We start from the raw sequence: 44,115 nt of genomic DNA, 5'->3' as shown, positions 1-44,115 counted from the left end.
TGGTGTAGCGCCGCACCTTCGGGTCGACCAGCGTCGGGGAGACCGGGTCGTGGTCCCCTCACGGCAGGTCAGACGCGTCCGCGAACGAGGTCGATCAACCGCCCGAGCACGTGCTCGCCCCCCGCGCGCAGGCCGTTGTGCTCGTACTCGTTGGTGATCCACGGCCGCAGCGTCGGGATCAGCCGCGCGGTTTCCTCGGAAAACGCCCGCTCGACGTACATGTCGTTGGCGTAGATCGCGGCGGCGGCCGGGACCGTGCACTCGCGCAGCACGTCGGCGTCGTACAGCCGCGGCCATTCGTGCGCGGCAAGCAGTTCCGCGGTCTCCTTCATCGGCCGGAGGCTGTGGAGATCCTCGAAGAGCGAGGGGAACACGTGCTCGCCGGTGAACAACGTCCGGTCGGTGCGGAACTCGTCCGGCAGCACGCGCTCGGCGGACCAGCGCGTAGCGAACCCGTCGGAGTACGACGACTCGTGGATGACCGAGTACAGCGGATTGCGCGCGCTGAACGGCAGCGAGCTCGCGACGTCGTACGCGAACGCCGGGGACTTCGGGTCGCGCTCAAGCAGATAATGCAGCGCTTCCTCGCCGCCGCTGGCGCCGAGGACGTAACCGAGCTGCTGGAACAACCGCGCGGTGAGCGGACTCCCGTCGGGCAGGAGCACGGCCCCGTCGTCGAGCAACGGCAACAGCGCTTCGACGCGCGCGCGATCGCCGGGGTAGCGGAGGTAGTACCGGCGGTTGCGCTCGAGCAGATTGGCGAACGTCGCGGTGTAAACCTCGTCCGGATGCCGCGCGATCGGCGGCAGCCCGCCGGTGAAGAACGCCTCGGCCAGCCCCTCGGGGTACTGGGAAAGGTAAGCGAGCGTGCAAAACCCGCCGAACGACTGCCCGAGCACGCTCCACTTCTCGATCCCCAGCTGCCGCCGCACGAACTCCGCGTCGCGCACGATCGCGTCGGCGCGGAAGTGCGTGAGGTATTCGGCCTGCTCGGCCGGCGTGCCGGTGAGCGCGCCGACCGGCGTGGACCGCCCGGTGCCGCGCTGGTCGAGCATCAGCACCCGGTACTCCCGCAACGCCCGCGGCAACCAGCTGGGCGTCCCGCGCGACGGCCGCGGCGCTTCGTGCCCGGGACCGCCTTGGAGATAAACGAGAAACGGCCGGTCGAGCCCGTCGGGATCCGCGACCTCCCGCGCGAAGACGGTGATCTTCGCGCCTTCGGGACGGGAATGGTCGAGGGGGACGGAGAACTCGTGCTCGGTGAGCACCAGGCCGGAAACGCGCACGGAGGTTGCCATACGGGCGATTCAACCAGAACGGGCGTCGGGGAGGCCACGGAAATTGCTACCCGGACAGTCCACTGTGGACTCAAGAGCCGCGGCGGTTTCGCCCTGAGCGGAGCGGTGGCTTCTCGTCGGCGAGGGGGCACGTCGGGTCCCGTTCGCGCGGAAGGTGCCCGGCGCTGCTCTTCCGGGGAGGAGGCGCTTGGCCGCATCGCGCAGGGGCGTCGCCGCTTGGGCGGCGCGAACACCGGTCGACGCGGCGATCGCTTCCCGCCGCGGTTCTGCCGGGGTCTGGGAGCCGGAACTATTCCTTCCCCATCGACCGCCGGATCTCGGCCAGCTTGTCCTTCGCCGCCTCCTTGCGGTCGGCGATCTTCTTGTCCAGCGACTCCAGGTCCTCCGGCCCGCCGATCCCGGCGATCTCCTGCGCGCCGACCGACGTCGTGTACCGCTTCTCGATCCGGTCCCGCACGAAGTCGAACGACGGGGCGCCGTTCTCGCTGTAATCGGGTTCGGGCAGGGCAGCGGGCGGCGGCGTGCCGGGGCTCTCCACGATCTCCGCGTCGAGCGGCTGCTGCTCGCCGGGCTTGTCCGCGCTCATCGTCTCGCCTCTTCTCGGTTCGTCGGCTCCGCCTTCGACCCTAGCCGACCTCGGCGGGGACGGGTGGATGTTTCGCCGCCGCCGGTCCGCGGTAGCCCATCGGGGAGTGAAAGGAGTCCGCGATGCTTCGCCCCCGCTCGACCGCACCGCCCGCCCCGCCCGAGCCCGTCCCGCCCGGTCCGGTGGAGCCCGACCCGGTGACGCCGGGACCGGCCCGTCCGCTGCCCGACCCCGAACCCCTCCCGCCCGAATCGGAACCCGGCCCCGAGCTGGCGATGGCGGGTCCCTTGTGGACAGTCCGGCCGGAATAAACCGGACGGAAGTCTCGGCAGCCGAGATCCTCGGCTCAGGAAGGGGTCCCCGCCGGGCGGGACGGACGGCACCGGTCCGCCCGCCTGCCTGGAGGCTCGCTGACGCCGGTCGGCCCGGCTGCGTGGATGCCCGCTGACGCCCGGTCGGCCCGTCTGGACGCCCGCTGACGGCGGTTCGCCCGTCTGGACGCCCGCTGAGGCCGGTCCGCCCGCCTGCCTAAGCCCCTGCGGCCCTCTCCGATCCGGGCCAGGTCAATCGCCAGCCTCACCTGCGATTGTTTCGCGCAGGCCCGCGGAAGCCCGAACACTCCGGGCGTCCCGCGCGCCGCGGTGGTCGCGTCAGCCGCGAAATCCGCCGGCCTCGAGCGCCGCGTCCACCTTCGCCCGGTGCGCCTCCGCCCACTCGTCGAGCGTCTGCGCCTCCTCCTTGGCCAGCTTCGCCCGCGCGTCCACCAGCACCTGCGCCGCGCCAGGCCCCGGCACGACGACCACGCCTTCCTCGTCCGCCACGACGATGTCCCCGGCGTGCACAGTCACCCCGCCGCACCGCGCGGGCTCGCCAAGCGGCGTCACCGCGGCTTTCGTGCCGGGAATCGGGATCACGCCGCGCGCGAACACCGGAAAACGCGCCTCGCGAACCTCCGACAGGTCGCGGATCACGCCGTCCAGGACAAAGCCCGCGATGCCGCGCCGCTGAGCAGTCGCGCAGACGTTCCCGCCAGCCAGCGCGTAGTCGACGTCGCCGGATTCGGCCACGATCACCGCTCCCGCGGGCGCACGGTGGATGGCCGCGTGCAGCATCAGGTTGTCGCCTGGCGGGCAGCGCACCGGGTACGCGGGCCCGGCGATCCTCGGCACCGGACCCCACAAGGGGCGCACCCCGTAGTCGAGCACCTGGCCGCGGCCGAGCAGGTCGGCGAGCGTCGTGGTCGGGATGTCGGCGAAACCGTCGTCCATGGACGGCGATGCTCTCACGCGCGGCCCGGCCGGATACCGTTCCGTGGCACCGATCACGGAGGAGAAAATGGCTTTCCGGCACACCGTCGCGGCGTCACCGATCGGCGACCTCACCCTGGTCGCGGACGGCAGCGCGCTGGTCGCCGTCTATTTCGACGGCCACAGCCGGACCCCGCGCTTCCCCGACTTCGGCCCGCGCGCCGACGACACCTTCGCCACCGTGACTCAGCAGCTCGACGAGTACTTCACCGGCCGGCGCCAGACCTTCGACCTCGAACTCGACCTGCGCGGATCCGACTTCGAACGCCGGGTGTGGCAGCTGCTGACCAGCATCCCCTACGGCGAAACCCGCACCTACCGCGACCTGGCCGTCGAACTGGGCGAACCCGGCGCGGCGCAGGCCGTCGGCAACGCGAACGGCTGGAACCCGCTGAGCATCGTCGTGCCCTGCCACCGAGTAGTCGGTAGCAGCGGCGGCCTCACCGGCTACGCGGGCGGCGTCGACCGGAAACGGTTCCTGCTGCAGCTGGAAGAACCGCCTGCCGACGACGCCGGACGCCTCTTCTAACGGCCTCACCCCAGCGCGGCGCGGCCGTGTTTCCAATACCCCTGGAACGCGATCGCCTGCTTCGGAACCCCGCGCTCCCGCGTGAGAAACCGCCGCGCGCCGGTGGCCAGCCCGCTTTCGCCCGCGACCCACGTGTAGCCCGGCGGGTCGGACAGATCGAGCTGGGCGAGGACGTCGAGCGCGAGCCGCCCCGGCAGTCGATCGTCCTCGCGGACCAGCCATTGAACCTCGGTTCCGAGCGGCACGTCGACCGCGTGAATGTCGTCCCGCGCCCCGACCTCCAGCAAAACCGTGGCGCGCAGACCAGGCGACGACTCCAGGATCGCCAGCGCGGCGGGAATCGCGCTCTCGTCGGCAAGAAGCAACTGCGGCACGCCTTCCGGCGGCAGATACGTGATCCCCTCGTCGAGGATCCCGATCTCGTCGCCCGGCCGCGCGCTCTCCGCGAACCTCGACGCCGGACCGCCGTCGCCGTGCACCGCGAACTCGATGTCCACCTCGCCGGGCCGCGTCGCCCGGATCGTGTAGTTCCGCACCCACGGCCTGGACGCGCTGCTCATGAGCATGTGCTGAGCGAGCCAGCGATTGCTCGAAGCGGTGGGGAGGCGCAGCTCGCGCTGGCCCTCGCGCGGGAAGAACAACCGGCACCATTGATCGAATCCGAGCGGCGCGAAGTCCTCGAGGTCCTCCCCGCCGACGGTGAGGGTCACGAAATGCGTGGAGGTCCGTTCGGCGCGCAGCACGGACGTCCGGAGCAGCCGCCTGCTGTCGGGCGTGCGGCGCTGGGGGAGGGTCGGCATGGTGGTCCTCATTGAGTTAGGCAAGGCTTGCCTTATGAACGGTAGTCGCAGTCCTCATCGGACGGCAAGGGTGTGCGCACTCGGCCCGAATGCACCCGTCCGTGGTCCTCGCCTCCGGAGGATGCCTCCATCCGGGCCAGTTCGCGGATTGTTGCCTACGCTCGATGATCACTCTCCGTATCACTCATGTGGGTGACGGTTGACTGCTCAATAAACCGACTCGCTGTGACGCTCTGTGTATCGCTGCCCGGTGGTCATGTCCGGTGTCATCGAGTTTCTCCACCTGGCGAATGTGCGGATGAACGTGCATATTCCCGTGTCAGGGTCGGTTCTCCGCTGTTCGTGGACGTGTCACGAGGTCTGGACAAGCCGTCGAGGGAGTGGCCGCCGGGTGTCGAATCGGTGACAGCGAAGAGTAGCGAAAACCTTCACTCGAACCGTTGGGCGACGCTGAGGGACCGTTCACCGCGACACTGCCAGTAGAACTGGTCGGTGACGCACCGTCTTCGCCAGGATGAGCCCATCCGGGGCGCGCGCCGCACGAACGGCCGGGATCCGGACAGCCGTCGGAACCGGTCCGCCGGCCGGAAGAGAAAGGGATGACGACCTCATGACGGTGGTTCCCTGCCTCGCCGACCAGCCGCTCCGAACCGGGCAGCCGCGCCAGACCGGCGCGCCGCCCGAGCCAGGGGAAAGCGCAGTGCTGGTCCAGGAGCCTCAGCCGCGGCAGTTAGGCCGCGAGTGCGAACCGGAGCCTGCTCCGCGAGCGCGCGGCGCGGCAAAGCGGGAGAAGGCGGCCCAGCCTGCCGAGGGGACGCAGCGAGGCGCTGCGGCAGCGAGCAATGTGGCCAAGCCCGACTCGGCCGCGAGCGGCGCAGCCGAGTTGGCTTGGCTGGGCGATGCGGCCGCGAGTGATGCGATCAAGCCCGATCCGGTCGCGAGCGGCGCAGCCGAGTTGGCTCTGTCGGGCGTTGCGGCGGCGAGCAATGTGGCCAAGCCCGACTCGGCTGCGAGCGGCGCAGCGGAGTTGGCTCGGCTGGGCGATGGAGCCGCGAGTGATGCGATCAAACCCAACCGGGCCGCGAGCAGCGAAGCCGAGTTGGCTCGGCCGGGCGATGCAGCTGCGAGCGATGCGGTCAAACCCGACCCGGCCGCGAGCAACGCACCCGATCGCTCCAAACCAGGCAACGGGGTCGCGACTGAGGCGGTCGGAAGCGACGCGAAAGCCGCCACGGCCGCGGTCAACGCACCCGAACCGCCCCATCCCGCAGACCCCCAGCACCCCGATCCCGACCACCCGAGCCGCGTCCGCGTAGTGGTCGACTGGGATCCCTTCTCCCGTCCGCCCCGCCGGATCGCCACGCGGGACGAGATGCTCGCCTCCGCGCACCGGGTTCTCGCCCGCCGCAAGCACGGCCGCCACCGCAAGCCCGACACCCGCGACCCCTGGGCCACCCGTGCGGCGGACTTCGTCGTCACCTGGGCGTCCACGCTCCGGATGGCGTTGCTCCTCCTCGCCGGGACCGCGTTCCTCACCGGCCTCGTGCTGATGAACAGCCCGATCGCCGGCGTCGCGGTGACCTCCGTGACCCTCGCCGCGGGCGTCGCGGCCTGGGTCGCCCGGCCCCGAAGGTCGCCGTCGCATCGCTGCTGAAAGAAAAACTCGGCGAGGTGTCGATGTCGCGCCGGCCCGTTCGACGAGGATGCGACGGCCGGACGGAACCGGCCACCGACCCCGAGGAGCGGGCAATGCGTTTCCTGCTGATGCACCGGCTTGACGAGAGCGCCCCCGAGGCCTGGAACCCGAGCCCCGAGTTCATGGAGAAAATCGGCGCGTTCGTCCAGGACTGGACCGAACGCGGCATCCTGATCGCCGCCGAGGGCGTGCACCCGTCGGAGAGGGGCTCGATCGTCCGCAAGCCGCGCGGCGCGAACCCGACCGCGACGGACGGGCCGTTCACCGAGACCAAGGAGGTCATCGGCGGGTTCGCCCTGGTCAACGCCGCGGACCTGGCCCAGGCGGTCGAGTACGCGCGACAGTACGCGGACCTGTTCGCCGAGGTCGAGGTCGAGGTCCGCCAGGTCGTGGAGGCCGGGGATCTCGAGGGCGTGAGCGCGGAATAGCCCAGCGCGCAAGGCATCCGGCCTATTCGCGCGCCAAGTCTTTGTCATTCGTTGACCCGCACCGCGCCTCGCGGGGATCTTCGTTCTGGGGACAGGGCGGGGATCCGAGGAGGCAGCGGTGCGGGTCATGCTCACGGCGGTCTTGACAACGATGTCGGCGCTGGCGCCGGTCCAGGCGAAAACACCGGAGCCACAGCCGGCGGCGAATATCGTGGTGTGCAACAAATACTGCGACGACCGTGCCGCCGACCAGGCGTCCGGCGACCGGATCGCGGTCACCGCGCCGCTCGACGACCGCGTTCTCCAGTTGCACTTCGCCGACGGCGACCCGATGGGCTGGGCGGTCGTCGACCACTCGCGCCCGGGCGACCAGGTGTGGCTCGACCGGTCCTTCGACGGCGGCGCGACCTGGGACGGCGGCGCACAGCTGGGCCTGACCACCGCGCCGTCGGGAGTCGGCGGCTGGCGCACCCAGATGTACAACAACGACGACTGGAACACCCGCGGCGTCGGCGCCCTGCGCGCGTGCGGCAGCGCGGTCGACACCGGCCGGATCGCTTGCACGCCTTGGGCGCGCACCCGCTGGAACGCGGCGAACCGCTCGCAGGCGGCGGCGACCGCGTTGATGGCGCTCTACGACAACGGCACCGGCTACTTCCGCAACGGCGGCGGCTGGGGGAGCGCGGTGTCGCTGGCCGCGGTGATCCGCAACGCGTCGGTCAGCCGGATGGCCAGCTACGACTACGCGACGGCCACGACGTACGACAAGAACGTCAACGCCGGCCGCGGGCAGTTCCGCAACGAGTTCTCCGACGACACCGGCTGGTGGGCGATGGCGTGGCTCGACGCCTACGACCGCACCGGCCAGCAGCGCTACCTCGCCACCGCCAAGGCCGACGCCGACCACATGCAGACCTTCTGGACCGGCGACTGCGGCGGCGGCATCCGGTGGAAAGAAGGCCTGACGTACAAGGCGTCCATCTCCAACAGCCTCTACATCCAGGTCAACGCCACCATCGCGGACCGCACCGGCGACGCGACCTACCGGACACGGGCGCGGCAAGGCTGGGATTGGTTCCGCGGCAAGGGACTCATCGGCTCCGACGGCCTCGTCGTGGACGGCATCGACGGCGCCAGTTGCGCCGCCGTCGGCCAGCGCTACACCTACAACCAGGGCGTATTCGTCTCCGGCCTCACCGCACTGGCCAAGGTCACCGGCGACCAGGACCTGATCGGCACCGCTCGTTCGGTCGCCGACTCCACGACGCGCACGGGGTCGTTTTTCACCGGCTCCGACGGCATCGTCCACGACCCCGGCGAGGGCAGCAGCTGCGGCGACGACGGGTCGTACTTCAAGGCCGGGCTCGTCCGCGGTCTGTCCGAACTGGACACCGCGACGCCCGACGCGCCGTACCGGGATTTCCTGGCCAGGCAAGCGGATTCCGCCTACACGAACTCCCGCAACGACTTCGACCAGTACTCGCGTTCGTGGTCCTCCGCCGCGGAGAAAGGACCGGGCTGCCAGGCCGCGGCGCTCGCCTTGATGAACGCGACGTACTAGCCCGGCGAGTGATCGACAGCACACCCGTCTCCGCAAGGCCCATCCGGGTACGGTTGACGGTGCCACGGAATCCTGCGTGGTTCATGCGGACGGGGAAGGGCGATCGTGGAGCTGAAGGTCGGGTACAAGGCGTCGGCGGAACAGTTCGGGCCTCGCGAGCTGGTGGAGTTCGCGGTGCGGGCCGAGGAGCTGGGGCTGGACTCGGTGTGGGTGTCGGACCATTTCCTGCCGTGGCGCCACGAGGGCGGGCACGCGCCGTGGGCGCTGGCGTGGATGCCCGCGGTGGCGGAGCGGACCAGCCGCGTGCTGATCGGGACCAGCGTTTTGACGCCGACGTTCCGGTACAACCCGGCGGTGATCGCGCAGGCGTTCGCGACGATGGCACTGCTGTCGGGCGACCGCGTGATCCTGGGCGCGGGCACCGGCGAGGCGCTGAACGAGATCGCGGTGTCGGGCCGGGAATGGCCGGAGTTCAAGGAGCGGTTCGCGCGGCTGCGCGAGTCGGTGCGGCTCATGCGCGAGCTGTGGAGCAAGGACAGCGTCGACTTCGAGGGCGACTACTACCAGCTGGTCAACGCGAAGATCTACGACCGGCCGGAGCGTCCGGTGCCGGTGTACATCGCGGCGGGCGGCCCGGTGGTGGCGAAGTACGCGGGCCGCGCGGGCGACGGCATGATCTGCACGTCCGGCAAGGGCATGGAGCTCTACACCGACAAGCTGATGCCGGCGATGGCCGAGGGCGCGGCGGCGGGTGAGCGCGACGCGTCCGGCGTGGACCGGATGATCGAGATCAAGATGTCGTACGACCGGGACCCGGAGAAGGCGCTGGCCAACACCCGGTTCTGGGCCCCGTTGTCGCTGAGCGCGGAGCAGAAGCACACGGTGTCGTCGGCGGAGGAGATGGAGCGGCTGGCCGACGAGTTGCCGATCGAGCAGGTCGCGAAGCGGTGGATCGTCGCCTCCGACCCGGACGAGGCGGTCGCGCAGATCAAGCCGTACCTCGACGCGGGCCTGAACCACCTGGTCTTCCACGGCCCCGGCCACGACCAGGAGCGGTACCTGTCGCAGTTCGCCGAGGACGTGCTGCCGCGGCTGCGCGCGCTGGCCTGATCTCTATTGCCGCGGAAACTCCCGTCCGGCCTCGTGCGGCTGTGAGGCGGACGCGCTTCCGTCGTGTTTCCGCAGCTCGGCTGGCTCGGTCCGGTTGAGCGCAGGTCGCCCTGAGCCCCGGACCCCGAAGCGAAAGCCGGGCAGTGGTCCGTGAAGGGCTCCTTGAGGGAATCTGATTCCCCCAAGGAGCCCTTCACGGACCTCAAGACACGGTCGCACGGCTTGAGTTCCTGGCAGGGGCCTCGTGCTGGGCGGGGTTTCAGTCTTCGCTGGGGAAGAGGATCGGGCTGAGCAGGTAGCGTGTGCGCCCCGGCGCGGGCCCGTTGGCGAGCATGGGGGCGATGGCTTTCCGCATGCCGTCGATCATCGCGAGCAGTTCGTCGCGGTCCAGCCAGACGGCGTGCTGCCGGTAGCCGACGAGATCCTCCACCGGATTCGCCTGGTCGCGGCTCAGGTAGGCGTCGAACTCGGCGACCAGCGCGGCGGTCGCGGCGGCGAATCCGCGACGGTGGTCGTCCGGGGTCAGCCGCGCGATCGCGTCCTGGTCGATCGACGCGTTTTCCTTGCGCAGCCGGTAGGTGCGCTCGACCGCGCCGCGCACGCGTTGCTCGTCGGCCACCTCGAGGATTCCGCCGTCGGCGAGGAGGTCGACGTGCCGGTAGACCGTCGCCTTCGAGACGTCCGGGAGCAGTGCGCCCAGTTGTGCGGTGGTGAGCGTCCGGTCGCCGCGCAGCGCGTGCACGATCCGCAGCCGTACCGGATGTCCTAGGAGAGTCAACACGTCCACCCCCGAATGTTCTCACACGGTGCTACCATTCGCATAACTTGAGAACGATGGGGGTCGGGATGAATCCGAGCGAGGTGGCGACGGCTGTCGTCGAGCAGGCGCGAGACGGGCGGTTCGGCGAGATCGCGACGCGGTTCTCGGTGGAGTTGCGGGCGGCGGTGTCCGGCGCGGCGCTGGAAGCCGCGTGGACTGCACAAACCGGTGAGCACGGTCCGGTGGCCGCGCTGGGAGGACCGGTCGCTGAGCCGGCGGGTCCTGGGCTGACCCGGGTGCAGGTGCCGGTCATGTGCGCGCGGGGCGGGTTTCTCGTGGTGATGTCGGTCGACGCGGCGGGAACCGTTGCGGGGCTTCGGCTTGCTGCCGCCGTGGGATGGACCAAACCGTCCTATGCGGATGGCGCGGCGTTCGTCGAACAGGACGTCGTTCTTTCCGCGGAACCCCATTCGGTGCCCGGAACGCTGACCGTGCCGCGAGGGGAGGGGCCGTGGCCGGGCGTGGTCCTGCTCAGCGGCGGCGGGATTTTCGACCGCGACGAGACGGCCGGGCCGAACAAGCCGCTCAAGGATCTCGCGTGGGGCTTGGCTTCCCGGGGCGTGGCGGTGCTGCGCTTCGACAAGGTGACGCACGCCCATCCCGAACTGGCCAGCGCGCCCGGGTTCACGATGTCCGCGGAATACGTGCCGCATGCTGTCGCGGCCGTCCGGCTTCTGCAGGCGCAGGACAGTGTCGACGCCGCGCGCGTGTTCGTGGCCGGGCACAGCATGGGCGGGAAGGTCGCGCCGCTGGTGGCGATCGCCGAGCCGTCGGTCGCGGGGCTGGTTCTCCTGGCGGCTGATGCCGAGCCGATGCAGGAAGCCGCTGTCCGGGTGGTCCGGCATCTGGCTGCGCTGGACGCCAAGGTCGCGGCGCTCGTCGAACCGATCACCCGGCAGGCCGCGGCGGTCGCCGATCCGGCGTTGTCGCCGTCCGCGCCGGGGGACGGGTTGCTGTTCGGCTATCCCGGGTCGTACTGGCTGGAGCTGCGCGAGTACGACCCGGTCACGACCGCCGCGTCGCTGGCGGTGCCGATGTTTCTGATGCAGGGCGGCCGGGATTATCAGGTCACCGTCGAGGACGACCTGTCCCGATGGCGGAACGGACTGGCCGGACCGGCGGTGGACATTCGTGTCTATCCAGCGGACGACCACGAGTTCTTCCCCGGCACCGGACCGTCCACACCGGACAGTTACCAGCGACCGCAGCACGTCGACCCCGCGGTGGTGGCAGACCTCGCGGACTGGCTGGCGCGATAGCGGCGACCGAGGCCCGCGTCGCGGACCTCGGCCACCGTGGCGATCACTGCCGCCTGAACCGCCTTCTCCGGCTCGCCACCAGGAAGCCGGTGCCTCCGGCAAGAAGGGCTCCGCCGAGGATCAGCAGCATCGGAAGCAGCGGGATCCCGGTCGAGGCAAGGGAATCCGTGTCCGTCGCGCCCGAAGCAGGCGGATGGGCCACCGGGGGAACCGCCGGGTTCGGGCTCGTCGCCGGGGGAGCCGACGACGTGGGCGGGCCGGGCGGCGCCGGCAGGTAGACCCCGGCGTCGATGGTGTGGTCGACCCCGCCCGCCTGGGCGGGAGCGGTCACCGGCGCGTAGCCGTTGCAGAGCCGTCCGGTCTTGGGCGGCACGACGTTCGAGTCGTGCGCCCGGTCCGGGCCTGCGGTCGGGAGCGTGAACCGCAAGTCGGTCGCCGGCGGCGTCCCGGGCACGTTGTCCGTGGCCGCGGTGCAGACGTCGAACTGCACGGTGTACTTCTCGCCGGGCTTCAGCTGGTACTCCGCGCCGACGCCGCCGAAGTAGTACTCGCCCGCCTTGTCGGTCTGCGTGGTGGCGACCTTCTTGCCGTCGACGTCGAGCAGGTTCACCGTCGCCTTGGCGAGCGGGACCTCGTCGGTGCGGTTCGGGTCCTGGATGCCGTTGTGGTCGCCGTCGAACCAGACGAGGTTGCCGATCTGGATCGGCGCGTTCGCCGCCTGGTAGGCGATGTCGCCGAGCCCGCCCGCCTTGCCGAAGCTGTTGGCCGGGCCCACGAACGCGTACCCGTGCTTCGGATTGTCCTGCCCCGGCCCGATGCCGGTGCCGACGTCGTAGTAGCCGACGCCGTCCGAACTGACCGCCTGCGCCGGGTCGAGTTCGGTGCTGATCACCCATTGCTGCTGCGGGATGTAGGCGACCGAACCCTGCGCGGCCTCCTGGTGCAGGCCGTTGCCGGAGCGGTTGGGGTCGTAGAAGTCGCCGTGGAAGTATTCGACCGTGCCCGCCGGCTCGTGGCCGTTGGTCGCGTACGTGCCGTGGTTCGGGCAGACCCCGGTGCCCTCCCAGTCGTATCCGCCGCCGGGCGCCGCGCACGCCATGGTGATGTCGCCGCCGGACATGCCGGTCGCGACCCCGGTGCGGCCCGGCCGCGGGTCGATGCCGGAGCCGAAGACGTCCATGAACCGGTCGCGGAAGCCTAGGATCATCGAGCCGTCGCGGGTGAACGCCAGGCTCGCCAGTTCCGGCTGCGGGTTGATCCCGGGCCCGTGCTTGATGAACTTGTCCCACGAGGCGAACGAGGTGTCCCACGGGTTCCAGTGGTCCATGTCCTCGTCCTGGAAGCCCGCGATGACGTTGCCGCGGAGATAGTCGAGACGGTGCTCGACCACGGGCGTGAACTTCGTGCCGTCGTAGGTGTAGACCACCGCTTTCAGGTCCTCGCGCCGCTTCGTGCTTTCCGCCGAGCAGACGCCGCCGACGTACAGTTTCGCGTCGTGCGCGGCGACCGTGAACGGCCGCCAGTCGTCCGGGTCGGCGCATTCCGGCATTGGGATCGGCGTCTGCTTCTCGATCTTCGCGGTGTCTCCGGTCGCGTCGAAACTGAGCAGGTTCCGGGTCGCCAGGTTTATCGCGTACAGCTTCTTGCCGTCCTCGGTGAGCGCGATCCCGCCGAGGCTTTCCTTGCCGGGGACGTCGACGAAATGCTCGTCCTTGCGCATGTCGACCGCGCCGTGGGCGGTGATCTCCGCGGCCGGGACCTTCGCGAACAGCTTGGGCGCGCCGCCGCCGAGCGGCGTGGTGTAAATCGCGCCCCCGCCTTCGGGACCGTAGGTGGTGAAGCGTTTCGCGAACGCCGACTGGAAAATGCGGTCGCGGTATTTGTCGTACGCTAATCCCCACGTGGTGCCGACTTGCGCCTGGGTGTTCAGCACGGTCGGGCAGGCCGAGTCGGCGGGGCAGGTGCCGCGGAGATTACGGTCGAACGCGACCAGCGCGCGGGTGTTCGGATCGGGTGCGCTGCCGTCGCTGTTCACCGCCGGGTTTTGCACCGGCACGTAATAACGGGCGTCCGGGAGGGTGTGGTCGGCCGGGTTCCAGACGCCGGTGATCACCGAAACGTCCTTGGCCTCGCGCAGATCCACGAACGTCGTGAAACTGTCGAAGTGGTTTTTCTCCGTGGACGCGGGCGCGGCCTGCAAATACGCGCGATACGGATCCGGAACGGAGACGTCGACGCGATACCGGCCGCCGGCGAGCGGCGCGGCCGGGTCCACCACGACCTTGCCCGCCGCGTCGGTGCGGCCGCGCACCTGATGCCCGGCGGGGTCGGTGACCAGCACAGACATGCCCGGCTGCGGGGTGTCCATGGTGGCGTTGATGACGCCGGTGCCGAAGAAATCGCGGAGCACTTGGACGGTCAATGTGCCGTCTTCCGCGGCCTCGGCGCTGCCGGCGGTGACCGTCATCGCGCTGCCGCCCAGCACCAGGACAGCGGCGGCTAATCGGGTCAGCCGGTATCTGCCACGGGTTCTTCTGCCACCTCTGTTCATGACTGCGGGATCTCCGTTCTCTGCGCGGAATATTCGCGCGGCGTGCCGCAAAGCTGTAACAGTGAAGCAGAAAACGACCTTTCCGGGTACGGCACCGGGATAAACGGACCGGGTGAATCGAAATCCCTGCTACGGTCACTCGCTGTGCTTGCCAAACGGATCGCGCGCCGCTGGATCGTCGTCGCTCTCGCGGTGACAGTCGTGCTGGGCGCAGGAATATTCTCGTATGTCGCCGCCAGTTCGCCCGATTCCGGTCCGCGCGCGGTCACCGCGGACGAGGCGAGCCGGCTCGCGATCGCGCGATTCCGCAATTACCAGAAACAAGGCCGCGCGGTGACGATCAGTGTCCCCGGCGCGGCGGGCGAACTCGTGATCACCGGTTCGGCCGATTACCGCGCCAAGACCGGTTACGGAGTGCTGAAAGGCAAGGGGCGCAACGACTCCGGCAATGGTCTGATCCGGTGGACCGCCACCCGCGTCGAACTCCGCCCGCTGTCCGCGGTCCCCGGCCTGCCCCCGGCGAACCCGCCCGCCGACGGCTGGTTCGGCCGCCCGCTCAATCCGGCAGCGGGTCCGCTGGACCGGTCCTTGGCCATTCTGCTCGGCCTCGGCAGCGACCGGCCGGACAACGCGCAATTGCTCCCGCAGAACGGTGCCGAATGGGTAGGGTCCGATCGGGTGAACGGGCACGCGGTCGACGTCTTCACGGGTCCGGATTCCCGGGAACGGCCCGGCAGCGCGGAATCCGTCCGGTACTGGCTCGACGGGGACGGCGTCATGTATCGGATGCGGGCTTCGGTTCCGGGGGAGACGAATCCGGTTGTCATTGATTTCGATACGCACGAATTCATTGCGGTTCCGGCTGGCAGCTGACGTTTCGTCAGGATGCGGTTCTTGAGGCCCGATCTGTCGGCGGGGATGCGGTGGTGAGCGACCGCGTGGCCGGTGGGCGTCAGCGTGCGGGAATCGCGGCACTGCGATCTGCGCCCCTAGGCGGCAGCCACCGAAGCCCGGTCCGCCAGCAACGACGTGCCGGGCACCTGGATTTTCGCGACGTCCGGAAACTCCGGCACCGCAGGGACAACCGTGGGACCGGCCGTGCGCCCGTCCGGGAATTGCGGTTGCGGCGGCGGTGCCGCGACCTCCGTGAACGGAATGCCCGCAGGCGGTTTCGCCCTGGTCCAGGCACCAGCAGGGGAGTCCGCCGCTGAGGGGCAAGCGGCACTCGCCGCCAATCCCTCCGGAATCGTGCGCAGCGCCCCGGAATCAACGCAGTTTCCGCTGCCCTTCGTCGGACCGGGGAACGTCCAGCCGACGTCGAGGCCATTCGCCGCGAAGACGTCGCCGACGATCCGGTTGCCCCTCGGCGGCACGTCCTGGGTCGCGGTGAGCACAAGCCCGGCGTTCGCGTTCCCGGCGATCCGGTTGCGCAGCACCTGGTTGCCGCTGCCGCCGTCGATGCCGATCCCGATGCCCCAGCCGCCGTCGGCCTGCTCGGGCGTCGCCGCCTGCCCGTTGGCCGCGACCAGGTTCCCGGCGACCACGGAATCCTGCTGCGGCAACAGCTTCTCCTGGTGGTCGGAGTTGGTGGTCAGCCCGACCCGGTTCCCGCTGAACCGGTTGCCGACGACGTACATCTCGCCGCTGGCGTTCGTGCCCTCGTACCCGACCGCGTTGAGCTCCGCGACGTTGTCCCGCACGACCGTCCGGCACGGTTTGCATTGGCCGACATAGATTCCGGAATCGGCACCGCCGGACGTGTACGACTGCTCGATCACCCCGTTCTGTGCGGAAAACGCATAGATTCCGTAGAGACCGTTGCGGGTGGCGGTGACGTGCGAGACCAGGAACGAGCTGAGGAACCGGATCGGCTCGTCACCGGTGTCGTAACCGCCCCCGTGTCCCGGCAGCCCGTCGGCGGCCTTGACCGAACCCGTGACGAGGACGCCGTTCTGCGTGTGATTCCGGACGGTCAGGTTCTCCACCGCGACGCCCGGCGCGGACACGACGACGCCGTTGTCCCGCTTCAGCTGCCCGTCGACGACCACCCGCTCCCGCACTTCGCCGCGCAGCGTGACCTTCGGCGTCGTGATTTTCACCGTTTCGTGGTATTCCCCAGGCGCGACAAGCACGAGATCCCCGGACTGTGCCAGGGAAACGGCGGCGGAGATAGTGGGCGCGTCGGCGGGGACGCGAATGGTCACCCCCGCCCCGTCCGGCCGATGACCCTCGGCGGAGGAAGAACCACAACCGCTGACCAGCGCGGCGGAAAGCCCCAGGATCGCCACCATGGCGGGAAAACGCATCCGCCCAGTCTGGCACGAGAGCCGGATTCCGTTGGGGTGATTGTTGGCCGGGTTGGCGGTCGTGCGCTTGGTTGGTGCTTGATGCGGTCGGCAGGCCGCGGGGGAGCGGCACGCTTTGGCGCTGTCCCGCTGGATTCGCACGTGGACGCCGCGGCCTTTGCAGACCGGTGCAGCGAACCAGGGGGAGCAGGGCCGTCGTCGCGGGTCGTGAGTTTGGCAGCGCTCCACCCAGCCGGGCGTGGGAGCCGTTGTGACGAGTGCATCCGGCAGGAGATAACTCGGCCGCTTTGTCGGAGCCGCTTCGCATACCACCGCCTGACGAGACACCCGCTTTGCCGAGCCGAATTCGCCTGGCGCACCGGAATCTGTCACGCTGCCCGTCGTGAATTCCGCTGAGCGCCGCCCTTCCCGCCGCGCTTTTCTCGGGGCCGCGGTGACCGCAGGGCTCGCCGCTGGCTGCCACGCCGCCTCCGCACCCGACTCCGCCGAGACCCGGCCCGGCCCGATCCCGCCCACCGGCATGCACCAAGCCGGGATCACCACGCCGCAACAGCCGCAATCGCATCTGCTGGTCGTCACCGCAGATGTTTCCGTTGCGCCAGGGCCAATTCTCGCCGAATTAGGCCGCAGCATCATGGCTCTGACCGCTGGAACGGACGCCCGCCTCCTGGGCCTGCCCCCGGGCGACCTGACCGTGACAGTCGGCGTCGGCCCCCGCCTCGTCCAGACCCGCGATCCACAACTGCCCGGCGCGAAAGACCTCCCACCCGCCGCGCACGAGACGATCGCACCGTCCGACCGCGGCGGAGACCTGCTGCTCCAGATCTGCGCCAGCGACCCACTGGTGCCGCCCGTCGCCGCAGCAGCGCTCCTCGCGAAGCCTGGCGTACGCGAACGCTGGCGGCAATCCGGCGCACGCGGACCGCACGTCCCGGTCTCAGCCGGACTGACCGCGCCGAGGAACGTCCTGGGTTTCGTCGACGGCATCATCGGCCCGCACACTCCCGCCGAGCAGCAACGGGACCTATGGCTCCCCGGCCCGCCTCCGGTTGCGGGCGGCACGATCGCCGTCGTCCGGCGGATGGCGCTGGACGTGACCCGATTCGCCGCATTGCCGGTAGCCGCACAGGAATCCGTCTTCGGCCGCCGAAGAGACACCGGAATCCCCCTGTCCGGCGGTTCCACAGCGGACGGTCCGGACCTGGGCGCGAAAACCCCGGACGGCCGCTACCTCGTCCCCGCCGACGCCCACATCCGCCGCGCCCACGCGAACGTCGTCGGGGCCGGGCTCATGCTGCGCCGCAGCTACAGCATGGACACGCCAGCCCCGGGCCTCCTCTTCGTGAGCTTCCAGAACGACCTGCACACGTTCACCGCGACCCTGGCGAGCATGGAAGCCGCGGACGCGCTGCTGCCGTTCACGACCACCACGGCGAGCGGAACCTTCCTGATCCTCCCGGGCTTCGACGAACACCGCCCGCTGGGATCGGCGCTGTTCCCGTCCTGAACGGGCGCCCCGGGAACGACGAAAGCCCTGCCTCTCCGAAGAGAAGCAGGGCTTCCGGGCAACGCTGGTGCGCGATACTGGGATTGAACCAGTGACCTCTTCCGTGTCAGGGAAGCGCTCTCCCGCTGAGCTAATCGCGCGAGGTGGAGACGGGATTCGAACCCGTGTACACGGCTTTGCAGGCCGTTGCCTCGCCTCTCGGCCACTCCACCGCATGGGGCTTGAGCCCTCCGAGCGGACGACGGGATTCGAACCCGCGACCCTCACCTTGGCAAGGTGATGCGCTACCAGCTGCGCTACGTCCGCACTACCGTGGCTCCGAAGTCGCGGGCGGGAAGCCCGCACCCCGTCGCCGTGGTGTGAAAGAACCATATCCGACCCCGGCGGCCGGCGTGGCACCGGGGGGTTGTTGGCCTGCTCGCGGGGCGGTGATCAGGCCAGATCGTTCGGGATCAGGTGGGTGAGCGCGTCGTCGACGTCGACCCACAGGTGTTCGTTGCCCGGCAGCACGACGTCGTACGTGCGGTCCAGGAAATCGGCCAGCTCCTGCGCGGACGCCTCGAACATGGCGTGCCCGGACGGCGAGTTCAGCTCGATCAGAACCGATTCCGGGTCCTCCACCGAGGGCCGGATGCGGACGTCCCCGTCGCCGGCGTCGGCGAGCAGGCCGTCGGCCAGCAGGTCGCGCGCGTAGACCCATTCGACCCAGCCGGCCCGCCCGGTGCGGAAGGCGGCGACGACGGCATAAGGGTCGCGGGTGTCGTAGCGCAGCTCCACCTTCACCGGAACCGCCGGGGTCCGCGGCGCCAGCAGGTCGAAGACCGCCGTCGAGCGGAGCGTCACGTGATCGTTGCGCATCGTCCTACCCTTCGTCTCCCTTCCCGGCCTGGACGACCGAGGACAACGGTGAGACGCACCAGGAGCCCGGATCCGTCGCGAGTGCGCTCGAGATCACCCGTTCGAGACCGTCTGCCCCGAGGTCCGTCCGGTCCGTCGCCGTCCGTGCCGCGCAGCCTTCAGCGGGCGCCCGGTGGGGAGCCACCGGTACATCTTGCGCGGTTCGGCCGCTGTGCGATAGCACCGTCGCACGGATGTCGCGGACGGCCGCACGCGCCCCCGCCCGCGCAAGGCCTTGGTTAGCTCGGGGTTGTTCGGACGGTATTCGCAGGCAGACGCGCTGTAGTCGGATCAAACCACCCGTTTGCAGGCCCCCGAAAGTCGTGGGGTAGGCTGAGTTCGCACCGCGAGCGGGCGATTAGCTCAGCGGGAGAGCGCTTCGTTCACACCGAAGAGGTCACTGGTTCGATCCCAGTATCGCCCACCACCACCATCCGAAGGCCTGCCGACGATCATTGTCGGCAGGCCTTCGGCATTCCCGGGGAGCGCGGACCGCCGGTCATCGGCTGCGGAGATGCTGTCCCGGACGAGGCCTTGCTGTCCGCGACTGGGACAAAGCCCGGCCTGCGTTGACAAGCGAGCGGGAGGCAGCCGCCCGGCGCACCCGCAACGGCGCGGCTCGCCGAAACCGATCGCTGGCCAGGCCCGGCCGCCCGCCGCCGCGCGGGCGACTGCAGGATCAGCGGTCGAGCCCGCTCCACGCACGAGGCGCACGGCGTGGTTTCAGCGTGGCTTAAGTGCTCTTCCTAGCATCGCTGTTGCCGGGGCCCGAACAGCGGGACGGCCCGTGAGCCGAGCGGGGAGGGAGAACCGCCATGTCCGCCGGACCAGCGACCGACCGGGTTGCCGGGGTGCGCACCGCCCTCCAGCAGACACCGGGAACGGCCGATTTCGCCGCGCTGCGGAGGCTGCTCGACGGCGCGGACCACGACGAGGTGGTCCGGGCGGGCCGCCTGCTGCGCGGGCTCGACATCGATGCGGTGCTCGCCGAGTACCCGGCGACCCCCAGGCTGTCGGTGGCGGTGACCGGACACAGCACGCTGGCCATGCTGGAGCCCGCGTTGGCTGGGGAGTTCGCCCGGCACGGGGTGCTCGCCGACGTGCGGCTGAGCCTGTTCGACAGCTACGTGTTCGACCTGGCCGACCCGGATTCCGAGGTCTACACGGCGAAGCCCGATCTGGTGCTGTGCGTGCTGGACCCGATGATCGTGGCCGACCGGCTGCCCACGCCATGGGGACCGGACGAGGCCGCTGACGCACTCGACGAGGCCATTGCCGTCCTGCGCCGGATCGCCGCAACGTTCGACAAAGCCGGCAACGGTGCCACCCTGGTGCTGAACACTGTTCCGCTGCCCAGGGCGCTGTCCGCGCAGTTGATCGACTACCGTTCCCGCGGCCGGCTCGGCGCGGTCTGGCGGGCCGCGAACACCCGGCTGCTCGAACTGGCCGACGACCATCCGGCCGTCGTGGTGATCGACCTGGACCCGTTGGTCGCGGAGGGCGTCGAGGTCACCGATCCGCGGCTGAGCAGCTACGCCAAAGCACACCTCTCGCCGCGACTGCTCGCGAGTTACGCGCTTGAGGTCGGCCACCTCGGCCGCCATCTGCTCGGACGCGGCAGCAAATGCCTGGCGGTCGACCTCGACGGCACCCTGTGGGGCGGCGTCCTCGGCGACGACGGGGTGGACGGCATCGAGGTGTCCGAAGGGCGGCGGGGTGAGGCGTTCCAATCGTTCGGGCGGGTCGTCAAGCAATTCGGCGCGCAGGGCGTGCTGCTGGCTGTCGTCAGCAAGAACGAGGCAGACCTGGTGCGCGAGGCGTTGCGCGAACGAGCCGGGCTGGCGCTGCGCGAGGAGGACTTCGTGCGGATCATCGCCAACTGGCGGCCCAAACACGACAACCTCGCCGAACTGGCCGAGGCGCTCAACATCGGTGTGGACAGCCTGGTGTTCGTCGACGACAATCCCGCCGAGCGCGGCCTCGTCCGCCGCGAACTGCCCGCGGCGGTGGTGGTCGACATCGACGGCGACCCCGCGCTGCACGCTCGTCGGCTGCTCGCTGACGGATGGTTCGACACCCGCAGGCTCACCGCCGAAGACACCGCACGGGGCAGCCGGTATCGCGACGAGTTGAAGCGGCAGGATTTCCTCGACCGGTTCGACTCCATTCAGGACTATCTACGCGAATTGGGGGTGCGGGTGCGCCTCGCCGCGGCCGGGGACACCGAGGTGCCCCGGGTGTCCCAGCTGACCTTGCGCACCAACCAGTTCAACCTGACCGCGCACCGGCTCCAACAGTCCGATGTGGACTCCTGGCGTGCCGATCCGGACGCGCTGGTGCTCACCGTGCACGCCGCCGACCGATTCGGCGAAAACGGGCTTGTGGGCGCGCTTTTCCTTCGTCACGAAAGCAATGTGCTGCGGATCGACAACTTCGTGCTGAGCTGCCGGGTATTTTCCCGGGGCATCGAACAGGCGTGCCTTTCCGCGGTGCTCGGGTACGCCCTCGGCCGAGGCGCGCGATCGGTCGAGGGCAGCTACGTCCCGACCGCGCGCAACGGTGTGGTCGCCGACCTGTACCCCAGGCACGGGTTCGCCGAGGTGCCCTGCGCGCAGGGCCGTGCTTTCCGGCACGACCTGAGCGAGATTCCCGAAGTCCCCGACCACCTGACGTTCCAGCAGGACTTCCCCGGAGGTGCGGCGTGATGAGCCTTGACGACCTGGTCGGCGTGATGCGCGACGAACTCGGCCTGCCGGTGACCGCGGCGGACGTCGAGGTCCCGTTCGACGAGCTGGCCGGCTGGGACTCGGCGCACCTGCTCTGGCTGCTTTCGGTGCTAGAGCGCCGGGCGGGTGCTGCAGTGTCGCTGCCGGACCTGCTGGAAGCAGCCACCCTGCGCGACGTGCACGCTCTGCTCCCCGGCTCCTGAGCGAACGCTCCGGCCGGCCGACAGGATCGACCGGTGCAGTTCGCTGAGCGGCTTGCTCGGCCCGAGCCCCAGTTCGTGGTCCAGGATGCGCCGGCCCTCGTCGTAGACCTCCAGGGCCTCCGCGCGCCGCCCGGAATGGAACAGCGCCAGCATGAGCTTGCGGCGCAGCTCTTCGTGCAGCGGGTGCTGGGCGACCAGCCACACCAGGTCGCCCACGGTTTCCCGGTAGCGGCCCAGTGCCTGGTTGGAGGAGATGCGCGCTTCGACGCACTCCAGCCGAGTCTCTTCCAGGCTGCTCGCGAAATTGTTGATGATCGGGGCGTCGCGCAGTTCCTCGAGCACCGGGCCGCGCCAGTAGCACAGTGCCGCATCGAACGCGGTTACCGCTTCTTCATGCCGCTTGCCGCGTGCGTGATCGCGGCCCTCGATGGCCAGCCTGCGGAACTCGTGCGCGTCCAGTTCGCCGGGCCGCACCGCCAGCAGATATCCCGATGACCTCGTGGTGATGGTATTCCGGCCTGATCGCAGCAATTCCAGAGTCTTGCGCAGCTGTGACATGTGCACGTGAAGGGTGGAGAGTGCTTTTTTCGGGGGATTGCTTCCCCATAATTCGCCGATGAGCCGGTCCGAGGAAACAATCTGTCCCTCGCATACCAGCAGGGTCGCCAGCAGTCCGCCCACTTTTGGAGCAGTGATTTCGATGCTTTCCTCGGCGTGCGCGACGCGCAGCCTGCCCAGGATCTCGTAGCGCATGGTCGTTCCCCCCAAAGACGAAGCGTTTCGATGAAATATCGATCTGCTACAAAGACACGCTTTCCGTTGCCTTCGGTACCCAGTCCACGCCGGCGGTTCCCGTGTTTCCGAGGTGTGGAAGTCCCTGCCGCGCGCGGCGATGGGCGCAACAGGCGTCGGCATGACGACGACCCGCGCAGCGATCGCTGTGCGGGTCGCCGGTGACAATCCGACTCTACCCGAGATTCGGCCTGCTGACAGGTTTCTCGCCCGCGGCTGCCCCGTGGGTCACTCGCTCTTGGTCGCTCCGTGCAGGCCGCCGAGCGCGGTGGTCATAGCCAGCGAGTCCATGTAGTCGCGGATGAGCTTGATTTTCCCGTGCTGGACATGAATGAGCAGGACGTACCCGAAGACGAACGGCGCGCCGGTTTTGACCACTTCGCCGTGCAGGTCGTATTCGCAGATGATCGTTCCGGGCTCGTCGGTGTCGTGTATCCGGACATTGGCGAACTCGGTGAACTTCATCGGCGCGTTGGCGGACGCGGCTTCGAGGAATGCGCGGATCTTCTCCCTGCCCTCGATGCGCTTGGGCACGCCGGGCGGGGCGAAAGGCAGCTCGTGCGCGCCGTCCTCGGCGTAGAGATCCGCGTAGTCGGGGTCCTTGCCGATGGTGGCGGACTTGACGCGCTCGAAGATCTCACGCGGTGTGTAGTGCTTCTTGTCTTCAGTCATGTCCCACTGTCCGATCCGATTGGCTGGCGCAAGTGTCGGTGCTGGCTGGCGTGAATGCCGGAACCCGGCCCAGCACGGTGTCCCTCAGTAACCGATTGCGCGAGTGTATGAGCGCTCCGTGCACGCTGTCAACACTAGTTTACTGTTCAGGTCAACAAGCGTTTACTTTTATATTTGTCGAGAATCTCGGAGCGGGGTGACGGAAAGAGGCTCCGCTGGTAGGTTGTCGGCGCGGGCCAGGGGACGGCCCGCGTGACGCCGGGGGAGGCGGACATCAGCGAACAACAGCGAACCGCCGAGCGGATCGATCCTGCCCTGCTGAAACTGGCGGGTGTGGTGCTGGCTGGGGCGGTCACGCCGCTGCTGGACACGACCATTGTCAACGTCGGCATCGACACGCTGTCGCGCCAGTTCTCCGCCCCGGTTTCGCAAGTGCAATGGGTCAGCACCGGCTATCTGCTCGCCCTGGGAACGTTCATGCCGGTGGCCGGCTGGGCAGTCGACCGGTTCGGAGTGAAGAGGGTCTGGCTGTCCTCGCTCGCCCTCTTCCTGCTCGGGTCCGCGCTGTCCGGCATGGCGTGGTCAGTGCCTTCGCTCATCGTTTTCCGCGTCCTGCAAGGAATCGGCGGCGGCCTGATGTCGCCGCTGTCCCAGACCATCATGGCGAGGGCCGCCGGGCCGAGGCGGCTCGGCCGGGCGATGAGCCTGGTCGCCATTCCTGCTCAGTTGGCCCCGATCGTCGGCCCGGTGCTCGGCGGTTTCCTGATCGGCGAGCTCGGCTGGCGCTGGATGTTCTTCGTCAATCTGCCGATCGGCGCGGCGGCCCTGCTGCTCGCCTGGCGGGCGATGCCGGACAGTCCGCGTTCGGCGGACCACCGCCTCGATGTGCTCGGCCTCGCGCTGCTCGGCCCGGGCGTCGCCGGGGCGTTGTATGCCTTTTCCCGTGCGGGCCAAGGCGGTGTCGGCCGGGCGGACGTGATCGCGACCCTCGTCGCGGCGGTGCTGCTGATCGGCGGGTTCTGCGTCCGCGCGCTGTCCGGGCGGACGGCTGTCGCGCCGTTGCTGGACGTCCGGCTGCTGAAAGTCCGCGCGGTGGCGACCTCCGGCGCGCTGATGTTCTTGTCCGGCATCGCGGTCTTCGGCTCGATGCTGCTGATGCCGCTGTATTTCCAGCAGGTGCTCGGCCGGGGCGCGCTCGGGGCCGGGCTGCTGCTCGCTCCGCAGGGGCTGGGCACCATGGTCGCGCTGGTCGTGGTGGGCAGGCTCACCGACCGGATGGCTCCGCGGGCGATCGTGCTGACCGGATTGGCGATCACCCTCGTCGGCACGGTGCCGTTCACTCAGGTGGGCGCGAATGCGCACCCGGCGCTGCTGGCGGCGGCGATGGTCCTGCGGGGCATCGGGTTGGGCACTTCGACGATCCCGGTGATGGCCGCCGCCTATCGCGGACTCGCTTCGGCACAGATCCCGCGGATGACCAGCATGGTGCAGGTGCTGCAGCGGATCGGCGGTTCGTTCGGCACCGCGCTGACAGCGGTCATCCTCCAGATCGAGGTGGGCGCCGTGGCGGACGGTGGCGGAGCGGCCGGGCTGGCGGGGGCGTTCGGCGTCGCGTTTTGGTGGACCGTCGGCTTCACCGTGCTGTCGGTCGTGCCTGCGTTGTTCCTGCCGCGCACGGCGGGGAAACGCGCACCGTCGAGCGCCGAAAAACCCGGGGGTCAGGATTCTTCGGTACCGACGACAAGGGAATGAATGCAGGGCCGGAGCAATTCTTCGACACGTTCCGTGGAAGCTTCTTTCAGGCCGTCCAGGCGGAGAATATAGCGTGCCACGATCACTCCGATGCTGATTGCGCCGACCAGGCTGGTGCGCAATTCTGGATCGTTGGCGGTGATCTGGCGGCTCACGTCGCGCGCAGTCGAAGACAGGTCCTTGCGCACCGACACCGCGGCTCCCCGCTGGCTGAGCATCGAGCGCAGCAGGGCGAGCGCGGCGACCGGCTCCTCGTCCAGTTTGGCAGTCAGCTGGGTCAGCAGCGACTCCGCCAGCTCGCCAGGTGTCGAGCCGGTCGGCTCGTCCGGGGTGACGTCCTCGGTGACCTGCGAGAACAGTTCGTCCTTCGAGCCGAAATAGCGCATCACCAGGGTAGGGTCCACGCCTGCCGCGGCGGCGATGCCGCGGATGGTTGTCTGGTTGTAGCCTTGCCGGGCGAACTGGCGGCGGGCCGCGGCCAGAATGCGCGCCTCGCTCAGCTGTCGTTTGCCGCTGCGGCCCCGCGCATCGAAATCCTCGACCATGGTCAAGGATTATAGCCGTTGTCCGAAATCTCGCTGGAAAGGCCGGTGCCTATTCGTATGTTTTCGAGTAGAGTTGAGGCTGGTTCGACCATTTACTGGCCGAGGGGGAGCTGTTGTCAGAAATTCTGGGGAATCTTGTCGGACAGATCTGCCCATTCGACGACAACCCGTGGCCAACCTACCCGATGGAGGAATAGAGTCATGGTCGCGATGAATCGGTGGACAATGCGCGGCGCGGTGCTCGGAGCCGCGGCGGCCGCCGCGGCGGGCATCTTCGCCGGACCCGCGCTGGCGGCTCCGGCCGCACACGTCTACGGGGCCCCGGTGCAGGCCCGGTACCACTGCTTGGACGACGACACGTACTGGACGTTCACCTGGAAGATCGACGCCCCGGTGCACGCGCAGGTCGGCGGCACCGTGCAGCTCTCGGTGAGCGGCAGCCTCGGCGTCAACAAGGAAGGCATCACCATTCCGGCGAAGGCCATCGACGCGGATCTGAAGGTGGTGCTGGGCGGTACTCAGACCGGCAGCGTCTCGGCCACCGGGCTCACCAACCCCACTGCCCAGGCCCCGGGCGAAGACCGGACGATGACCGGCGGCACGGCTACGGTTCAGCTGACCTCGCCTGGCGCGGTCACGTTCACGCCCGGCACTCTGACCGGCCACTCGGCCAGCAAGACCGCGAACTGCGAGGTCGTGGGCAGCGCCCCGGTCTCTTCGGTCACGGCAGTCTGGTAACAGGCGCGCCGCCCCGGTCGAGCACGGCCGGGGCGGCGCACACTGTCCGAGTCAGCCGGCCGGGTGCCATTCGGACAGCAGATGACGCGTCAGCCCGGCGGCGGTGGGATGGTCGAACAGGACCGCGGGTGGCACCGCGATGCCCGCGCTTTGCAGGCGGGTGCTGAATTCCAGGGCCGCGAAGGACGAGAGGCCCAGGTCCCACAAGCTGTCCTCGGGGCCCACCGCGTCCGCCGTGTGCCCCAGTGCCGCGGCTGCCTCCTTGCGGACCAGTTCCAGCAGGAACCGTTCGCGATCGGCGTCCGAGGCCAGGTCTGCCAGAGCGGTGCCTGATCCGGCCTCGCGTGCCGGTTCCGGCGGGCAGATCTCGTCGAAAAGGCTCGACGAGCGCTCGCCGGCGAACAACGGTGCCAGACTGGCCCAGTCGATGTCGGCGACCAGCGACGGCGCGACGCCCGGAGCGATCGCGCAGCGCAGCACATCCATTGCGGCGTAACCGGTTCGCGCCCCGAATTCCCGTACGCCCCGACGAGTCAGCCGCTCGTCGGCCGCGGTGCGGGAGCAGGTCGGCCGGTCGGCCGGAGCCAGGGACACAGCCAGTCCGGGCAGTCCTGTCGCCGCGCGCGAGCGCGCCAGTGCGTCTACAAAGGACTGCGCGTAGGCGTGATTTCCCGTGCCGGGCGTGCCCAGCACGCCGACCGGCGAGGTGAAGACGACGAACGCGTCCAGGTCGCCGGACGCCTCGTGCAGGTTCACCGCGGTCTGGACCGTCGTCCGGGCCTGGCGCTCGAGGTGTGCGAGGCGGGTGGCCCCGGTATCGGCGTCGTCGAGCCCGGTGGCGTCGAACAGCGCGGCGGTCGGCCGGTGGGCGGTGAACAGGGCTGCCAGGCTGTCCCGGTCGAGCGGGTCGATGTCCGCGATGGTCAGTTCCCCTTCCACCCCGGTGAATTCCCGGTCGGGCGGCCCGATGACCACGAGGCGCTCGGCGCCGTGGGCGGACAGCCAGCGGGCGGCGGAGTCCAGGTGCGGGCCTCGTCCCGCGAGCAGGACGGTGCCGCGCGGCCGCCACTGCGGTGCCGCCTCCGATCCGCAGTACTGGACCAGACGCCGCACCAGCGCTTTGTCCCCGCGCAGGGCGATCTCGTCGGCTCCGCGCACCGCACCCGCCATTACGTCGACGACCCGGCCGCCGGACGCGCCGTGCGACAGATCGACCAGCCCGCCCCAGCGTCCGGACCGCTCCCTGGCCCAGGTGCGGACCAGCCCCCACACCGCGGCCTGGCTGGGTACCGGGCCGGGGTCGGCGGGTCCGGCCCGCACCGCGTCCCGGGTGAGCACCCAGGCCGGCGCTTTCACCCGGGCCGCGGCCAACGCGTCCGCCACGGTCAGCGCCGTCTGGGCGTCGCCGGTGCGAGAACCCAGAGCTGCCAGGGAAATCGCCCCGGCGATCGGCTCTTCGGCCGCGGCCACCGCGGTCCGGATCCGGCAGCCGAGCCCGGCCCGGGTGTCCGCCGGCTCCACGGTGACCAGGACGGACTGATCGGCGCGGGCTTCGATCGCCCGCACCAGGTCGGCGGCCTCGCCGTCGGGCGCGACCAGTAGCCAGCGCCCGGTCAGCCGTGCCGGAGGCCGCTCGGCGGCGGGTGCCCACGCCTCGCGGTACCAATGGCCGCGGCGGTTGTGCCAGGCGGACAGGCTCGGCAGCAGTTCGCGCAACTGTGCCGTGTGGTCCGCGTCCAGGCCGAGATCGGCGGCCAGCGTGCCGGCGTCGCCCGCGGCGACGGCAGGCCAGAAGTCCGGATCGTCGGCCGGGGCGGCGGCCCGGGCGGTGTCCAGCCAGTACCGGTCGCCCTGGAACGGGTATGTGGGCAACGGGATTCGCCGCGGCGAATGTCCGAAGAGGACACTGGGCCAGTCCACGGCCGCGCCGTGTGCGTGGGCCACGGCCAGCGCCTCGCACAGGGTCGTCCGTTCGGGCCTGCCGCCGCGCAGTACGGAGGCCAGCGCGACCGTCCCGGCTGGGCTCAGCGCGTCCCTCGCGATTCCGGTGAGTACCGGGTCCGCGCCGAGTTCGAGGTAGCGGCTCCCGCCGAGGTCGTGCGCGGTGCGCAGGCAGTCGTGGAACCGCACCGTGCCGCGGATCTGGTCCGCCCAGTACCCGGGGGAGCGGATCTCGTCGGGCTCGGCGACCTTTCCCGTCAGATTGGACACGATCGGCACGGCCGGTTCGGCGAATCTCAGGTCGCGCACGACGTCCCGGAAACCGGCCAGCACCGGGTCCATGAGGCGGGAATGGAACGCGTGGGCCAGGGCCAGTTCGCGGGTCCGGTAGCCGAGATCCCGGCAGGCCGCGGCGAAGCCCCGGATCGCGTCGGCGTCGCCGGAGACCACAGTGGACCGCGGGCCGTTCACCGCCGCGACGTCGAGCCGGTCCCACGCCTCCGGCGTCACCTCGCGCACCTCGTCCTCCGCGGCACGGACCGACACCATCGCGCCCGGCCCGGCCTCGGCCATCAACCTGCCTCGCGCGGCGACCAGCGCGCACGCGTCCGGCAGGTCGAGTACGCCGGCGGCGTGCGCGGCCGCGACCTCTCCGACGGAGTGCCCGACGAGCAGATCAGGGCGGACACCGTGGTGCTCGAGCACCCGGAAGAGCGCCACTTCCACGGTGAAGAGCGCGGCCTGTGCGTAGCGGGTGCCGTGCAGCGGGGTTTCCGGGCTGTCGTCGGCCAGCACTTCGGCCAGCGGCCTGGGCAGCTCCGGGTCGAGGTGTGCGCACACGGACTGGAACGCTTCCGCGAACACCGGGTGCTCGGCGAGCAGTTCCAGCCCCATGCCGGGGCGCTGGCTGCCCTGTCCGCTGAACAGGAACACCGTGCGGCCCGGCAGCGCGGTGCCGGTGAAGATCCCGGGATCCGGCACGCCGGAGGCCAACGCGTCGAGTTTGCCGAGCAGGTCGTCCTGGTGTTCGGCGAGCACGACGGCCCGGTGGTCCAGCGCAGTCCGCCCGGTGGCGAGAGAGAACGCGAAATCGGCCGGGCTCGACTCCGGATCGGCGGTGACCAGGTTGTGCAGCGCGCGTGCGTGTGCGCGCAGCGCGGTCCGGTCGTGGCCGGAGACCGGAAGCGGGATCGGACCCGCGACGGTCGGCGGCCGGGCGGGCTGGGCGGCAGGGCGAGGCGCCTGCTCGAGGATGACGTGACTGTTCGTGCCGCTGATGCCGAACGAGGACACCGCGGCACGGCGCGGCCGGTCGACGGCGGGCCACGGGGTGGTCCGGGTGGCGAGGGCCAGCGCGCCGGAGTCCCAGTTCACGTGCGGGGTGGCCGCCTCGGCGTGCAGGGTAGCCGGGATCAGCCCGTGGCGCAGCGACTGCACCATCTTGATCACGCCGGCCACCCCGGCGGCGGCTTGAGTGTGTCCGATGTTGGACTTGATGGACCCGAGGTGCAGCGGGCGGTCCGCCGGCCGGTCGGCTCCGTAGGCGGCCAGGAGGGCTCCGGCTTCGATGGGGTCGCCGAGTGTGGTGCCGGTGCCGTGTGCTTCGACGGCGTCGATGTCGGATGGTGTGAGTCCGGCGTTTGCGAGGGCTTGGCGGATGACGTGTTGTTGGGCTGGTCCGTTGGGGGCGGTGAGTCCGTTGCTGGCTCCGTCTTGGTTGATGGCGCTGCCGCGGATGGTGGCGAGGACGGGGTGGTTGTTGTGGTGGGCGTCGGTGAGTCGTTCGAGTAGGAGCATGCCGGCTCCTTCGCCCCAGCCGGTGCCGTCGGCGGTTGCGGCGAAGGGTTTGCATCGTCCGTCCGGGGCGAGTCCGCGCTGCCTGCTGAACTCCACGAACAAAGCTGGACTGGACATCACGGTGGCGCCCCCGGCCAGCGCGAGATCGCATTCGCCCGCGCGCAGCGCTTGTACCGCCAGGTGCAGGGTGACCAGCGAAGACGAGCACGCGGTGTCCACCGTGAGAGCCGCCCCGGCCAGTCCGAGCGTGTACGCGATGCGCCCGGACGCGACGCTGGCGGAACTGCCGATGCCGATCAGTCCCTCGTATCCCTCGGGCGCCGGGTGCAGCCGGGCGCCGTAGTCGGCGTAGGTGAGCCCCACGTAGGTGCTGGTCCGGGTGCCGCGCAGGGCGCCGGGACTCACTCCGGCGTCCTCGATGGCCTCCCAGCTGGTTTCCAGCAGGAGCCGCTGCTGCGGGTCGAGCGCCATGGCTTCGCGCGGGCTGATGCCGAAGAAGGCCGCGTCGAACCGGTCCACGTCGTCCAGGAAACCGCCGTGCCTGGTATAGGAGGTGCCTTGGTGTTCGGGGTCCGGGTCGTAGAGCGCCGCCACGTCCCAGCCGCGGTCTCCGGGGAACTCGCCGATCGCGTCCGTGCCGGCGAGCAGCTGGTCCCAAAGCTGGGCTGGGTTGCGCGCTCCGCCGGGGAACCGGCAGGCCATGCCGACGATCGCGATCGGCTCGCGCCCGCTGTCCCGGACCGCTTTCAGTTCGGCCCGGGTGCGGTGCAGGTCGGCGGTGACCCACTTGAGGTAGTCGACGAGCTTGTCTTCGCTGGTGGTCATCCGCGACTGTCCTTCCTCCTGGTCACCGAGAGTCCCGGCCCAGCTCTTGGTCGATGAAGGCGAAGATCTCCTCCGGGCCGGCGGCGTCCAGCCGCTCCCGGACCGGTTCGGGAGCGGCTGGACGCGCCAGCTCCTGCCACGCGGAGAGCATCGCGGTCAGCCGGGCGGTGATCGCTGCCGCAGTGGCGTCGCCGGCCTCGGCTGCCACGGCCAACCGGTCTTCCACCCGGCGCAGCTCGGCGAGCAGCTGGTCCGCCGGGGCGGCCGGCTCCGGGACCAGCCGCTCGTGCAGGTGCGCGGCGAGCGCCTCCGGGGTGGGATGGTCGAACACCAGGCTCGCGGCGAGGTCGAGCCCGGTCGTGGCGGTGAGGTGGTTGCGCAGCTCGATTGCGGCGAGCGAGTCGAAACCCAGGTCCTTGAACGGGGTCGCCGGATTCGTGGCCGCCGCGGCGGGCAGCGCGAGCACCGTGTTCGTGGTGCCGATAACGTGGTCGAGCAGGTGCCGCCGGCCCTGCTCCGGAGCCATCCCGGACACCGCGGAGGCCAGGTCGTCTGCTGGCTTCGTCCCGGACGGAGCACCTGCCAGCCCGCGCAGCAGCGGCGGCGGATCGGGGTGTCGGCGCAGCCGGGCCAGGTCGAGGTGCGCGGTGACCAGATGCGCGTGCGGGCTCGCGAGCGCCGCATCGAACAGAGCGAGGCCCTGGTCGGTGGTCAGCGCGGTGACGCCGCTGCGCTCGATCCGGGCGCGGTCGCTGTCTCCGAGTTTCGCGGTGAGGGCGGTTTCCTGCTGCCAGGGCCCCCAAGCGAGTGCGATCGCGGGTCGCCCCAGATACCGCCGGTGTGCGGCGAGGGCGTCCAGCCAGGCGTTGGCGGCGGCGTAGTTGGCTTGCCCGGGGTTGCCGAGAGTGGCTGCCGCGCTGGAGAAGGTGACGAAGTGGGTCAGGTCGAGGTGCTGTGTCGCCTGGTGGAGGTTGTGGGCGCCGTCGACCTTGGGTTCCAGCACCGCGTGCAGCTCGGCGGCGGTCAGGTTGTCGGCGGTGGCGTCGCGGGTGGTTCCCGCGGTGTGGATGACACCAGCGAGCGGGTGTTCGTCAGGAACGGCGTCGACGAGCGCTCGCACCTGGGCCAGGTCGGCGATGTCGGCTGCGGCGACCGTCGGGTGTGCGCCCAGTGCGCTCAGCTCGCCGGTGAGCTTTTGGATCGCGCCGGGGCGGGAGTTGCTGGTGGCGAGGAGGAATCGCCGGTGCCCGCGGGTGGCGAGGTGCCTGGCGAGGTGCCCGGCGAGACTGCCGCCCGCGCCGGTGATCAGGACGGTGTGGTCGGGGTCCAGCGCGAGATCGTCCGCGGGGAACAGCGGAACCGGGACCAGTCGCGGCGCCTGGGCGGTGGCACCGCGCAGCGCGAGCTGGTGTTCCCCGGTGCGCAGCGCGTGGGCGACCGCCTGGCGCAGGGCACCCGCGGTGCTGGCTGGATCCAGATCGACCAGCACGAACCGGCCGGGATGTTCGAGCTGGGCGGAGCGGACCAGGCCCCAGGAGGAGGAATGGGCCAAGCCGGCCGGTTCGACGCCGGTGGTGGCCCCCTGGGTGACGACAACCAGCGGTGCGCGGGATTCGGCCGAAAGCCAGGCCTGGATCGCCAGCAGGACGTGCTCGGCGGCGTGGTGCGCCCCGGACACCGGGTCTTCGGCGAGCGGGACCGGCAGCACCACGGCGTCCGCGCTGCCGGAGAACGCGGGAAGGTCGCGCAGAGCCGGATGGTCCGGTCGTTCGCCGAGCACTGCGAGGACCCCCTCCGGCCGGGGCAGGGCGGTCACCGGCTCCCACTCGACGCCGAAGGCCGAGTCGGCGGGCAGCCGAACCAGCGGAGGCAGTTCGGGGCGTGGCTGGAAAGTCAGCGCTGCCACGGAAAGCACGAGTTGTCCGGTCTCCTCGAACGCCCACAGCGCGATCGTCCCGTCCGGCCGCTCGGCGGTCCGCACGCGCAGGGACGATGCCGCAGTGGGCCGGAACGCCAGTCCGCGCACGGCTGCCGGATGCAGTTCTCGGCCGGCTGTGGTCAGCGTCGCGTGCAGCAGCGCGGGGTGGATCGCAGCTCCGGTCGCCGGGGCGGACCCGGTCGGCAAGGAGACTGAAATGTCCTCGTCGTCGGGCTCGTCGTCCGGAAGGGGATCCGTGGGGAAGGGCGCGGGGGCGGCGAGCAAGCCTTCCGCGCAGCGCAGCCAAGAAGTGCCGGGGCCCGGCCTGGCGTGCACGGCAAACCGTCGCGTGTCGTCGGCGCCGGCCGGTTCGAGCACCAGCCGCAGCCGCGCGGTTTCCTCCGGGGCCAGCACGAGCGGGTCGGTGATCGACAACTCGGCGACTTCGCAGCCGCGCGCCGACTCGGCCGCGTGCAGGGCCAGCTCGACGAACACCGCGTCCCGCACGATCCGCGCCCCGCTGCCGGCGTGGTCCACGGCCCACGGCTGGGCATGAGCGGACAGCGAGCCGGTGCGCACCTCGGTCCCGGTATCCGGCAGTTCCGTCGAGGCACCGATCAAGGGGTGGGTCACGGTGTCCAAACCGACGGCGGAGAGGTCGCGGGATTCGGCGCGCGCCGGGAGCCAGTAGCTCTGGCGCTGGAACGGATAGGTGGGCAGTTCGTGGTGCAGCGACGAGGTTCCCGGCAGCAGCCAGTCCACTGTGGACCCGTGGGTGTGGGCGGCGGCCAGCGCCGCCAGCAGAGCGCGGGTGTCCGAGCGGTCGGCCCGCAGCACCGGTGCGACCACCGCGTCTGGGGGGAGGCACTCCCGGGCCATCGGGGCGAGCGCGGCGTCCGGGCCGAGTTCGAGGAACACGGTGGCGCCCTGGGCGGCCAGGAACCCGATGCCGTCGGCGAACCGGACGGTTTCGCGGATGTGGCGCGCCCAGTAGTCCGGTGACCGCAAGTCGGCCGCAGTGGCGAGTTTCCCGGTCAGATTGGACACGATGGGAATGCGCGGTTCGCCGAATTCCACGCCGCTCAGCACTTCCCGGAAACGGTCGAGGGCATCGTCCATGTGGGCGGAATGAAACGCGTGGCTGACCCGCAGCGCGGCGGTCCGCACGCCGCGTTCGCGCCAGTTCGCGGCGAGCGCGAGCACCGCCTCCCGATCGCCGGACACCACCGTGGCGGACGGCCCGTTGACCGCGGCGACCGACACCGCGTCGCCCAGGTCCGCGAGTTCCTCGCGGACCCGCCCGACCGGTGCGCCGACCGCGACCATGGCACCGCCCGCTCTGGCCGCCTGCATGAGCCTGCCCCGCGCGGCTACCACTTCGCACGCCGGCTCCAGCGGCAACGACCCGGATACGTGCGCGGCGACCAGCTCGCCGACGGAGTGGCCGAGGAGGTGATCCGGTGCCAGGCCGAAAGAGGCGACCAGCCGGAACAGTGCGGTCTCCACCGCGAACAGCGCGGGCTGGGCGTAGCGCGTGGCGTTCAGCGGGTGGTCGGCCCGGCCCTCGCCGAGGACCAGCTCGGGCAGGTCTATGTCGAGATGCCCGGCCATGGCGTCCGCGATCTCGTCGAATGTTTCGCGATACACCGGGAATCGCTCGTACAGCTCCCGGCCCATGCCGGGTCGCTGGCTGCCCTGGCCGGTGAACAGGAACGCGATCGACGGCGCGGGACCGGCCGTGCCCAGCACCGCGGCCGGCGCGGGGAGTCCCGCGGACACGGAGGCGAGCGCGTCGTCCAGTTCGTCGCGGTCCCCGGCGACCACTGCCGCTCGACGGCGGAAGGCCGTCCGGGAGCCGAGTGCCGCCGCGATGTCGGCCGGTGCGTGTTCGGGATGGTCCGCGACGAACTCGCGCAACCGGGCGGCCTGGGCTCGCAGCGCCGCGTCGTCCCGTCCGGACAACAGGAACGGCAGCACCTCGTCCGGCCCGTGCGGCTCGGGCTCGCCGCGCCTGGCCGGTTCCTCGACGAGCACGTGGGCGTTGGTGCCGGACAGCCCGAACGAAGAGATCCCGATCCGGCGCGGGCGACCGCCGCGCGGCCACGGCACTGGCTCGGTCAGCAGTCGGATCGCGCCCCATCGCGCGTGGGCGGTGGGCGCGTCGACGTGCAGGCTGCGGGGCAGGACCTCGTGGCGCAGCGCCTCGACGGCTTTGATCACGCCGGCCACGCCGGCGGCGGCCTGGGTGTGGCCGATGTTGGACTTCACCGAGCCGATCCACAGCGGCTGGTCGCGCTCTTCGGCGAAGACCGCGTGCAGGGCTCCGGCTTCGATGGGGTCGCCGAGTGTGGTGCCGGTGCCGTGTGCTTCGACGGCGTCGATGTCGGATGGTGTGAGTCCGGCGTTTGCGAGGGCTTGGCGGATGACGTGTTGTTGGGCTGGTCCGTTGGGGGCGGTGAGTCCGTTGCTGGCTCCGTCTTGGTTGATGGCGCTGCCGCGGATGGTGGCGAGGACGGGGTGGTTGTTGTGGTGGGCGTCGGTGAGTCGTTCGAGTAGGAGCATGCCGGCTCCTTCGCCCCAGCCGGTGCCGTCGGCGGTTGCGGCGAAGGGTTTGCATCGTCCGTCCGGGGCGAGTCCGCGCTGCCTGCTGAACTCCACGAACGCGCTCGGTGTGGACATCACGGTCACTCCGCCGGCCAGCGCCAGGGTGCACTCGCCCCGGCGCAGTGCCTGTGCGGCCAGGTGCAGCGCGACCAGAGAGGAAGAGCACGCGGTGTCGACGGTCAGCGCGGGACCTCGCAGGCCCAGCTGGTAGGAGATGCGCCCGGACGCGACCGACGCCGAGTTCCCGGTGCCTAGATAGCCTTCGGCTTCGGGTACCGAGCCGTTTAGCCGGGACAGGTAGTCGTTGTAGTTCATGCCGACGTACACCCCTGTGCCGCTGCCGCGCAGCGACTGCGGGTCGAGACCGGAGCGTTCCAGCGCTTCCCAGGACACTTCCAGCAGCATCCGCTGCTGCGGGTCGGCGGCCATGGCTTCACGGCGGCCGATGCCGAAGAAGGGCGCGTCGAACTCGTCGACCGCGCGAAGGAACGCGCCCTCGCGCACGTAGCTGGTCCCGGGGCGCTCGGGGTCCGGATCGTAGAGCGCGCCGAGGTCCCAGCCGCGGTCGGAGGGGAACGCGCCCACCGCGTCCCGGCCGTCGGCGACGAGCCGCCACAGTTGCTCGGGCGATTCGACGTCCCCGGGGAAGCGGCAGGCCATGCCGATGATGGCGATCGGCTCGGTGTCGCGCACGGGCGTGGCCGGGGTGTCCTCGGCGGCAGGCTTCTCGCCCAGTTCGCCTGCCAGGTACTCGGCGAGCGTGCCCACGGTGGGGTGGTCGTAGACCAGGGTGCTGGGCAGGGCGAGCCCTGTCGTGCCGGTCAGGTGGTTGCGCAGTTCGACCGCGGCGAGCGAGTCGAATCCCAGGTCCTTGAACGGAGTGGACGGGTCCGCGGCTGCCTCCGGCGGGTGGCCGAGGATCGTGGCGACCGCGGCGGCGATGTGCTCGGCGAGGCGCTTCCGGCGTTCGCTGGGATCCAGCGCGGCCAGTTCGGCGCCGATGCCTGCCGGACCCGGGGCTTCCGGCTCGTCGATCAGCCGGCGCAGGACGGCGGGCCGCTCGGTTCGGCTGCCGAGCCGGGCGGTGTTCAGCCGGGTCAGTACGAGGTGCGGATGCGGGCCCGCGACCGCGGCGTCGAACAGGGCGAGTCCCAGTGCCTTGTGCAGCGGGGAAACCAGGCCGTGGCGGTCGGTGCCGGCGGCCGTCGCGGTGAGTGCGCTGGGCTCCCTCCACGGGCCCCAGGCCAGTGCGGTGGCGGGCTGGTTGTGCCTGCGGCGGTGATGGGCCAGTGCGTCTTCATACGCGTTGGCCGCGGTGTAGTTGGCCTGTCCGGGGTTTCCGAGAGTGGCTGCCGCGCTGGAGAAGGTGACGAAGTGGGTCAAGGCGAGGTGCTGTGTCGCCTGGTGGAGGTTGTAGGCGGCGTCGACCTTCGGCGCGAGCACCGCGTGCAGATCCTCAGCGGTCAGATTCTCGACAGTGGCGTCGCGGACGGCTCCCGCGGTGTGGACGACCGCGGTAAGCGGGTATTCGGCCGGGACGCTGTCGACCAAGGCCCGCACCTGGCCGGGGTCGGACAGATCGCAGGCGACGATGGTCACCTCGGTCTCGTACTGTGCCAGCCGGGCGCGGACCTCCTCGGCGTCGCCGCGCGTGGTCAGCATCAGGTGGCGCTGGCCTTGTCCGGCCAGGTGTTCGGCCAGCAGGCCCGCGAGCGTGCCGCTGGCTCCGGTGATCAGCACTGTGCGGTCCGGATCGATCGGATTCCGTTGCCCGTCGGAAAGTTCGGCGGGAATGAGCCGCGGCACCGCGACGCCCTCGGCGGCCGAGATCTCCGGCTCGCCCGACTCGACGGCGTACGCGATGGCGCGGAGCACGGTGTCGGTGCTCGCGTCTGGGCTCAGGCCAAGGGAAACGATCCTGCCGGGGTGTTCGGCGCAGGCCGATCGGAGCAGGCCCCGCACCCCGGCATGGCCCAGTTCGTCCGAGGTCGCGACGATCAGCGGGAGCGCCGCGAACCGCTCGTCGCGTAACCAGTCCCGCACTGTGCGCAGCGCCAGTTCGGTTGTGTCGTGGCATGCCGCCACCGGGTCCGGTCCGGCGGCAGGCACCTCGAACACCATCGCCTGCGGCCGGTTCTCGGCGAGCTCGTCCCCGCTGACGTGCGGCAGGCGGCGGAGCGCCGGGTGCCCGGCCTCGCCGAGGAGCAGCACACCGGATGCGGCGTCGGGCAGTGCTGGCGGGGTTTCCCACTCGACAGCGAACACGCAGTCGTGCAGCGGGTCGGTCGCGGGCGAGCGAATCGTGGCGAGCCAGTAGCGTTCGTGCTGGAAGGCGTAGGTGGGCAGGGCCACCTGGTGCGGGCGGGTGTCGCCCTGCGGGCCGGTCCAGTCGACGCGGGCGGCGGTGGTGTGCACCCGGGCCAGCCCGGCGACGAACGTTTCGGTCTCGGGGCCGGTGCGGCTCAGCAGCGGCAGCAGCACCGCGTCCGGGCCCGCGGTCTCCCCGGCCATCGCGGTGAGCGAGCGGTCGGGGCCGATCTCCACGAACGCGTCGACGCCGGTCTCGGCCACTGTCCGCACGCCGTCGTGGAAACGGACCGCCTGGCGGAGGTGGCGCACCCAGTAAGCGGCTGACCGCAACTCGTCCGGCCCGGCGACCTCGCCGGTCACGGTGGACACCACCGGCACGACGGGCGTCCCGAATTCCATTGTGGACACTACAGCCCGGAAATCCTCCAGCACCGCGTCCATCAGCGGAGAATGGAAAGCGTGGCTCACCGACAGCATCCGGGTCCGGCGGCCGTTGTCCTTGCGCCAGCGGGCCTCGATCGTGGCGACCGCGTCCGCCGAACCGGAGATCACCGCCGAGCGCGGTCCGTTCACCGCCGCCAGGCTGACCTCGTGCTCGAGCCCGGCCAGGTCTGCGGCCAGTTCCTCTTCGGCGGCTTCGATCGCGGCCATGGCCCCGCCCTCGGGCAGCGCCTGCATCAGCGCGCCGCGCGCGGCGACCAGCGTGCACCCGTCGTCGAGGGACAGGACTCCGGCCACGTGCGCAGCGGCGACCTCGCCGACCGAATGGCCGACCAGATAGTCCGCTCGCACCCCGAACGAGTCCACAAGCCGGTACAGCGCGACCTCGAAGGCGAACAACGCGCATTGCGTGTACCGGGTCTGGTCCAGCAGCGCGGCTTCCGGGGTGTCTGCGCCCGCGAACAGAATCTCGCGCAGCGGCCGGTCCAGATGCCGGTCCAGTTTCGCGCACACGTGTTCCAGGTGCTCGGCGAACACCGGGAAGCGCGCGGACAGGTCCCGGCCCATGCCGGGCCGCTGACTGCCCTGACCCGCGAACAGGAACGCGGTTCGCCGTGCCCGTGCTTTGCCGCGCACGAGACCGGGATCGGGCTCGCCCGCCGCGAGCGCGTCCAGTGCCCGGCGCGGATCGGGGCCGAACAGCACCGCCCGGTGCTCCAGCGCGGCCCGGCCGCTGGCCAGCGTCCAGCCCACGGCCTGCGGCGCCAGCCCCGGGTTTTCCGCGAGGTGCGCCCGCAGGGCGGCAGCCTGGGCACGCAACGCTTCATCGCTGCGTGCGGACAGCGGCCACACCACCGGTGCGGCAGGAGGCGGCGCGGGCAGTTCCGGGGCAGGAGCCTGTTCCACGAGCACGTGCGCGTTGGTCCCGCTGATCCCGAACGAGGACACTCCGGCCCGGCGGAGCGCGCCGGTGTCCGGCCACGCGACCGCTTCAGTGAGCAGCTCGACGGCGCCCGACGACCAGTCCACGTGCGGCGTCGGCTCGGTCACGTGCAGCGTGCGCGGCAGCTCCTCGTGCCGCAGTGCCATGATCATCTTGATCACCCCGGCGACGCCGGCGGCGGCCTGGGTGTGCCCGAGGTTCGATTTGATCGACCCCACCCGCAGCGGCCGGGCCGGGTCCCGGTCCCGGCCGTAGGTGGACAGCAGGGCCTGTGCCTCGATCGGGTCGCCCAGTGCGGTGCCGGTTCCGTGCGCCTCGACCGCGTCCACATCGGCCGGTTCGAGCCCGGCGTCGGCCAGCGCCTGCCAGATCACCCGCTGCTGGGACGGGCCGTTGGGTGCGGTGAGCCCGTTGCTCGCGCCGTCGGAGTTCACCGCCGAGCCGCGCACGACCGCCAGCACCGGATGCTCGTTGCGCTGAGCGTCGGACAGCCGCTCCACCAGCAGCACGCCAATCCCCTCGGCGAAGCCCGCGCCGTCCGCGGCGGCGGAGAACGCCTTGCACCGGCCGTCCGGAGCCAGTCCGCGCTGCCTGCTGAACCCGACGAACACGTGCGGCGTCGGCAGTACCGTCACGCCGCCGGCGAGCGCCAGGTCGCACTCGCCGCGGCGCAGTGCTTGCGCGGCTAGGTGCAGTGCGACCAGAGACGACGAGCACGCGGTGTCCAGGGTGACCGCCGGCCCCTCGAGCCCGAGGGCGTAAGCCACCCGGCCGGAAGCGATGCTCGTCGTCGTGCCGGTCATCAGGTGGCCTTCGAGCGCGGCCGGAGCCTCGTCCAGGTGCTCGGGGTAGTGCTGGGCGATCACCCCGGCGAACACGCCAGTGCGGCTTCCCGCCAGACCGGACGGGTCGATTCCGGCGTGTTCCACGGCTTCCCAGGAGACTTCCAGCAACAACCGCTGCTGCGGATCGGTCGCCAGCGCCTCCCTAGGGGACATGTCGAAGAACGCCGCGTCGAAGTCACCCGCGCCGGTCAGGAAGCCACCTTCGGTCGCGGTGGCGGTGCCCGGCTGGTCCGGGTCCGCGCTGAAGAGCGCTTCGAGATCCCAGCCCCGGTCCTCGGGGAACGGCCCGACGGCGTCGCGGCCCGCTCGCACCAATTGCCACAGCTCTTCCGGATCGCGCACCCCGCCCGGATAGCGGCAGCCGATGCCCACCACAGCGATCGGTTCGTGCTGCCGGTCTTCGGCCTCGCGCAGCCTGCGGCGCGCTTGCCGCAGATCCGCGGTGGCACGGTGCAGGTATCCGCGCAGCCGGTCCTCGTTCGTCGGCTCGGTCATGATCGGTCCGCCCCCTCGGCGTCAGGAACTCTCCAGCTCGTCGTCCAGTGCGGCGAACAGCGATTCGTCGCTGGTGTTGGCGAGATCGCCATCGGCCTCCGGCTCGTTCGCGCCGTCCCAGCGGCGGACCAGCGCGCGCAGCCGGGCGGTGATCCGCGGGCGCAGCCGTTCGGCGTCGCGGGCGGCGAGCAGCCCGTCGGCCACCCGGTCGAGTTCGGCCAGCAGCAGCTCGGCCGAATCGGGTGCGGCCGGGGCCGCCTCCGTGCGCAGACGGCTGGCCAGCGCCGCCGGCGTCGGATGGTCGAAGGCCAGCGTCGCGGGCAACCGCACCCCGGTGGCCGCGGAAAGCCGGTTGCGCAGCTCCACCGCGGTCAGCGAGTCCAGCCCCAGCTCGCGGAACGGAACCTCCGGGTCTACCTCGACTCCGGCCGGATACCCGAGCACCACCGCGACCTGCGCGCGCACGAGATCCAGCACCGCCGCCTCCTGCTGGGACTCGGTGAGCCCGGCGAGCCGGTCGGCCAGGCCGGCCGGAGCGGGCGGCGCGGCGGTCGCAGCCGCAGCGCGGACCCGCACCAGACCGGTCAGCACGGCGGGCAGCGCCCGTGCCCGCGCCCGCTCCGCGAGCGCCTCGTAGTCCACCGCGAGCGGGGCCACTACCGGTTCCGCAGCGGCCAGCGCCCGGTCGAACCGGGCCAGCCCCTCCGCGACGGACATCGCCGGGAAACCGCCGCGGCGCAGCCGGTCCCGGTCGGCGGGGGTCAGCGACTCGGTCATCGCGCTGGTCCGGTCCCACAGTCCCCATGCCATCGAGGTCGCGGCGAGCCCGGCCGACTGCCGGTGCCGGGCCAGCGCGTCCAGGTAGCTGTTGGCCGCGGCGTAGCTGGCTTGCCCGGGATTGCCGAGCAGGCCGGCCGCCGAGGAAAACAGCACGAAATAGGCGAGGTCCAGATCGCGGGTGGCCTGGTGCAGGTGCCAGGCAGCGTCCGCTTTGGGCCTCAGGACCCCGGTCAGCCGGTCCGGGGTCAGCCCGATGACGGCTCCGTCGTCGACGGTGCCCGCGGTGTGCACGACACCGGTGAGCGGATGCGCGGCCGGGACCCCGGCCACCAGTTCGGTCACCGCGTCCGGATCGGTCACGTCGCACGCCGCCACGGTCACCGACGCGCCCAGCCCGCGCAGCCGCTCGGCCAGTTCGCCGGCACCGCCGCTCCGGCCTTGCCGGGAAGCCAGCAGCAGGTGCCGCGCCCCGTGCGTGCTGACCAGATGCTCCGCCACCGCGCCCGCGAGTACACCGGAGGCCCCGGTGATCAGCACCGTGCCCTCCGGGTCGGGATCGGGCGCCACGGCCAGCACGAGCTTGCCGGTGTGCTGCGCTTGTGCCAGCGATCGCAGCGCCGGCACGGCCCGGGCGACCGGCGAGGCCGTGACCGGCAGCGGGCGCAGCGCGCCGGAGGCGAACAATTCGCTCAACTCGCGGAGCATTTCGCGGACCCGCTCCGGCCCGGCCTGCGCTAGTTCGTAGGGCAAGTACTGGGCACCGGGGGCGAGTTCGGCCACCTGTGCGGGGTCCCGCGGATCGGCCTTGCCGATCTCCAAGAACCGGCTGCCGGGGGCGAGCAGGCGCAGCGAGGAGTCCAACAGCTCGCCGGTGAGGCTGTTGAGCACTATGTCGATTCCGCCCGCGCCGGACCGGAACTTCGCTTCGAAGCCCGCATCGCGCGAGGAAGCGATCCGCCGGTCCGGCACGCCGAGCTCACGCAGCACCGGCCATTTGGCCGGACTGGCTGTGGCGTAGGCGGTGAGGCCGAGATGCTCGGCGAGCTGCAGCGCGGCCATGCCGACGCCGCCGGTGCCGGCATGGACGAGGACGGATTCTCCTGGCTTCGCGCGCGCCAGGTCGACGAGCCCGAAGTAAGCGGTCAGGAACACCACGGGCACGGCCGCGCCCTGGGCAAATGTCCATCCGGCCGGTACCGGCGCCAGCACCCGGTGGTCGGTGGTCGCCACCGATCCCGCGCCGTCGGGGAAGAGGCCGAGCACCCGGTCGCCCACGGCCAGATCAGGGACGTCCGGGGCCGCCTCGAGGACGATGCCCGCGCCCTCGCCACCTAGCTGCGCTTCCCCGGGATACACGCCGAGCGCGATCAAGGTGTCGCGGAAGTTCAGCCCGATCGCGCGCACCTCCACCCGGACCTGCCCTGGCTCCAGCGGCCGCCACGGCTGGTCGACGGGGGCGAGTGTGACGTTCTCCAATGTCCCGCGCTCGGTCACGTCCAGCCGCCACGCGGAGCTGTCCGCGGGCGGGACGAGCCCGTTGTCCTGCGCGGTCCGGGCCAGCCGAGGGGCGAGGACCCTGCCGGACCGCACCGCCAGCTCCGGTTCGCCAGAGCCCAGCGCGGCGAGCAGCGCCTCGGGGCCGGCGTCCCGGCCGAGATCGACCAGCCCCAGCCGGTCCGGGTGCTCCGCGGCGGCTGAGCGCACCAGCCCGAGCACGGCGGCTCCGGCGAGATCGGGAGCCTGCTCGCCCCGGCGGGTCGAAGCGGCGCCGCAGGACGCGAACACCAGCCGCGTTTCCGCGAACCGCGGTTCGGCCAGCCAGTCCTGGATCAGCGCCAGGACACGGAGGGTCGCCGCATGGGCAGCGGCGGCGGTGTCCTGACCGGGCGTAACCGCCGCGAGCACCAGTTCGGGCCGGGGCGTTCCGGTCGCCTCGCGAAGGGCGGTCAGGTCCTGGTACTCGTCGGTCTCAATCCCGGACTTGCGCAGGCGGGACGCCAGTTCCGCGCCGAGGACGGCCAATCGGCCCGGTCGCCCGTTCGGCGGTGCGGGCACCGGGCTCCACTCCACGCCGTAAAGCGGGACGCCCGCTGTGGTCGCGACGCCGGCCGGGGCCTCCCGCAACGCCAGCGAACCGGCCCGCAGCACGACCGCGCCGCTGGGATCGGTCGCGGTGAAAGACACGGAAGCGTCGTCCGTGCGGACCAAACGGACGCGCAGCGCCGTGGGGTTGTCGGCAGCCTGAGTCACGTCCGTCCAGCTGAACGGGAGCCAGGTCCGGCCGGTGGTGTTCGCGTGCCCGACCGGGTGCAGTGCGGCGTCCAGCAGCGCGGGGTGCACGCCGAAACCGCTGTCGCCGTCGCCGTCGCCGTCGCCGACGGCGACCTCAGCGAACAGTTCGTCTCCCCGGTGCCAGGCCCTGGCCAGGTTGCGGAACCCGGGCCCGTAGTGGATGCCGCAGGCGTCGAACCGTTCGTAGAGGTTGTCGAGGTCGATGAGCTGGGCGTCGGCGGGCGGCCAGGCCGGATCCGGTTCCGGGGGAGCGGCGGGCGGGGTGGTGGTGAGGGTGCCGGTGGCGTGGGGTGTCCAGGGGTGGTGGGGGTCGTGGGTTGGTTTGGTGTGGAGGGTGAAGGTGCGGGTGTTGTCGGTGGGGGCGTGGATGTGGAGTTGGAGTGCGGTGGGTTCGGCGGTGACGACGGGGGCGTGGACCGTCAGCTCGGCCAGATGCGGGCACCGGATGCGGTGCCCCGCGTGCAGGACGAGGTCGAGTATCGCCGTGGCGGGCAGCACCGGGGTGTTGTGCACCTGGTGGTCGGCCAGCCAGGGGTGGGTGGCAGTGGATACCTGGCCGGTGAAGAGATGAGTGTCGGTGTCCGGAGCGTGGATCGTGGTGGCGAGGATCGGATGTTCGAGAGCTTGCTGTCCCAGTCGCGCGGGCTCGGCGGCAGTGGTTGCCGTGGGCAGCCAGTAGGGCTCGTGTTGGAAGGGGTAGCCGGGCAGGTCCGGGTCTGGGTGGTTGATCGGGTCGTGTACTGAGGGCCAGTGCACGGTGAGTCCGGTGAGGTGGGCGTGGGTGAGGGCGTGGAGGAGTTGGGTGGGGGTGTGTTTGTTGCGGTGGAGGGTGGGGATGGTG

27 protein-coding genes and 4 tRNA genes are annotated in these 44,115 nt (G+C 70.8%); 14 read left to right on the top strand and 17 right to left on the bottom strand.

Annotated features, from left to right (window positions below; translation table 11 throughout):
* Positions 1 to 68 precede the first annotated feature (68 nt).
* Together ABZX37_RS41620 and ABZX37_RS41615 are read right to left on the bottom strand one after the other, a co-directional pair.
* The gene (locus tag ABZX37_RS41620; protein WP_354749265.1) at positions 69 to 1,298 is read right to left on the bottom strand and encodes an alpha/beta fold hydrolase; all 1,230 of its coding nucleotides are present in this window, start codon (positions 1,296 to 1,298) and stop codon (positions 69 to 71) included.
* 289 nt (positions 1,299 to 1,587) lie between these two features.
* The gene (locus tag ABZX37_RS41615) at positions 1,588 to 1,884 is read right to left on the bottom strand and encodes a hypothetical protein (RefSeq protein ID WP_354749263.1); all 297 of its coding nucleotides are present in this window, start codon (positions 1,882 to 1,884) and stop codon (positions 1,588 to 1,590) included.
* A 122-nt stretch (positions 1,885 to 2,006) separates the two neighbouring features.
* Between ABZX37_RS41615 and ABZX37_RS41610 the strand changes: the two genes are divergently transcribed.
* Positions 2,007 to 2,195 (top strand): hypothetical protein, encoded by a 189-nt coding sequence (locus tag ABZX37_RS41610; RefSeq protein ID WP_354749261.1) that lies wholly within the window; start codon positions 2,007 to 2,009, stop codon positions 2,193 to 2,195.
* A gap of 339 nt (positions 2,196 to 2,534) precedes the next feature.
* Here ABZX37_RS41610 and ABZX37_RS41605 read toward each other — a convergent pair whose 3' ends face one another.
* Positions 2,535 to 3,152: an RraA family protein gene (locus tag ABZX37_RS41605; RefSeq protein WP_354749259.1), complete on the bottom strand. Its 618-nt coding sequence runs from the start codon at positions 3,150 to 3,152 to the stop codon at positions 2,535 to 2,537.
* Positions 3,153 to 3,219: 67 nt separating this feature from the next.
* On the opposite strand from ABZX37_RS41605, the gene ABZX37_RS41600 reads away from it, so the two are divergent.
* Entirely contained in the window at positions 3,220 to 3,720 is a 501-nt protein-coding gene (locus tag ABZX37_RS41600) for a methylated-DNA--[protein]-cysteine S-methyltransferase (protein ID WP_354749257.1), read from the top strand.
* 5 nt (positions 3,721 to 3,725) lie between these two features.
* Here ABZX37_RS41600 and ABZX37_RS41595 read toward each other — a convergent pair whose 3' ends face one another.
* On the bottom strand, positions 3,726 to 4,520 hold the full coding sequence (locus tag ABZX37_RS41595; RefSeq protein ID WP_354749255.1) for a siderophore-interacting protein: 795 nt from the start codon (positions 4,518 to 4,520) through the stop codon (positions 3,726 to 3,728).
* Between the two features lie 610 nt (positions 4,521 to 5,130).
* On the opposite strand from ABZX37_RS41595, the gene ABZX37_RS41590 reads away from it, so the two are divergent.
* The 4 genes from ABZX37_RS41590 (at position 5,131) to fgd (ending at position 9,315) form a co-directional block, all read left to right on the top strand.
* Positions 5,131 to 6,174: a hypothetical protein gene (locus ABZX37_RS41590; protein ID WP_354749253.1), complete on the top strand. Its 1,044-nt coding sequence runs from the start codon at positions 5,131 to 5,133 to the stop codon at positions 6,172 to 6,174.
* Positions 6,175 to 6,269: 95 nt separating this feature from the next.
* A complete protein-coding gene (locus ABZX37_RS41585) occupies positions 6,270 to 6,644 on the top strand; it encodes a YciI family protein (protein WP_354749251.1) in 375 nt (124 codons plus the stop codon).
* 127 nt (positions 6,645 to 6,771) lie between these two features.
* A complete protein-coding gene (locus tag ABZX37_RS41580; RefSeq protein ID WP_354749267.1) occupies positions 6,772 to 8,205 on the top strand; it encodes a glycoside hydrolase family 76 protein in 1,434 nt (477 codons plus the stop codon).
* A gap of 105 nt (positions 8,206 to 8,310) precedes the next feature.
* Positions 8,311 to 9,315: a glucose-6-phosphate dehydrogenase (coenzyme-F420) gene (gene fgd / locus ABZX37_RS41575; RefSeq protein ID WP_354749249.1), complete on the top strand. Its 1,005-nt coding sequence runs from the start codon at positions 8,311 to 8,313 to the stop codon at positions 9,313 to 9,315.
* Positions 9,316 to 9,574: 259 nt separating this feature from the next.
* Here the strand turns inward: fgd and ABZX37_RS41570 are convergent, their stop codons facing one another.
* The gene (locus ABZX37_RS41570) at positions 9,575 to 10,102 is read right to left on the bottom strand and encodes a helix-turn-helix domain-containing protein (RefSeq protein ID WP_354749247.1); all 528 of its coding nucleotides are present in this window, start codon (positions 10,100 to 10,102) and stop codon (positions 9,575 to 9,577) included.
* A 47-nt stretch (positions 10,103 to 10,149) separates the two neighbouring features.
* On the opposite strand from ABZX37_RS41570, the gene ABZX37_RS41565 reads away from it, so the two are divergent.
* Positions 10,150 to 11,394 carry an alpha/beta hydrolase gene (locus ABZX37_RS41565; protein WP_354749245.1) on the top strand — a complete coding sequence of 415 codons (1,245 nt, stop codon included), beginning with the start codon at positions 10,150 to 10,152 and terminating at the stop codon, positions 11,392 to 11,394.
* A 43-nt stretch (positions 11,395 to 11,437) separates the two neighbouring features.
* On the opposite strand, the gene ABZX37_RS41560 is transcribed toward ABZX37_RS41565, so the two are convergent.
* Positions 11,438 to 13,945: an SdrD B-like domain-containing protein gene (locus ABZX37_RS41560; protein WP_354749244.1), complete on the bottom strand. Its 2,508-nt coding sequence runs from the start codon at positions 13,943 to 13,945 to the stop codon at positions 11,438 to 11,440.
* A gap of 144 nt (positions 13,946 to 14,089) precedes the next feature.
* On the opposite strand from ABZX37_RS41560, the gene ABZX37_RS41555 reads away from it, so the two are divergent.
* On the top strand, positions 14,090 to 14,818 hold the full coding sequence (locus tag ABZX37_RS41555; RefSeq protein WP_354749242.1) for a hypothetical protein: 729 nt from the start codon (positions 14,090 to 14,092) through the stop codon (positions 14,816 to 14,818).
* A gap of 116 nt (positions 14,819 to 14,934) precedes the next feature.
* Here the strand turns inward: ABZX37_RS41555 and ABZX37_RS41550 are convergent, their stop codons facing one another.
* Complete coding sequence (locus ABZX37_RS41550) at positions 14,935 to 16,251, bottom strand: right-handed parallel beta-helix repeat-containing protein (protein ID WP_354749240.1); 1,317 nt, start codon at positions 16,249 to 16,251, stop codon at positions 14,935 to 14,937.
* 382 nt (positions 16,252 to 16,633) lie between these two features.
* Here ABZX37_RS41550 and ABZX37_RS41545 point away from each other — a divergent pair, with 382 nt between their 5' ends.
* On the top strand, positions 16,634 to 17,758 hold the full coding sequence (locus ABZX37_RS41545) for a Dyp-type peroxidase (protein WP_354749238.1): 1,125 nt from the start codon (positions 16,634 to 16,636) through the stop codon (positions 17,756 to 17,758).
* 65 nt (positions 17,759 to 17,823) lie between these two features.
* On the opposite strand, the gene ABZX37_RS41540 is transcribed toward ABZX37_RS41545, so the two are convergent.
* The 4 genes from ABZX37_RS41540 to ABZX37_RS41525 form a co-directional block, all read right to left on the bottom strand.
* Positions 17,824 to 17,898 (bottom strand) — tRNA-Val (locus ABZX37_RS41540).
* A gap of 1 nt (position 17,899) precedes the next feature.
* A tRNA-Cys gene (locus ABZX37_RS41535) sits at positions 17,900 to 17,970 on the bottom strand.
* Positions 17,971 to 17,991: 21 nt separating this feature from the next.
* Positions 17,992 to 18,064: transfer RNA gene (locus tag ABZX37_RS41530), tRNA-Gly, on the bottom strand.
* A 126-nt stretch (positions 18,065 to 18,190) separates the two neighbouring features.
* On the bottom strand, positions 18,191 to 18,616 hold the full coding sequence (locus ABZX37_RS41525) for an SsgA family sporulation/cell division regulator (protein ID WP_005159130.1): 426 nt from the start codon (positions 18,614 to 18,616) through the stop codon (positions 18,191 to 18,193).
* 391 nt (positions 18,617 to 19,007) lie between these two features.
* Between ABZX37_RS41525 and ABZX37_RS41520 the strand changes: the two genes are divergently transcribed.
* From ABZX37_RS41520 to ABZX37_RS41510, 3 genes are all read left to right on the top strand, one after another.
* Positions 19,008 to 19,082: transfer RNA gene (locus tag ABZX37_RS41520), tRNA-Val, on the top strand.
* Positions 19,083 to 19,470: 388 nt separating this feature from the next.
* The gene (locus ABZX37_RS41515; protein ID WP_354749235.1) at positions 19,471 to 21,360 is read left to right on the top strand and encodes an HAD-IIIC family phosphatase; all 1,890 of its coding nucleotides are present in this window, start codon (positions 19,471 to 19,473) and stop codon (positions 21,358 to 21,360) included.
* Positions 21,360 to 21,584 (top strand): acyl carrier protein, encoded by a 225-nt coding sequence (locus ABZX37_RS41510; protein WP_354749233.1) that lies wholly within the window; start codon positions 21,360 to 21,362, stop codon positions 21,582 to 21,584. The genes ABZX37_RS41515 and ABZX37_RS41510 overlap by 1 nt, the downstream gene beginning before the upstream one ends.
* On the opposite strand, the gene ABZX37_RS41505 is transcribed toward ABZX37_RS41510, so the two are convergent.
* On the bottom strand, positions 21,492 to 22,337 hold the full coding sequence (locus ABZX37_RS41505; protein ID WP_354749231.1) for an AfsR/SARP family transcriptional regulator: 846 nt from the start codon (positions 22,335 to 22,337) through the stop codon (positions 21,492 to 21,494). The two genes, ABZX37_RS41510 and ABZX37_RS41505, sit on opposite strands and share 93 nt — an antisense overlap.
* Before the next feature lie 267 nt (positions 22,338 to 22,604).
* On the bottom strand, positions 22,605 to 23,048 hold the full coding sequence (locus ABZX37_RS41500) for a nuclear transport factor 2 family protein (RefSeq protein WP_354749229.1): 444 nt from the start codon (positions 23,046 to 23,048) through the stop codon (positions 22,605 to 22,607).
* Between the two features lie 252 nt (positions 23,049 to 23,300).
* On the opposite strand from ABZX37_RS41500, the gene ABZX37_RS41495 reads away from it, so the two are divergent.
* A complete protein-coding gene (locus tag ABZX37_RS41495; protein ID WP_354749227.1) occupies positions 23,301 to 24,800 on the top strand; it encodes a DHA2 family efflux MFS transporter permease subunit in 1,500 nt (499 codons plus the stop codon).
* Here the strand turns inward: ABZX37_RS41495 and ABZX37_RS41490 are convergent.
* Positions 24,767 to 25,345 carry a TetR family transcriptional regulator gene (locus tag ABZX37_RS41490; protein ID WP_354749225.1) on the bottom strand — a complete coding sequence of 193 codons (579 nt, stop codon included), beginning with the start codon at positions 25,343 to 25,345 and terminating at the stop codon, positions 24,767 to 24,769. The genes ABZX37_RS41495 and ABZX37_RS41490 overlap by 34 nt on opposite strands.
* Before the next feature lie 201 nt (positions 25,346 to 25,546).
* Between ABZX37_RS41490 and ABZX37_RS41485 the strand changes: the two genes are divergently transcribed.
* Positions 25,547 to 26,083, top strand: a complete 537-nt coding sequence (locus tag ABZX37_RS41485; protein ID WP_354749223.1) for a hypothetical protein — start codon at positions 25,547 to 25,549, stop codon at positions 26,081 to 26,083.
* Between the two features lie 51 nt (positions 26,084 to 26,134).
* Here the strand turns inward: ABZX37_RS41485 and ABZX37_RS41480 are convergent, their stop codons facing one another.
* From ABZX37_RS41480 to ABZX37_RS41470, 3 genes are all read right to left on the bottom strand, one after another.
* Entirely contained in the window at positions 26,135 to 30,646 is a 4,512-nt protein-coding gene (locus tag ABZX37_RS41480; RefSeq protein WP_354749221.1) for a beta-ketoacyl synthase N-terminal-like domain-containing protein, read from the bottom strand.
* A gap of 22 nt (positions 30,647 to 30,668) precedes the next feature.
* A complete protein-coding gene (locus ABZX37_RS41475; RefSeq protein WP_354749219.1) occupies positions 30,669 to 40,202 on the bottom strand; it encodes an SDR family NAD(P)-dependent oxidoreductase in 9,534 nt (3,177 codons plus the stop codon).
* A 21-nt stretch (positions 40,203 to 40,223) separates the two neighbouring features.
* Positions 40,224 to 44,115 (bottom strand): SDR family NAD(P)-dependent oxidoreductase (locus ABZX37_RS41470; protein WP_354749217.1); only part of this gene is annotated, 3,892 nt, incomplete at its 5' end.

The sequence above is a fragment of the Amycolatopsis sp. NPDC004079 genome, from assembly GCF_040610415.1.
Lineage (GTDB): Bacteria > Actinomycetota > Actinomycetes > Mycobacteriales > Pseudonocardiaceae > Amycolatopsis > Amycolatopsis halotolerans.
The sequence above is the reverse complement of the archived record's forward strand: the minus strand, read 5'-3'. Positions and strand labels throughout refer to the sequence as shown.

Excerpts from the sequence above, each read along its gene's own strand:
- ABZX37_RS41525 (WP_005159130.1), bottom strand. The coding sequence starts at position 18,616 with ATGCGCAACGATCACGTGACGCTCCGCTCGACGGCGGTCTTCGACCTG.
- ABZX37_RS41490 (WP_354749225.1), bottom strand. The coding sequence starts at position 25,345 with ATGGTCGAGGATTTCGATGCGCGGGGCCGCAGCGGCAAACGACAGCTG.
- ABZX37_RS41605 (WP_354749259.1), bottom strand. The coding sequence starts at position 3,152 with ATGGACGACGGTTTCGCCGACATCCCGACCACGACGCTCGCCGACCTG.
- ABZX37_RS41615 (WP_354749263.1), bottom strand. The coding sequence starts at position 1,884 with ATGAGCGCGGACAAGCCCGGCGAGCAGCAGCCGCTCGACGCGGAGATC.
- ABZX37_RS41550 (WP_354749240.1), bottom strand. The coding sequence starts at position 16,251 with ATGCGTTTTCCCGCCATGGTGGCGATCCTGGGGCTTTCCGCCGCGCTG.
- ABZX37_RS41510 (WP_354749233.1), top strand. The coding sequence starts at position 21,360 with ATGAGCCTTGACGACCTGGTCGGCGTGATGCGCGACGAACTCGGCCTG.
- ABZX37_RS41595 (WP_354749255.1), bottom strand. The coding sequence starts at position 4,520 with ATGCCGACCCTCCCCCAGCGCCGCACGCCCGACAGCAGGCGGCTGCTC.
- ABZX37_RS41515 (WP_354749235.1), top strand. The coding sequence starts at position 19,471 with ATGTCCGCCGGACCAGCGACCGACCGGGTTGCCGGGGTGCGCACCGCC.
- ABZX37_RS41585 (WP_354749251.1), top strand. The coding sequence starts at position 6,270 with ATGCGTTTCCTGCTGATGCACCGGCTTGACGAGAGCGCCCCCGAGGCC.
- ABZX37_RS41500 (WP_354749229.1), bottom strand. The coding sequence starts at position 23,048 with ATGACTGAAGACAAGAAGCACTACACACCGCGTGAGATCTTCGAGCGC.
- ABZX37_RS41590 (WP_354749253.1), top strand. The coding sequence starts at position 5,131 with ATGACGGTGGTTCCCTGCCTCGCCGACCAGCCGCTCCGAACCGGGCAG.
- ABZX37_RS41565 (WP_354749245.1), top strand. The coding sequence starts at position 10,150 with ATGGGGGTCGGGATGAATCCGAGCGAGGTGGCGACGGCTGTCGTCGAG.
- ABZX37_RS41480 (WP_354749221.1), bottom strand. The coding sequence starts at position 30,646 with ATGACCACCAGCGAAGACAAGCTCGTCGACTACCTCAAGTGGGTCACC.
- ABZX37_RS41485 (WP_354749223.1), top strand. The coding sequence starts at position 25,547 with ATGGTCGCGATGAATCGGTGGACAATGCGCGGCGCGGTGCTCGGAGCC.
- ABZX37_RS41610 (WP_354749261.1), top strand. The coding sequence starts at position 2,007 with ATGCTTCGCCCCCGCTCGACCGCACCGCCCGCCCCGCCCGAGCCCGTC.
- ABZX37_RS41475 (WP_354749219.1), bottom strand. The coding sequence starts at position 40,202 with ATGACCGAGCCGACGAACGAGGACCGGCTGCGCGGATACCTGCACCGT.
- ABZX37_RS41580 (WP_354749267.1), top strand. The coding sequence starts at position 6,772 with ATGCTCACGGCGGTCTTGACAACGATGTCGGCGCTGGCGCCGGTCCAG.
- ABZX37_RS41505 (WP_354749231.1), bottom strand. The coding sequence starts at position 22,337 with ATGCGCTACGAGATCCTGGGCAGGCTGCGCGTCGCGCACGCCGAGGAA.
- ABZX37_RS41620 (WP_354749265.1), bottom strand. The coding sequence starts at position 1,298 with ATGGCAACCTCCGTGCGCGTTTCCGGCCTGGTGCTCACCGAGCACGAG.
- ABZX37_RS41560 (WP_354749244.1), bottom strand. The coding sequence starts at position 13,945 with ATGAACAGAGGTGGCAGAAGAACCCGTGGCAGATACCGGCTGACCCGA.
- ABZX37_RS41600 (WP_354749257.1), top strand. The coding sequence starts at position 3,220 with ATGGCTTTCCGGCACACCGTCGCGGCGTCACCGATCGGCGACCTCACC.